General features: G+C 67.1%; 52 protein-coding genes and 4 tRNA genes (2 of these 56 only partly in view). 15 read left to right on the forward strand and 41 right to left on the reverse strand.

The window, feature by feature from the left end:
• The 15 genes from nusG to trpE all read right to left on the reverse strand — a co-directional run.
• On the reverse strand, positions 1 to 594 hold the 5' portion of the coding sequence (gene nusG / locus QTH90_RS27760) for a transcription termination/antitermination protein NusG (RefSeq protein WP_286571678.1). 3 nt of this gene lie to the left of the window's left edge; the window shows 594 of its 597 coding nt (coding positions 1–594); its start codon is at positions 592 to 594; its stop codon lies beyond the left edge, outside the window.
• The gene (gene secE / locus QTH90_RS27765; protein WP_286667808.1) at positions 594 to 977 is read right to left on the reverse strand and encodes a preprotein translocase subunit SecE; all 384 of its coding nucleotides are present in this window, start codon (positions 975 to 977) and stop codon (positions 594 to 596) included. The genes nusG and secE overlap by 1 nt, the downstream gene beginning before the upstream one ends.
• A 102-nt stretch (positions 978 to 1,079) precedes the next feature.
• Positions 1,080 to 1,155, reverse strand: a tRNA-Trp gene (locus QTH90_RS27770).
• A gap of 14 nt (positions 1,156 to 1,169) precedes the next feature.
• Positions 1,170 to 2,363, reverse strand: coding sequence for an elongation factor Tu (tuf, locus tag QTH90_RS27775; RefSeq protein ID WP_286667809.1), 1,194 nt, complete (start codon positions 2,361 to 2,363; stop codon positions 1,170 to 1,172).
• A gap of 74 nt (positions 2,364 to 2,437) precedes the next feature.
• Positions 2,438 to 2,512: transfer RNA gene (locus QTH90_RS27780), tRNA-Thr, on the reverse strand.
• A gap of 44 nt (positions 2,513 to 2,556) precedes the next feature.
• Positions 2,557 to 2,630, reverse strand: a tRNA-Gly gene (locus QTH90_RS27785).
• A 121-nt stretch (positions 2,631 to 2,751) separates the two neighbouring features.
• Positions 2,752 to 2,837, reverse strand: a tRNA-Tyr gene (locus tag QTH90_RS27790).
• 171 nt (positions 2,838 to 3,008) lie between these two features.
• Entirely contained in the window at positions 3,009 to 3,710 is a 702-nt protein-coding gene (locus tag QTH90_RS27795; protein WP_286667810.1) for a uracil-DNA glycosylase, read from the reverse strand.
• On the reverse strand, positions 3,707 to 4,507 hold the full coding sequence (gene trpC / locus QTH90_RS27800; protein ID WP_286667811.1) for an indole-3-glycerol phosphate synthase TrpC: 801 nt from the start codon (positions 4,505 to 4,507) through the stop codon (positions 3,707 to 3,709). The genes QTH90_RS27795 and trpC overlap by 4 nt, the downstream gene beginning before the upstream one ends.
• A gap of 13 nt (positions 4,508 to 4,520) precedes the next feature.
• Entirely contained in the window at positions 4,521 to 5,552 is a 1,032-nt protein-coding gene (gene trpD, locus QTH90_RS27805; RefSeq protein ID WP_286667812.1) for an anthranilate phosphoribosyltransferase, read from the reverse strand.
• 19 nt (positions 5,553 to 5,571) lie between these two features.
• Entirely contained in the window at positions 5,572 to 6,243 is a 672-nt protein-coding gene (locus QTH90_RS27810; RefSeq protein WP_286667813.1) for a LysE family translocator, read from the reverse strand.
• Complete coding sequence (ltaE, locus tag QTH90_RS27815) at positions 6,236 to 7,294, reverse strand: low-specificity L-threonine aldolase (RefSeq protein WP_286667815.1); 1,059 nt, start codon at positions 7,292 to 7,294, stop codon at positions 6,236 to 6,238. The genes QTH90_RS27810 and ltaE overlap by 8 nt, the downstream gene beginning before the upstream one ends.
• A gap of 5 nt (positions 7,295 to 7,299) precedes the next feature.
• A complete protein-coding gene (locus QTH90_RS27820) occupies positions 7,300 to 7,884 on the reverse strand; it encodes an anthranilate synthase component II (RefSeq protein WP_286667816.1) in 585 nt (194 codons plus the stop codon).
• Positions 7,881 to 8,270, reverse strand: a complete 390-nt coding sequence (locus QTH90_RS27825) for a GxxExxY protein (RefSeq protein WP_286667817.1) — start codon at positions 8,268 to 8,270, stop codon at positions 7,881 to 7,883. Before QTH90_RS27825 ends, QTH90_RS27820 begins: the two co-directional genes overlap by 4 nt.
• 82 nt (positions 8,271 to 8,352) lie before the next feature.
• On the reverse strand, positions 8,353 to 9,855 hold the full coding sequence (gene trpE / locus QTH90_RS27830; RefSeq protein ID WP_286667818.1) for an anthranilate synthase component I: 1,503 nt from the start codon (positions 9,853 to 9,855) through the stop codon (positions 8,353 to 8,355).
• 273 nt (positions 9,856 to 10,128) lie between these two features.
• On the opposite strand from trpE, the gene QTH90_RS27835 reads away from it, so the two are divergent.
• The gene (locus QTH90_RS27835) at positions 10,129 to 10,716 is read left to right on the forward strand and encodes a chalcone isomerase family protein (RefSeq protein WP_286667819.1); all 588 of its coding nucleotides are present in this window, start codon (positions 10,129 to 10,131) and stop codon (positions 10,714 to 10,716) included.
• Positions 10,717 to 10,896: 180 nt separating this feature from the next.
• Here the strand turns inward: QTH90_RS27835 and QTH90_RS27840 are convergent, their stop codons facing one another.
• Complete coding sequence (locus QTH90_RS27840) at positions 10,897 to 11,583, reverse strand: phosphoglycolate phosphatase (protein WP_286667820.1); 687 nt, start codon at positions 11,581 to 11,583, stop codon at positions 10,897 to 10,899.
• A 29-nt stretch (positions 11,584 to 11,612) separates the two neighbouring features.
• Positions 11,613 to 12,296, reverse strand: a complete 684-nt coding sequence (locus tag QTH90_RS27845; RefSeq protein ID WP_286667821.1) for a response regulator transcription factor — start codon at positions 12,294 to 12,296, stop codon at positions 11,613 to 11,615.
• Between the two features lie 237 nt (positions 12,297 to 12,533).
• Here QTH90_RS27845 and QTH90_RS27850 point away from each other — a divergent pair, with 237 nt between their 5' ends.
• Complete coding sequence (locus QTH90_RS27850) at positions 12,534 to 13,859, forward strand: DotU family type IV/VI secretion system protein (protein WP_286667822.1); 1,326 nt, start codon at positions 12,534 to 12,536, stop codon at positions 13,857 to 13,859.
• A gap of 11 nt (positions 13,860 to 13,870) precedes the next feature.
• Positions 13,871 to 14,992 (forward strand): type VI secretion system protein, encoded by a 1,122-nt coding sequence (locus tag QTH90_RS27855; protein ID WP_286667823.1) that lies wholly within the window; start codon positions 13,871 to 13,873, stop codon positions 14,990 to 14,992.
• A gap of 13 nt (positions 14,993 to 15,005) precedes the next feature.
• On the opposite strand, the gene fusA is transcribed toward QTH90_RS27855, so the two are convergent.
• Entirely contained in the window at positions 15,006 to 17,066 is a 2,061-nt protein-coding gene (fusA, locus tag QTH90_RS27860) for an elongation factor G (RefSeq protein ID WP_286667824.1), read from the reverse strand.
• A gap of 102 nt (positions 17,067 to 17,168) precedes the next feature.
• Between fusA and QTH90_RS27865 the strand changes: the two genes are divergently transcribed.
• Positions 17,169 to 17,537: a hypothetical protein gene (locus QTH90_RS27865; protein WP_286667825.1), complete on the forward strand. Its 369-nt coding sequence runs from the start codon at positions 17,169 to 17,171 to the stop codon at positions 17,535 to 17,537.
• Positions 17,538 to 17,540: 3 nt separating this feature from the next.
• On the opposite strand, the gene QTH90_RS27870 is transcribed toward QTH90_RS27865, so the two are convergent.
• The 6 genes from QTH90_RS27870 to phnD form a co-directional block, all read right to left on the reverse strand.
• Positions 17,541 to 18,275 (reverse strand): PP2C family protein-serine/threonine phosphatase, encoded by a 735-nt coding sequence (locus tag QTH90_RS27870; RefSeq protein WP_286667826.1) that lies wholly within the window; start codon positions 18,273 to 18,275, stop codon positions 17,541 to 17,543.
• Positions 18,276 to 18,290: 15 nt separating this feature from the next.
• On the reverse strand, positions 18,291 to 19,412 hold the full coding sequence (locus QTH90_RS27875) for a serine/threonine-protein kinase (RefSeq protein WP_444814775.1): 1,122 nt from the start codon (positions 19,410 to 19,412) through the stop codon (positions 18,291 to 18,293).
• A 15-nt stretch (positions 19,413 to 19,427) separates the two neighbouring features.
• The gene (gene tagF, locus QTH90_RS27880) at positions 19,428 to 20,066 is read right to left on the reverse strand and encodes a type VI secretion system-associated protein TagF (protein WP_286667827.1); all 639 of its coding nucleotides are present in this window, start codon (positions 20,064 to 20,066) and stop codon (positions 19,428 to 19,430) included.
• Positions 20,067 to 20,195: 129 nt separating this feature from the next.
• Positions 20,196 to 20,918, reverse strand: coding sequence for an SGNH/GDSL hydrolase family protein (locus QTH90_RS27885; RefSeq protein ID WP_286667828.1), 723 nt, complete (start codon positions 20,916 to 20,918; stop codon positions 20,196 to 20,198).
• Between the two features lie 375 nt (positions 20,919 to 21,293).
• Positions 21,294 to 22,298, reverse strand: a complete 1,005-nt coding sequence (locus QTH90_RS27890; RefSeq protein ID WP_286667829.1) for a phosphate/phosphite/phosphonate ABC transporter substrate-binding protein — start codon at positions 22,296 to 22,298, stop codon at positions 21,294 to 21,296.
• Between the two features lie 8 nt (positions 22,299 to 22,306).
• Complete coding sequence (phnD, locus tag QTH90_RS27895; RefSeq protein WP_444814776.1) at positions 22,307 to 23,350, reverse strand: phosphate/phosphite/phosphonate ABC transporter substrate-binding protein; 1,044 nt, start codon at positions 23,348 to 23,350, stop codon at positions 22,307 to 22,309.
• Between the two features lie 239 nt (positions 23,351 to 23,589).
• Here phnD and QTH90_RS27900 point away from each other — a divergent pair, with 239 nt between their 5' ends.
• The 3 genes from QTH90_RS27900 (at position 23,590) to QTH90_RS27910 (ending at position 28,728) form a co-directional block, all read left to right on the forward strand.
• Complete coding sequence (locus tag QTH90_RS27900; protein WP_286667831.1) at positions 23,590 to 25,479, forward strand: ATP-binding response regulator; 1,890 nt, start codon at positions 23,590 to 23,592, stop codon at positions 25,477 to 25,479.
• Between the two features lie 161 nt (positions 25,480 to 25,640).
• On the forward strand, positions 25,641 to 26,645 hold the full coding sequence (locus QTH90_RS27905; protein ID WP_286667832.1) for an ABC transporter substrate-binding protein: 1,005 nt from the start codon (positions 25,641 to 25,643) through the stop codon (positions 26,643 to 26,645).
• 82 nt (positions 26,646 to 26,727) lie between these two features.
• Complete coding sequence (locus tag QTH90_RS27910) at positions 26,728 to 28,728, forward strand: ATP-binding protein (protein ID WP_286667833.1); 2,001 nt, start codon at positions 26,728 to 26,730, stop codon at positions 28,726 to 28,728.
• A 10-nt stretch (positions 28,729 to 28,738) separates the two neighbouring features.
• Here the strand turns inward: QTH90_RS27910 and QTH90_RS27915 are convergent, their stop codons facing one another.
• Positions 28,739 to 29,731: a hypothetical protein gene (locus QTH90_RS27915; protein ID WP_286667834.1), complete on the reverse strand. Its 993-nt coding sequence runs from the start codon at positions 29,729 to 29,731 to the stop codon at positions 28,739 to 28,741.
• A gap of 284 nt (positions 29,732 to 30,015) precedes the next feature.
• Here QTH90_RS27915 and QTH90_RS27920 point away from each other — a divergent pair, with 284 nt between their 5' ends.
• The 3 genes from QTH90_RS27920 to QTH90_RS27930 all read left to right on the forward strand — a co-directional run bounded on the left by QTH90_RS27920 (position 30,016) and on the right by QTH90_RS27930 (position 31,628).
• Positions 30,016 to 30,219 carry a hypothetical protein gene (locus QTH90_RS27920; protein ID WP_286667835.1) on the forward strand — a complete coding sequence of 68 codons (204 nt, stop codon included), beginning with the start codon at positions 30,016 to 30,018 and terminating at the stop codon, positions 30,217 to 30,219.
• A 322-nt stretch (positions 30,220 to 30,541) separates the two neighbouring features.
• Positions 30,542 to 31,024: an Hcp family type VI secretion system effector gene (locus QTH90_RS27925; RefSeq protein ID WP_286667836.1), complete on the forward strand. Its 483-nt coding sequence runs from the start codon at positions 30,542 to 30,544 to the stop codon at positions 31,022 to 31,024.
• A 7-nt stretch (positions 31,025 to 31,031) separates the two neighbouring features.
• Complete coding sequence (locus QTH90_RS27930; protein WP_286667837.1) at positions 31,032 to 31,628, forward strand: peptidoglycan recognition protein family protein; 597 nt, start codon at positions 31,032 to 31,034, stop codon at positions 31,626 to 31,628.
• 473 nt (positions 31,629 to 32,101) lie between these two features.
• Here QTH90_RS27930 and QTH90_RS27935 read toward each other — a convergent pair whose 3' ends face one another.
• From QTH90_RS27935 to QTH90_RS27965, 7 genes are all read right to left on the reverse strand, one after another.
• Positions 32,102 to 32,797, reverse strand: coding sequence for a hypothetical protein (locus tag QTH90_RS27935; protein ID WP_286667838.1), 696 nt, complete (start codon positions 32,795 to 32,797; stop codon positions 32,102 to 32,104).
• Positions 32,794 to 33,150: a response regulator gene (locus QTH90_RS27940; protein ID WP_286667839.1), complete on the reverse strand. Its 357-nt coding sequence runs from the start codon at positions 33,148 to 33,150 to the stop codon at positions 32,794 to 32,796. The genes QTH90_RS27935 and QTH90_RS27940 overlap by 4 nt, the downstream gene beginning before the upstream one ends.
• A 97-nt stretch (positions 33,151 to 33,247) precedes the next feature.
• Positions 33,248 to 34,453 (reverse strand): hybrid sensor histidine kinase/response regulator, encoded by a 1,206-nt coding sequence (locus tag QTH90_RS27945; RefSeq protein ID WP_286667840.1) that lies wholly within the window; start codon positions 34,451 to 34,453, stop codon positions 33,248 to 33,250.
• On the reverse strand, positions 34,443 to 35,042 hold the full coding sequence (locus QTH90_RS27950) for a chemotaxis protein CheB (protein WP_286667841.1): 600 nt from the start codon (positions 35,040 to 35,042) through the stop codon (positions 34,443 to 34,445). The genes QTH90_RS27945 and QTH90_RS27950 overlap by 11 nt, the downstream gene beginning before the upstream one ends.
• Entirely contained in the window at positions 35,039 to 35,902 is an 864-nt protein-coding gene (locus QTH90_RS27955) for a CheR family methyltransferase (protein ID WP_286667842.1), read from the reverse strand. The genes QTH90_RS27950 and QTH90_RS27955 overlap by 4 nt, the downstream gene beginning before the upstream one ends.
• Complete coding sequence (locus tag QTH90_RS27960; RefSeq protein ID WP_286667843.1) at positions 35,899 to 39,378, reverse strand: response regulator; 3,480 nt, start codon at positions 39,376 to 39,378, stop codon at positions 35,899 to 35,901. Before QTH90_RS27960 ends, QTH90_RS27955 begins: the two co-directional genes overlap by 4 nt.
• Before the next feature lie 108 nt (positions 39,379 to 39,486).
• On the reverse strand, positions 39,487 to 40,158 hold the full coding sequence (locus QTH90_RS27965) for a response regulator transcription factor (protein ID WP_286667844.1): 672 nt from the start codon (positions 40,156 to 40,158) through the stop codon (positions 39,487 to 39,489).
• A 130-nt stretch (positions 40,159 to 40,288) separates the two neighbouring features.
• Here QTH90_RS27965 and QTH90_RS27970 point away from each other — a divergent pair, with 130 nt between their 5' ends.
• Positions 40,289 to 41,122 (forward strand): amidohydrolase family protein, encoded by an 834-nt coding sequence (locus tag QTH90_RS27970; RefSeq protein ID WP_286667845.1) that lies wholly within the window; start codon positions 40,289 to 40,291, stop codon positions 41,120 to 41,122.
• Positions 41,123 to 41,238: 116 nt separating this feature from the next.
• Complete coding sequence (locus tag QTH90_RS27975; protein ID WP_286667846.1) at positions 41,239 to 41,949, forward strand: glycine zipper 2TM domain-containing protein; 711 nt, start codon at positions 41,239 to 41,241, stop codon at positions 41,947 to 41,949.
• Here QTH90_RS27975 and QTH90_RS27980 read toward each other — a convergent pair.
• Positions 41,909 to 42,712, reverse strand: a complete 804-nt coding sequence (locus QTH90_RS27980; protein ID WP_286667847.1) for an alpha/beta fold hydrolase — start codon at positions 42,710 to 42,712, stop codon at positions 41,909 to 41,911. The genes QTH90_RS27975 and QTH90_RS27980 overlap by 41 nt on opposite strands.
• Positions 42,709 to 43,737, reverse strand: coding sequence for a M14 family zinc carboxypeptidase (locus QTH90_RS27985; RefSeq protein WP_286667848.1), 1,029 nt, complete (start codon positions 43,735 to 43,737; stop codon positions 42,709 to 42,711). Before QTH90_RS27985 ends, QTH90_RS27980 begins: the two co-directional genes overlap by 4 nt.
• An 86-nt stretch (positions 43,738 to 43,823) precedes the next feature.
• On the opposite strand from QTH90_RS27985, the gene QTH90_RS27990 reads away from it, so the two are divergent.
• Positions 43,824 to 43,955, forward strand: coding sequence for a hypothetical protein (locus QTH90_RS27990; protein ID WP_286667849.1), 132 nt, complete (start codon positions 43,824 to 43,826; stop codon positions 43,953 to 43,955).
• A 13-nt stretch (positions 43,956 to 43,968) separates the two neighbouring features.
• Here QTH90_RS27990 and katE read toward each other — a convergent pair whose 3' ends face one another.
• Positions 43,969 to 46,152 carry a catalase HPII gene (gene katE / locus QTH90_RS27995; RefSeq protein WP_286667850.1) on the reverse strand — a complete coding sequence of 728 codons (2,184 nt, stop codon included), beginning with the start codon at positions 46,150 to 46,152 and terminating at the stop codon, positions 43,969 to 43,971.
• A 51-nt stretch (positions 46,153 to 46,203) separates the two neighbouring features.
• Complete coding sequence (locus QTH90_RS28000) at positions 46,204 to 46,350, reverse strand: hypothetical protein (RefSeq protein ID WP_286667851.1); 147 nt, start codon at positions 46,348 to 46,350, stop codon at positions 46,204 to 46,206.
• Positions 46,351 to 46,669: 319 nt separating this feature from the next.
• On the opposite strand from QTH90_RS28000, the gene QTH90_RS28005 reads away from it, so the two are divergent.
• Positions 46,670 to 47,497 (forward strand): transglutaminase-like domain-containing protein, encoded by an 828-nt coding sequence (locus QTH90_RS28005; RefSeq protein ID WP_286667852.1) that lies wholly within the window; start codon positions 46,670 to 46,672, stop codon positions 47,495 to 47,497.
• Between the two features lie 6 nt (positions 47,498 to 47,503).
• Here QTH90_RS28005 and ligD read toward each other — a convergent pair whose 3' ends face one another.
• The 3 genes from ligD to QTH90_RS28020 all read right to left on the reverse strand — a co-directional run bounded on the left by ligD (position 47,504) and on the right by QTH90_RS28020 (position 52,608).
• Positions 47,504 to 50,056 (reverse strand): DNA ligase D, encoded by a 2,553-nt coding sequence (gene ligD, locus QTH90_RS28010; protein WP_286667853.1) that lies wholly within the window; start codon positions 50,054 to 50,056, stop codon positions 47,504 to 47,506.
• A gap of 12 nt (positions 50,057 to 50,068) precedes the next feature.
• Positions 50,069 to 51,040 (reverse strand): non-homologous end joining protein Ku, encoded by a 972-nt coding sequence (ku, locus tag QTH90_RS28015; protein ID WP_286667854.1) that lies wholly within the window; start codon positions 51,038 to 51,040, stop codon positions 50,069 to 50,071.
• A gap of 89 nt (positions 51,041 to 51,129) precedes the next feature.
• Positions 51,130 to 52,608, reverse strand: a complete 1,479-nt coding sequence (locus tag QTH90_RS28020; RefSeq protein WP_286667855.1) for a DUF1254 domain-containing protein — start codon at positions 52,606 to 52,608, stop codon at positions 51,130 to 51,132.
• 237 nt (positions 52,609 to 52,845) lie between these two features.
• Here QTH90_RS28020 and QTH90_RS28025 point away from each other — a divergent pair, with 237 nt between their 5' ends.
• Entirely contained in the window at positions 52,846 to 54,066 is a 1,221-nt protein-coding gene (locus QTH90_RS28025; RefSeq protein ID WP_286667856.1) for an MFS transporter, read from the forward strand.
• A 13-nt stretch (positions 54,067 to 54,079) separates the two neighbouring features.
• On the opposite strand, the gene paaZ is transcribed toward QTH90_RS28025, so the two are convergent.
• Together paaZ and QTH90_RS28035 are read right to left on the reverse strand one after the other, a co-directional pair.
• Complete coding sequence (paaZ, locus tag QTH90_RS28030; RefSeq protein ID WP_286667857.1) at positions 54,080 to 56,125, reverse strand: phenylacetic acid degradation bifunctional protein PaaZ; 2,046 nt, start codon at positions 56,123 to 56,125, stop codon at positions 54,080 to 54,082.
• A 23-nt stretch (positions 56,126 to 56,148) separates the two neighbouring features.
• A protein-coding gene (locus QTH90_RS28035; protein WP_286667858.1) for an ABC transporter ATP-binding protein crosses the window boundary here: on the reverse strand, positions 56,149 to 56,335 show its end. It continues 554 nt past the right edge of the window; only the last 187 of its 741 coding nucleotides appear in the window; its start codon lies off the right edge, out of view — the gene reads right to left on this strand; the stop codon is at positions 56,149 to 56,151.

Below are 56,335 nucleotides of genomic sequence, written 5' to 3' on the forward strand. Positions count from 1 at the left end.
GGTCTTCTCGACCTGGCTGAATTCGAGTTCGACAGGCGTTGCGCGGCCGAAGATCATGACCGACACGCGCACCTTGCTCTTCTCGTAATTGACTTCCTCGACCGTGCCGTTGAAGTCGGTGAAAGGGCCTTCCTTGACGCGCACGAATTCGCCGACGACGAACTCCACCTTGTGGCGGGGCTTCTCGGTGCCCTGCTGCATCTGGCTGACGATGTCCTCGACTTCCTTCTGGGAGATCGGGGCCGGCCGGTTCTTCGCGCCGCCGACGAAACCGGTCACCTTGTTGGTGTGCTTCACCAGGTGCCAGCTTTCGTCGTCCATGATCATCTCGACCAGAACGTAGCCGGGGAAGAAGCGGCGCTCGGTGGTGCGCTTCTGGCCGTTCTTGATCTCGACCACTTCTTCGGTCGGAACCAGGATGCGGCCGAACTTGTCCTGCATGCCGGCGCGGGCGATGCGCTCGGTGATGTTGCGCTCCACAGCCTTCTCCATGCCGGAATACGCGTGCACCACGTACCAGCGAAGATCGGGATGGGCGGGCGCGGCCAGCACGGACGTGCTTTCCGGGGTGGCTTCGACAGCGTCGTCAGTCATTATTTTCTCCAGCCCAGAATGAGGTCGAAAAACACCCATTCGAGCGTCTTGTCGGTGAGCCAAAGGAAGATCGACATGATGGCCACGAAGGCAAACACGTAAGCCGTCATCTGGATCGCTTCCTTGCGCGTGGGCCAGACAACCTTCTTGACCTCGCGCCACGAGTCGCGGCCGAAGGCCCACAACTGGCGACCACTCTCGGAACTCGCGAAGGCACCCACAGCCGCGGCCAGACCGACGAGCAAGGCAACCCACTGCACGATCGCACCCTGGCGCGACAGCAGATAGAACGCCACGATGGCGCCGACCGCCAACACGACGGCGGCGGCCAGCTTGGCCTTGTCCGCACTGGTGCTCACGGTTTCGATTTGAGAAGTGGCCATCTTGGGCTTTGTTCCTGGGGCCTTGCAGCCTTCAATTCATTACGTCGCTTGAGACGCCGAAGCCCGTCAGGACATGACGGGCTTGTTTCGGGGCCACCTAGGTGGCAGGGGCAGTAGGAATCGAACCTACAACCTTCGGTTTTGGAGACCGACGCTCTGCCAATTGAGCTATACCCCTTCGCAATCCTTGATTTAGACGTCGAGGATCTTGGCCACGACGCCCGAACCGACGGTACGGCCGCCTTCACGGATGGCGAAGCGCAGGCCTTCTTCCATCGCGATCGGGTTGATCAGCTTCACCGTGATGGACACGTTGTCGCCGGGCATGACCATTTCCTTGTCCTTGGGCAGCTCGATCGCGCCAGTGACGTCGGTCGTGCGGAAGTAGAACTGCGGACGGTAGTTGTTGAAGAACGGCGTGTGACGGCCGCCTTCGTCCTTCGACAGCACATACACCTCGGCGGTGAAGTGCGTGTGCGGCTTGATCGAGCCGGGCTTGCACAGCACTTGGCCGCGCTCGACTTCTTCGCGCTTCGTGCCGCGCAGCAGCACGCCCACGTTGTCGCCTGCCTGGCCCTGGTCCAGCAGCTTGCGGAACATTTCCACGCCGGTGCAGGTGGTCTTGACCGTCGGGCGGATACCCACGATTTCGATTTCTTCGCCGACCTTGATCACGCCGCGCTCGACCGCGCCGGTCACCACGGTGCCGCGACCCGAGATCGAGAACACGTCTTCCACGGGCATCAGGAACGCACCGTCCACCGCGCGCTCAGGCGTGGGGATGTAGGTATCCAGGGCGTCGGCCAGCTTCATGATGGCGCCTTCGCCCAGTTCGCCCTTGTCGCCTTCCAGCGCCAGCTTGGCCGAACCGTGAATGATCGGGGTGTCGTCGCCAGGGAATTCGTACTTGTCGAGGAGTTCGCGAACTTCCATTTCGACCAGTTCGAGCAGCTCCTTGTCGTCGACCATGTCGCACTTGTTCAGGAACACGATGATGTAGCCCACACCCACCTGGCGAGCCAGCAGGATGTGCTCACGGGTCTGGGGCATCGGGCCGTCAGCGGCCGAGCACACCAGGATCGCGCCGTCCATCTGAGCAGCGCCGGTGATCATGTTCTTCACATAGTCGGCGTGACCCGGGCAGTCCACGTGCGCGTAGTGGCGGTTGGCCGTTTCGTATTCGACGTGCGCGGTGTTGATCGTGATGCCGCGTGCCTTTTCTTCGGGCGCCGCATCGATCTGGTCGTAGGCCTTCGCTTCGCCGCCGAACTTGGCCGACAGCACCGTCGCAATCGCCGCCGTCAGCGTCGTCTTGCCATGGTCCACGTGACCAATCGTGCCCACGTTCACGTGCGGCTTCGTACGGGTGAATTTTCCTTTTGCCATTTTCTCGACTCCGAAAAATAACTAGATCAACACACTGACATGGGGTTGCAACCTTCCGGCTGCAACCCCAAAACTGGTGCCCATTGCGGGAATCGGACCCGCGACCTCTCCCTTACCAAGGGAGTGCTCTACCACTGAGCCAAATGGGCGACATATCTAAAAACCAACTGCGCCTAGCGCTGACGTGGACCTCTGGAGCGGGAGACGGGAATCGAACCCGCGTCATTAGCTTGGAAGGCTAGGGTTCTACCATTGAACTACTCCCGCATCGCGACACAACCAAACCGGATCAAACCTCCAGATCGGGCCGTACCGCAGCACGGTCAGAGCCTTTCGCTTTCGCCTCGGGCCCACAACATTCAAGCGCTCTGCAAAATCCATTCATCGCTGGTGGAGAGGGCTGGATTCGAACCAGCGTACTCGTAAGAGGGCAGATTTACAGTCTGCTGCCATTAACCACTCGGCCACCTCTCCAGCGAACCTCGGAATATAGCACGGTTTACCCGGGTGTGTCGATGCCACCCCCGGCAACTTGTGCCGCACCGCAGCAACTTCGCGACCTTCCCATGGGTTCAGTCGCTCAAAAGATGCGTTTTTCTCCGAGCCCAAGATTCTCGCATGAAATCAAGCACTTACTCCCCAGGCTCAGGAACGTCCGGCCTCCCGCCACGCCCGCGCCTGCCCGAAGTGGCCACAGCCGATGAATGGCACGGGCGGCCTCAGTGCGGACAGCGGCGACGGATGGTTCGACATCAGCACCTTGTGACGACTTGTATCGATCAGCGCACGCTTGCTCTGCGCATGCGCGCCCCACAGCATGAAGACGACCGCGCGTTCGCCGTTCGCCACATGGCGGATCACGGCGTCGGTCAGCACTTCCCAGCCGCGCCCGGCGTGGCTGGCCGCTTGCCCTTCCTCGACGGTCAGGCAGGTGTTGAGCAGCAGCACGCCATGGGTCGCCCACTTGACCAGACTCCCGCCCGGATCCGGAAACTTCGGCGGCGGCGTACCCAGGTCGCGCTCCAGTTCCTTGAAGATGTTGCGCAGCGACGGCGGCAGCGCCACGCCGGGCGCCACCGAAAAGGCGAGTCCCTCGGCCTGCCCGCGCCCGTGATACGGGTCCTGCCCGAGGATCACCACCCGGACGTCCTCCGGCGGCGTCAGTTCGAGTGCACGCAGTGGCTGGGGCGGAAAGATCACCGCGCCGGCGTCCAGCCTCTCTCGAAGAAAGCCTTGCAGCCTCTGGCCGACGGCACCGCCGAAGAACTCGTCCACCAGCGGCTTCCACCCGGGAGCGACGGGCCAATCGGCAGGATCGCTGCTGGCCAGTTGATCCCCCGCGCTCATCGGAACAATGCGGCGAGCGCTTCGCCCGGTTCGTCGGCGCGCATGAAGGCCTCGCCGACCAGGAAGGCATGAACGCCCGCGGCGCGCAGCTTCGCGACGTCGTCACGGGTCGTGATGCCCGATTCGGTCACGAGCAGGCGATCGGAAGGCACCTGCGCCAGCAGATCGATCGTGGTCTGTATCGACACCTCGAAGGTCCGCAGATTGCGATTGTTGACGCCGACCAGCGGCGTCTTCAGCTTCAGCGCGCGTTCGAGTTCGGCACCGTCGTGCACTTCAACCAGCACCGCCAGGCCGAGCCCTGCCGCGATCGCTTCGTATTCGCGCATCTGGCCGTCGTCTAGGCAGGCGGCGATCAGCAGGATGGCATCGGCGCCCATCGCGCGCGATTCGTAGACCTGGTAGGCATCGACGATGAAATCCTTGCGCAGCACTGGCAGGTCGCACGAGGCGCGTGCCTGCTTGAGATAGTCGACGCCGCCCTGAAAGAACTGCCTGTCGGTCAACACCGAAAGGCAGGCCGCGCTCACCGCGCCGTCGCCTTCGGCGTAGCTCTGGGCGATGTCCGCCGGAATGAACTCCGCGCGCAGCACGCCCTTGCTCGGGCTGGCCTTCTTGACCTCGGCAATGACCGCTGCGGCGCCCGCGGCGATCTTCGCGCGCAGGGCGCCGGTGAAGTCGCGCGTGAGCACGCGGCTTTCGGCATCGAAGCGCACGGCTTCGAGGGGTGCCTTCTTCTTGGCCGCCGCGATTTCCTCGCGTTTGACGGCCACGATTTTCTCGAGGATGTCCGACATGTTTCTCTTCTCCCTACGCCTGGGCAGCCGCCGTGGCGGCGATCAGTTCGGCCAGCTTGGCCTTGGCAGCGCCCGAATCGAGCGCTGCGCGCGCACGCTCGACGCCCGCTGCAATCGAATCGCACACATTGGCCGCATACAGCGCGGCACCGGCATTGAGCAGCACGATGTCCCGCGCCGGCCCGGGCCGGTTGTCGAGCACGTCCACCAGCATCGCCTTCGACTGCTCCGGCGTTTCCACGCGCAGCGTGCGATTGCTCGACATCGCGAAGCCGAAATCCTCCGGATGCAACTCGTACTCGCGCACTTCGCCGTCCTTGAGTTCGCCGACCATGGTGGCTGCGCCGAGGGAAATCTCGTCCATGCCGTCGCGCCCGTAGACGACCAGCGCATGCTCCGCGCCCAGCCGCTGCAGCGCCCGCACCTGAATCCCCACGAGGTCGGCGTGGAACACCCCCATCAGGATGTTGGGCGCGCCGGCCGGATTGGTCAGCGGCCCCAGGATGTTGAAGATGGTCTTGATGCCGAGTTCCTTGCGCACCGGTGCGACGTTCTTCATCGCCGGATGGTGGTTCGGTGCGAACATGAAGCCGATGCCCACGTCGGCGATGCACTTCGCGATCTGATCCGGCTTCAGGTTGATGTTGACGCCGAGCGATTCGAGCACGTCCGCACTGCCGGACTTGCTGCTCACGCTGCGCCCGCCATGCTTGCTGACCTTGGCGCCCGCGGCTGCGACGACGAACATCGAGCAGGTCGAGATGTTGAAGGTGTGCGAGCCGTCGCCGCCGGTGCCCACGATGTCGACGAGGTTCCGTGTGTCTGCCACCGGCACCTTGGTCGATACCTCGCGCATGACTTGCGCGGCGGCGGTGATCTCGCCGATGGTTTCCTTCTTGACGCGCAAGCCGGTGATGAGCGCCGCCATCATCACGGGCGAGCATTCGCCGCTCATGATGAGGCGCACGATGTGCAGCATCTCGTCGTGGAAGACCTCGCGGTGTTCGATGGTGCGCTGCAGCGCTTCCTGGGGGGTGATGGGCATGATGTCTGTCTCCCTTGGATCAATGGACGGGGGTCGGGGCAAGAGGATTGTCGGCAAGCGCGAGCCTGAAGCCAAAGCCGACGAAGAGCGCGCCGGCGCCGCGCTGCAGCCAGTGCATGCCGCGCTGGACGAGGCCGACACGGCGCGCCGTCCACCCGGCGAGCAGCGCCCACGCCACGTTGACGAAGATCGCGTTGAAGTTGAACAGCACGCCCAGCAGGAAGAAGGCCAGCGGCTTGTTGTCCGTGCCGGGCGCGATGAACTGCGGGACGAAGGCCAGGAAGAACAGCGCCACCTTGGGATTGAGCGCGTTGGTCCAGAAGCCGCCGAGAAAGATGCTTTTCATGCTGGCCGGGCCTGCCGCCTCGGTGCCGGCGACGGCCAGCGCCGGCTCGTCCTTCGAGGCACGCGAGAACAGCATCCGCGTGCCGACCCACAGCAGGTAGGCCGCGCCCACCCATTTAAGAACGGTGAACGCCGTCGTCGACGCCGCCATCAGCGCACTCACGCCCAGCGCCGCGGCGGTGATGTGCACGAAGCACCCTGCCGTGATGCCGAAGCCGGCAACGATCCCGGCACGGGTGCCCGAACGCAGCGAGCGGGTCACGATGTAGAGAACGTCGGGCCCCGGCGTGAGGTTCAGCAGCAGTCCCGCCGCGATGAAGAGCAGCAAGGAATGCGCATCAGGCATGGAAGAAGCTCCGGATGGCGCCGATGGCGCGGTCGATGCCGTTCGCATCGACGTCCAGATGCGTCGCGAACCGCAGCCGGTAGAGCCCCGTGGCGAGCACGCCGTTCTGCTTCAGATGCGCCAGCAGTTCGGCGGAACGCGATCGCGCCGTGCCTGCCAGGTCGACGAACAGCAGGTTCGTCTGCGGCGCCTCGACCTGCAGTTCGGCAATGCCCGCCAGCCCCTCGGCCAGCCGGCGCGCGAGCGCATGGTCCTGCGCCAGGCGCTCGACATGGTGTTCGAGCGCATGCGACGCCGCCGCAGCCAGCACGCCCGCCTGCCGCATGCCCCCGCCCGCCATCTTGCGAATGCGGTGTGCGCGCGCAATGAATTCACGCGACCCGCACAGCGCCGAACCCACCGGCGCGCCGAGGCCCTTGCTGAAGCAGACCGACACGGTGTCGAAACAGCCGGCGATGCGGCGCGCTTCGGTGCGCGCGTCGGTGCCGCGTTCCGCCGCCTGCGCCACGGCGGCGTTGAAGAGCCGCGCGCCATCGAGATGGCGGCTCAGCCCCTTGCGCTGCGCCAGTTGCGTCGCCTGCTCGACGTAGGCAAAGGGCAGCACCTTGCCGCCCAGCGTGTTCTCCAGCGCGAGCATCCGGGTGCGCGCGAAATGCGCGTCGTCCGGCTTGATGGCGGCTTCGATCTCGTCCAGCGCGAGCGTGCCGTCCGGCTGGTGATTCAGCGGCTGCGGCTGCACGCTGCCGAACACCGCCGCACCGCCGCCTTCCCAGCGGTAGCAATGCGCCATCTGGCCGACGATGTACTCGTCGCCCCGCAGGCAGTGCGCAAGGATCGCGCAAAGATTGCTCTGCGTGCCGGTGGGCACGAACAGGGCGGCCTCGAAGCCCAGCATCCCGGCGATCTGCTCCTGCAGCGCGTTGACGCTGGGGTCGTCGCCGAACACGTCGTCGCCCAAAGGGGCGGACAGCATCGCGTCGCGCATCGCGGCGGTGGGCTGGGTGACGGTGTCGCTGCGCAGGTCGACCAGGGTCGATGAAAAAGTCGTCATTCGGCTCACTCCAGGAAGTTCCGCAGCATGGCGTGGCCGTGCTCGGTGAGGATGGATTCGGGATGGAACTGCACGCCCTCGATGCGCACCGCCTGCTCGAAGCCGGTATGGCGCACCCCCATGATCTCGCCGTCGTAGGTCCACGCGGTGATGGCGAGTTCGCTCGGGCAGGTCTCGCGCTCGATCGCAAGCGAGTGATAGCGGTTGACGCTGAACTTCTCCGGCAAGCCCGCGAACACGCCTTCGCGCGTGGTCGTGATCTCGCTGGTCTTGCCGTGCATCAGTTGCTGTGCGCGAATGATCTTCCCGCCGAAGGCCGCACCGATCGCCTGGTGGCCGAGGCACACGCCGAGGATGGGCAGCCGGCCGGCGAATTCCTGGATGGCCGCGACCGAGACGCCCGCCTCGGCCGGCGAGCAGGGCCCCGGCGAGATCACGAGCCGGCCGACGCCGCCACCGATGCGCGCGCGCAGCCCTTCGAGCGTGATCTCGTCGTTGCGATGCACCTCGACGTCCGCGCCGAGTTCGCCGAAGTACTGCACCAGGTTGTAGGTGAAGCTGTCGTAGTTGTCGATCATCAGGAGCTTCATGGCTTGACTCCGATCCGGTGCACGCCCTTGACCACGGGGAACACGTTGAAGTTGATGAGCAGGCCGAGCTTGAGCCCCGAAAGCCGCACCGCCGCCTGCGCCCGCGCGCGATGCAGGTCGGTGAGCGCATCGACCGCCTTCACGTCGACGACGACCGACTGCTCCACCACGAAGTCCGCGCGGCCCACCTCGCCGAGCGAGCGGCCCTTGTAGCTGGCCGACACCGGCACGTTGCGCACGAAGCCGATCTCGCGCTCGGCCAGCTCGATCTCCAGCGCGGCGGCGTAGACCTCCTCGGCCAGGCCGATGCCGAGCACCCGCTGCACCTCGACGGCGGCGCCGATGATCTCGTGCGAAAAATCGTTGTTCTGAGTGTCCTCGTTCATAGTGCTCCCATGCTTGCCACTTCGTGTGCTGCGCTGCCCCCCGAGGGGGCGCGAGCTTGCTTGGGACGGCCCGGCGCGGCGCTCATTCCAAGCCCTCCTCGACCAGTTCCGCCGCGCGCAGCAATGCCCGCGCCTTGGCTTCGGTTTCCTTCCACTCGAGTTCGGGCACCGAGTCGGCGACCACGCCGGCTGCCGCCTGCACGTGCAGCATTTGGTCCTTCACGATGCCGGTGCGGATGGCGATCGCCACGTCCATGTCGCCGGCGTAGCTGATGTAGCCGCAGGCGCCGCCGTAGAGCCCGCGCTTGGTCGGTTCGAGCTGGTCGATGAGTTCCATCGCATGCACCTTGGGCGCGCCGGTCAGCGTGCCGGCGGGGAAGGTGGCCTTGAGCACGTCGATGGCGGTCATGCCGTCCTTCAGCGTGCCTTCGACGTTGCTCACGATGTGCATGACATGGCTGTAGCGCTCGATGGCGAAGGCTTCCGTCACCTTCACGCTGCCGGTCTTCGCGATGCGGCCGATGTCGTTGCGCGCGAGGTCGATCAGCATCACGTGCTCGGCGCGTTCCTTGGGGTCGTTGATCAGCTCGACCTCCGCCGCCTTGTCAAGCTCGGGCGAGGCGCCGCGCGGGCGGGTGCCGGCCAACGGACGGATGGTGATCTTCTGCTCGTCGTCGCCCGTGCGCTCCTGGCGCACGAGGATCTCGGGCGAGGCGCCGACCACGTGGAAGTCGCCGAGGTCGTAGTAGTACATGTACGGCGACGGGTTCAGCGAACGCAACGCGCGATACAGCGACAGCGGCGACTCCGTGTAGCGCTTGCTGATGCGCTGGCCCACCTGCACCTGCATGAAGTCGCCGGCCGCGATCAGCTCCTTGGCCCGCTCGACCGCCGCGAGGTAGTCGGCCTTGGCAAAGCTGCGCTGCGCCGGATGTGCCTGTGTCGGCAGCACGCGCGGCGCGCTCACCGAATACTTGAGCTGGTCGCGCAACTCGCGCAGCCGGCGCTTGGCATTGGCATAGGCCTCGGGCTGGCCCGGGTCCGCGTAGACGATCAGGTAGAGCTTGCCCGAGAGGTTGTCGATGACCGCCAGCTCCTCGCACTGCAGCAAAAGGATGTCGGGACAGCCCAGCGTGTCGGGCGGGCAGCTCTTCTCCAGCTTCTTCTCGATATGGCGCACCGTGTCGTAGCCGAAGTAGCCGGCCAGGCCGCCGCAGAAGCGCGGCAGGCCTGGACGCAGGGCGACCTTGAAGCGCTGTTGGTAAGCCGCTACGAAATCGAGGGGGTTGCCCTGGACTTTTTCCACGACTTTGCCGTCTGTTACGACCTCGGTGACGGCGTCGGAACCGAAGCCGCTCGCGCGCAAAAGCGTCCGCGCGGGCAGTCCGATGAAGCTGTAGCGGCCGAAGCGCTCGCCGCCCACCACCGACTCGAGCAGGAAGCTGTTCCGGCCGCTGTCCTTGGTGTAGGCGAGCTTGAGATAGAGGGAAAGCGGTGTTTCGAGGTCGGCAAAGGCCTCGACCATCAGCGGGATGCGGTTGTAGCCCTGCGCGCTGAGGCTTTTGAATTCGAGTTCAGTGATCACGGGTGGGGTCTCCGTCGGCCAGCGGACGCTTCGTGGTCGCTGGCGGGGTCATTCAGGGTGGCTGGTCGGGATGACCGAGGGCCGCGGGCGCACGGCGTGCGCCGTGCAATCAAACAGGCAACGTCGATGGCGTGCGCCAAGGCCAGGCTCCCCGGCTGCCTTGACCTGTCTGAATGACGTGATGAATGAACATGGAATGGGGAGTTTAGCCGAGGGACAGAGCAGGTACTAAAAGATACATTCGGAACTTTTTGAGCCCACGGAGACTTTTTGATGCCCCAGTTTGCCTTGCGGCGCGTGATCGCGCTGTCCACCTTCGCCCTCGCGTCGTTCGCTGCGTCGGCCGCCCAGATCGACGTCGCCGGGGTGAAGCTCGACGACGCCCTCGACCTGCATGGAAGCAAGCTGCAACTCAACGGCGCGGGCGTGCGCTACAAGGCCGTCTTCAAGGTCTACACGGCTGGCCTCTACCTGGGCAAGAAGGTGGGCAGCCCCGCGGAAGTGCTCGGGGCGCCGGGCGCCAAGCGGATGGTCATCACCATGCTGCGCGACATCGATGCCAACGAACTGGGCAAGCTGTTCACGCGCGGCGTGGAGGACAACTCCCCCAAGGGCGAGATGTCCCAGCTGATTCCGGGACTGCTGCGCATGAGCCAGGTGTTCTCCGAACAGAAGCAACTGAAGGGCGGCGACACATTCACCATCGACTGGTTGCCCGGCACCGGCACCGTGATCTCGGTGAAGGGTGTTCCGCAGGGCGATCCGATCAAGGAGCAGGCCTTCTTCAATGCGTTGATGCGCATCTGGCTCGGACCGAATCCGGCCGACTGGAAGCTCAAGGACGCCTTGTTGGGGAACTAGAGCTCGCCCCCAGGCTTGCCCACTTCGTGTGGCCGCCTACCCCCTGCCGGGGGTGTTCCTGAACTCGCCCCCAGGCTTGCCCACTGCGTGTGGCCGCCTACCCCCTGCCGGGGGCAACACCAGCGGCCCGGCAGAGCCGGTTCCGCGGTGTTCCTGAACTCATCCCCGCGCCTTTTGCGCCTATGACGCTTGTCGAGGGGGGGCCAGGTCGGCCAGGGAGTCGATGAAGCCGTCTGCGTCGACGTCGCGGATGGGTTCGCCGTGGTTGTAGCCGTAGCTGACGAGGATGACGGGGCAGCCGGCGGCGCGGGCGGCCTTGGCGTCGTTGCTGGAGTCGCCGAGCATCAGGGTTCGCTCGGGGCGGGTGCCCAGGGCTTCGCAGGCCTTGATGAGGGGTAGCGGGTCGGGCTTCTTCTTGTCGAAGGCGTCGCCGCCGTACATCACGTCGAAGAATTCGGCGAGGCCCTTGGAGGCCAGCAGCGGGCGTGCGAAGGCCGTTGGCTTGTTGGTGAGGCAGGCCAGCCGCAAGCCCCGGGCACGCAAGGCGGACAGGCCTTGCACGACGCCGGCGTAGACCTCGGCATGCTGGCCGTTGATGGCCAGGTAGTGGTGCTGATAGCGGGGCCACGCGCGGTCGAACCAGGTCTCGTCGTCCTCCGCAGTGGCACGCACATGGCGCAGCACCGAATGGATGAGGTGCTCGGAACCCTTGCCCACCATGGCCTCGACCGTGGCCGCATCGATGTGCGGCAGGGCCAGGTCGTCGAGCATGTGGTTGAGGGCGACGACGAAGTCACCGATGGTGTCGACCATCGTGCCGTCGAGATCGACGATCGCGGCGTCGAAGTTTGAAAGATCCAGAGGCATCCCCCGAGGATAAGGCGGAGGCGGAAACCTCAGGCTTCGGTGAGCGACTGCGCCGCGACCACCGCCTCGGTGCGGTTGCGCACGTTGAGCGCCCGGAAGATCGCCGCCAGGTGGATCTTGACCGTGCCCTCGCTGATGCCCAGCGCGCGCCCGATGAGCTTGTTGGGCTTGCCCTGCGACAGCAGTTGCAGCACCTCGACCTGGCGCTCGGTCAGCACGTTGCGCAGGTGTTCCAGCGTTTGCGCGGATGCGGCGGCCGACCCGCGCTGCGCATCGGCGGCCGCGCTGGCGTTGGGAATGCCCGCAATCACGCCGGGTGGCAGCGCCGCCAGCATCATCGGCGGCACGTAGACGCCACCGGCCAGCACCAGCCGCACCGCGGACAGCATGACCTCGGGCGAGTACGCCTTCGGGATGAAGCCGAGCACGCCGCGCTCGAGTGCGCTGCGCATGACGGAGGGGTCCTCGTAGCCCGACAGCACGATGACGGGCACCGCCGGATGCCGGCGGCGGATCTCGTCGATGTGGGCCTGGCCTTCAGCGCCGGGCATGTTCAGGTCGATCACGGCCAGGTCGATGTCGTCGGATGCACCGGCGAGCAGTTCGTCGACGCTCATTGCCAGGACGAACTCGATGTCGGCTTCGAGCTCCGACAGTTTGGCCTTGACCGCCTCGATGACGAGCCGGTGGTCGTCGGCGATCAGGATTTTCATGGCTTACCCCAGCGTCAGAAGTGACTCAGCACATTGAAGATACCGGCGAACGCACCGCACATCAAGGCGGATTCGCTCCCCGAACGACATAGCTCCCAAGCGGTATGGCGCGCGCCCGCACGCGTGGAAAGAATCGATTCCATATCCAAGAACGACAGGGGGACAAGAGCATGTGCCATCGAAGCGGGCGCACGCACGGGATTTCCGTCGCCACCGAAGCATAGCCGCGAGCGACGCATGGCTCGCCTGCTCGACTGTTTCTCCGCGCTGCTGTCGTTCGGCCTCGCGCTGGACGCATCGATCGCAGCCGGGCGCGTCAGCGACTCCTGCGAAGCGGCACAGCGCAAGGCCCTGGCGCTGCTCGACGAGGCGCGCGCCGCGGCCCGCGTGCAGGACCAGCCGGCCGAGAAGGTGGAGTCGGCCGTCTTCGCGATGGTCGCGTGGATCGACGAGATCCTGGCGCGACACCCCGGTTGCACGGACGCGGTGGCGCCCTTGCAGGTCGCGCTCTTCAACTCGCACAACGCGCAGACCGAGTTCTTCCATCACCTGTCGGCCTTGCAGGCCGGCGACGACGAAGTCCGCGAGGTGTACTGGCATGCGTTGGTGCTCGGCTTCAAGGGCCAGTACTACTTCGAGAGCGGCGAGGGCGGCGAACTCGGCAAGCTCAAGGACCTGCATGGGCAGCAGCTCGCGGTGCGCCCCGTCGCGATCGACACGCTCGCGCAGGACCGCATCACGCCGCAACCCTACAGCGTGCCCGGCCCGCCGGGGCCGCGCGATCCGCAATGGCGCCAGCGTGCCCTGCTGCGCACCGGCGGCGCGCTGGCGCTCTTGATCCCGCTGACCTATCTGCTGTGGTTCCTGCTGACACGGCCGCACGAATCGCCGCCCACGCTGGTGCAACGCGTCGAGCAGCAATTCCAGACCTACGCCTGCTCCGACCTTGCCGTGACCGCGGCCAAGGACGGCGAAATCCGCGTGAGCGGCTTCGTCTCGCGCCCCGAGGAGATGGCCCGCATCGAGCGCGATGTGAGCGCCGTGCCCGGCATCGACGCCGTGCGCTTCGACCTCCAGTTGCGCATATGGCCGCACTGCGAAGTCGTGGCGATTCTCAAGCCCTATCAGGCGCGCAACCAGGACAAGAAGCGCGGCCTGAAGATCGCCGCCCTCTCCGCGCGCAACGGCCGGCTCCGCGAAGGCGACCCGGTGAAATTCCAGATCACGAACGCGGACGCCGAAGGCTACCTGTGGATCGACTACTACACGGCCGACGGCGCGGTGATGCACCTCAATGCCGGCAAGGTGCTGCCCCGCATGCGCGCGGGCGAGACGACCGAGCTGGGCCGCGACATTCCTGCGAGCTGGCTGGTCGCGCCGCCTTTCGGCACCGTGCTGCTCACCGCGCTGGCGTCGCCGATTCCCTTCAGCGAACCCGCGGACAGGCCGCCCTTCGAACTCGCTTCCGCCTATCTCCAGCGACTGCGGGAGTCGCTGGCCGGCGGCGAATTCGGCTCGCGAGTGATCGCCGACTTCGCGTTTCTCGAAACCGTCCCGCGTTGACGATGAACACCATGACGCAGCTGCCCGCGCACTTCTGGCCCCTGCTGGCGCTGTGCCTGCTGGCCTTCCTGAGCCTGTGGTGGATCGTGCTCGGGTCGAGCCGTGCGGCGCGGCGCCGCATGCTGCGCCTGCGCATCGCAGCGCTGGGGCAGGAGAAGGAGGCCCCGTCGAGGCCGGCCGAACTGCAGCAATCGCTCGCCCATGCGCGCCAGGCGCTCCAGCGCTCGCCGGACCCGCCCGCCGTGCGCAATCCCCTTTATGCGATTCCGTGGTTCGTCTTCATCGGCGATGCGTCGGCCAACGTCGCGGGCCTGCTCGATGCCGCCGTCGGCACGGCGACGCCGAAACCGTACGCCGAGCGCGACGATGTGTTCTGGCACTGGCGCGGCCTGCCCTCGATGATCGCCATCGAGACCAGCCCCGCGGCGCTGGGCGATCCCGCGGATCCTCACGAACGAAGCCTCTGGTATCGCGCCCTGCTGGAACTGGCCGAGCGCCGCGAACGCCTGCCGCTCAACGGCATCGTGGTGTGCGTGGGCGCGTCCACCCTGCTCGGCGACGCCGCCGAGCGGGACGCCGTCGCGGCGCGAGTGCGCACGCTGGTCCACGAAGCAGCGGAGCACCTGGGACTTCTGCTGCCGGTCTATTTCTTCGTGACCGGCCTGGAGCAGTTGCGCGGCTTCGACGTCGTGCGCGCCGCCCTGCCGGACGATGTTCTCTCGCAGGCGCTGGGCCATTGCCTCACCCACGACGCGGCGCCGCGCATCGAGGCGGATGCCGAACTCGACGTCGTGTTCGGCGAGATCATGCGGCGCCTCCATGCGCTGCGCATGGCACTGTTGCGTGGTGAGCAGGATCCGGTCCGCCGGCAGGCCATCCATGCCTTCGCGGAAGAAGTCCGTTCGCTGCAGCAGGGTCTGCGTGCGATGGCGCAGCGCATCTTCGGCTACGGACATGGGCCGCACTCGCCGCGCTGGCGTGGCCTGTATCTCACCGCCGCGCCGCAGGAAGGCCGCGGCGGCGCCTTCGTCCACGACCTGTTCGCGCACTTCCTGCCGGCGGACCAGCCGCTGGCGCGTTCGCGAAATCCAGGAGGCCTGAGCGACAGCTACTTCGGCTCCACGCAGATGTGAGGGCGGCTGTCCGTCATTCGTCGTCACGCACCCGGAACTGGCCCATCAGCGTCTGCTGCACCGCGGGCGGCACCGCCTCGTAGTGGGACAGCGCGATGGTGTAGCGCCCCTGCCCGCTCGTCATGGCATTGAGGCGCGACTGGTAGCTCGACAACTCCGACATCGGCACCTGGCCGCGAATGACCACTGAGCCCGCCGCCATGTTCGACGTGCCGGTGACGAGCCCGCGCCGCGACGAGAGATCGCCGGTGACGTCGCCGATCGAGCCGTCGGGCGCAGCGATCTCGATTTCCACGATGGGCTCCAGCACGATCGCGCGAGCCTCGCGGATCGCGGCCATGAAGGCCTTGCGGCCCGCGGTGGCGAAAGCGATGTCCTTGCTGTCCACGCTGTGGTGCTTGCCGTCGTGCACGACCACGCGCACGTCGACCACCGGATAGCCGGCGATGGCACCGGTCACCAGCACCTCGCGCACGCCCTTCTCGACCGCGGGGATGAACTGGCCCGGGATCGTCCCGCCCTTGACCGAGTCGACGAACTCGAAGCCCGCGCCGCGCGCCAGCGGCTCGATGCGCAGGAACACCTCGCCGAACTGCCCGGCCCCGCCCGTCTGCTTCTTGTGGCGGTGATGGCCCTCGGCCGGGATGGTGACGGTCTCGCGGTAGGCGATGCGCGGTGGTCGCGTGTTGACTTCGAAGCGGTACACCTCGCGCAGTCTTTCGAGCAGCATGCGCAAGTGCAGTTCGCCCAGGCCGTAGACCACGGACTCGTTGGTCGTGGCCACGTGCTCGACCCTCAGGCATGGGTCTTCACCGACCAGCTTGCCGAGAATTTCCCACATGCGCTGCTCGTCGCCGTGCCGCTTCGGTTCGATGGCGAGCCCGTGCACTGGAATCGGGAAATCCAGCGGCGCGAGATGAACGTGATCGTCCTCCGCGGCGTCGTGCAGCACCGAGTCGAAGCGGATGTCGTCGACCTTCGCCACCGCCACGATGTCGCCCGGCAGGGCGCGTGGGACTTCCACATGGTCCTTTCCCTGCAGCATGAACAAGTGGCCGACCTTGAAGGGCTTGCGGCCGTCGCCGATGTAGAGCTGGCTGTCGCGCGTGACCGTGCCCTGGTGCACCCGGAAGATGCCCAGCTTGCCGACATAGGGGTCCACCGTGACCTTGAACACGTGCGCCAGCACATGCTTCGACGGATCGGGCGTGGCCTGCATGGGTTTCGCGGCCGCGCCTTCGCCGACCAGGAAGTCCGGCGGGTTGGCTTCGGTCGGGTCGGGCAGCAGCTTGACGATCACGTCGAGCAGTTCCGCCACGCCCGCTCCGCTGCGCGCCGAGACGAAGCAGACGGGAATCAGGTGGCCTTCGCGCAGGGCCTGTTCGAGCGGCGCGTGCAGTTCGCTCGCATCGACGTCGCCGTCGTTCAAGTAGCGGTCGACGAAAGCCGCATCGACCTCGACCACCTGCTCGACCAGCGCGCGGTGCGCCGCATCGACGCCGCCGATGTCGCATTTCCCTTCGCGGTTGAAGAAGCAGTCGACGACGCGCGTGCCTGCGTCGCCGGGCAGGTTCAGGGGCAGGCATTCGCGGCCGAAGGTGGCCTGGATCTGCTCCAGCAGCCCCGCGAGGTCGACGCCTTGCGCGTCGATCTTGTTGACGATGATCATCCGCGTGAGGTGCCGCGACGCCGCGTACTCCATCATGCGCACGGCCATGGGCTCGATGCCGGTGCTCGCGTTGATGACGATCGCCGCCGTCTCCACCGCCTCCAGGGCCGGCAGGCTCTGACCGAGGAAATCGGCGCCGCCGGGGGTGTCGATGAAATGGATCCGCGTGTCAGCGTGCGTCAGGTGCATCACCGAGGCATTGAGCGAATGCTGCATGCGTCGCTCGAGCGGGTCATGATCGCTCACGGTGCTGCCGCGTTCGATGCTGCCCGGTGCGCCGATGGCGCCCGACTTGAGCAGCAGCACTTCAGCAAGGGTGGTCTTGCCCGAGGCTGACGCCCCGACCAGCGCCAGCGTTCTCACCGCTTCCATTTCGGCCGCGAGGCCGTTCGATCGGCTTGCCATGAGTGGGTCTCCTTGACGGGCGAATGAGGGTACGGGATTGACCGATCCGGCGCAAGCCGACGCCTTTGCCGGACAATGCCGCCCTGTATGCGCACGCAATTCATGGCAGTCAAGATTCCGGTCGTCCAGGACGACGACGACCGCTTCCACCAGCGGGAAGACAAGATCGACCAGGCGCTGAAGAGCAAGCGCCTCGGATCGGTGCTCGGCTGGGGCGACTCCCTCGGCGAGGCCTCTCCCAGCGGCCTGCGCCGGGTGGCCTACACGCGCGTCGATCTCGACGTCGTGGACGTCGGCGCCGCGCGCACGGAACTGCAGGCCACGCTCGTCGCGATCGGCGTGCCCGCCGGCACCGAGATTCACTACGGCATCGAAGGCGTCAGCCTCGCGGACATCTACGCGCCGCCGGACTGGCGACTCGAACAGCCGGTGGTCCGCCAGCCCAAGCGGCCCGGAGGCCGCGCACGCTAGGGCCTACCCGAGCCACACCGCGACGGCGGTGTAGTTGTCGTAGCCGGGCCTGGCACGTGCCTTGACCTCTGCGTCGATCTTCTCGATCCATTGGTCCGGGTTGCGCGATGTCTGCAGTGCTGCGCGCAGGTACGCATCGCCCAGCACCTCCCAGATGCCGTCGCTGCACAGCAGCAACGCATCGCCGGCGGCCAGCGGCATGCGCTCGGACACCGCGATGTCCAGCAACCCGTCCGCGTCGCCCAGGGCCGACAGCAGCAGGTTGCGCTGCGGATGCAGGCGCGCGCCTTCCTCGTCGATCATGCCGCCGGCCACCATCTGCTGGACCAGGCTGTGGTCGACGGTGCGCGCCTCCAGCGCGCCACCCCTGAACAGATAGGCACGGCTGTCGCCGCTGTGGGCCCACGCCAGTTCCTGGTCGCGCAGGTCGAGGGCGGCCATCACCACGGTGGAACGCATGTTCGCGAGCGTGCCGCCCTCGGCCTGGCGCGTGACCACGTCGCGGTTGGCCTGCTCCAGCAGGCGCCGCAGGCAGGCGTTGTCGAGCCCCGGCGCCGCGGCGAAGCCGTCGAGCACGCTGGCGCGCGCGGTCGCGGCGGCCACGTCGCCGCCGCCGTGGCCGCCGGCCCCGTCGGCCACCAGGCAGGCGACGAAGCGGCCGTCGCTCCATTGCCCGAACACGTCTTCGTTGTAGGGCCGGCCGCCCTTCTTCGACAAGGTGACGATCTCGATGTCCACTGGAGCCCCCTCACCTCATATGAATATGGAGCTGCTCTGGAGCAGCCACCACGCCGCCGCGATCGCGACCAGCGCCGCGACGGCCGCCGCCGCGATGAGGCGGCCCTTGCCCGTGGAGACAGGCGGCGGCGCAGCCGCTGGCTTGGCGCCGCCCGCAGACTTCGGCAGCGGAGCGCGCTTCACCGCGGGCACCGGCGGCAATCCGAGTGCCTCGCGCAGGGCCGCCATCGACTGCGGCCGCGCTTCGGGGCGCACGGCGAGCCCTGCATCGATGGCCGCGAGCAGCCGCGGGCTGTAGCTCTCCTGCAAGGCCGCGTTGCCCGCAAGCGGCACGTAGGCATCGCTCAGCAGGCGCGCCACGGACGGCGGCGGCGCATGGCCGCAAACCGCAACGTGCATCAGGGCCGCCAGCGCATAGACGTCCGTCCACGCGCCCTGCGCCATGCCCGGCATGTCGGCATATTGCTCGATGGGGGCATAGCCGGGCTTCAGGATGACGGTGATGGTCTGCGTCTTGTCGCTGATCACGCGACGCGCCGCCCCGAAGTCCAGCACCACCGGCCGGCCGGAGCCGGCCAGCAGGATGATGTTGTCGGGCGCGATGTCGCGGTGGTAGCAGTGCGCCGCATGCATCACGGCCAGCGCCTGCGTCACGCCGTCCATCATGCGCAGCAGCCAGGCCTCCTCGACACCGCCCGGCGTGGCCGCCAGCACCTGCCGCAGCGTGTCGCCGCGGTAGAAGGGCATCACCATGTAGGTCGTGCCGCGCTCCTGCCATGACCGGTAGACCTTCAGCAGCGAGGGATGGTCGAACTGGGCCAGAAGGCGTGCCTCGTTGATGAAGCTGCGCATGCCGAGGTCGAAGGTTTCGCGATGCCGCTCGGACAACGGCACGACAGCGCCGTCCAACTGGCGCGCCGACAGCAGGGAGGGGAGGTATTCCTTGATCGCCACCACTCTTTCGAGCGTCGGGTCCCAGGCCTCGTAGACCACCCCGAAGCCACCCTGTCCGACGATGCGCGTCACCTCGAATTCGGCAAGCCGGCTGCCCACCGGGAGCCGGCCGGCATCGACGTTGTCGATCGTCTTGCGCACGGTCGGCGCGACGGTGGGGGCGTCGCTGGCCTTGGCATTCATGGCGGCGCCCCGGATCTAGGCGGACGCACCCGGCGCGTAGCCGAAGAGCGCCTCGAACTGGTCGTCCTGCGGCAGGGCCTGGCTGGCCATGCCGAGCCCGCCTTCGGCCCTTGGATCGGTGAACCACAGGGATTGCCCGACGACCGGCAATGCGAGCGCGGCCTCGCCGTTCTCGTCCACGGCCTGCTCTTTCTGGCTGGCGAACAGCCGATGCAGCAGCACTTCGAAGCCAATGGCGTCGAGGTTCCTGTCGAGCCCTTCGCGCGCGGCCTGGATCGCGACGCCCCACCATTGCCGCACATGGGCCAGCGCCTCGCCCTTGAGTTCGGAGCGCGGGGAGACGAGTTCCTGCGTCAGGGTGAAGGGAAAGTAGCGCCCGTCCTCGTCGACCGAGGGCATCAGCACGCCCACCCACGATTGCCCTCCGATGACGCCATTGCCCAGCACGAAGCACCAGACCGGCGCTTCGAGATAGCGCTCGGTCCAATCCTGGTGAATGACGCGCAGGCGTGCCAGCCCGCTGCGCAGCCAGCGCTCCCAGGCCTCGCGGAAGTCGTCCGGCAGGCGGCGCTGCGCAAAGTCGCCCATGCCGGGCAGCTTGCCGAACCAGCCCGGCGCCGCGTCCGAAACGACAGGAGACGACTCGGCGCTCACAAGACCTCCGGACAAGCCAATGGAAACATCCAGTTTCCGGCGCGCGGATGCGCGCGCAAATCTGGCGAATGGCCTAGGACGGAGGGCTCAAAGGGCCTACTCCCACATGCTGCGAAGCAGCAAGGCTGCCTACTTCACGCACTCCGGCGCGACTTGGTCCAGGGTCGACGCGAGTTGCTCGACCAGGCGGTCGCTGTAGACCTTGTTCGGGTGCACGAAATCCAACAGGTCGGAAGGGCCGTTGAACGGGACCGAACCCCAGTCCGCGAAGGCCACGCCCATCTGGCCGGCGAAGTTCTTGATGATGCCGTAGTACGCGTCGCGCCGGAGGATGTTGTCGGCACTCACGGTGCCCCCCACCGATTGGTGCGAGAAGCCCGTCAGCACGGGCACACGGCCTTCGGAGCGGAGTTGCTCGATCATGACGCTGTACGACGCCAGCATGAGATCGATCGAATACCCCTGCCACGAATCGATCACGCCGTTCTCGATCACCACGTAGCGCGCGGTGCGCGGACTGTCGGCAAAGCCCTGCATCTGCACCAGCAGCGTGGTGCCTGGTACCGCGTGGTCTGCCACCACCTGCAGGCCGGGACGCAGGCGTTGCAGCGTCATGGCCGGCGTCTCCGACGTGCCATTGCCGGCCATGATCGAGTCGCCATAGAGCTCGACGGTGCAACCCACGACGGGCACCGGCCCAGCCCCGCCATCCGGCTTCGCATCGGTCAACGGCTTCGAGGCGGCTGCGACGTAGCCGCTGTCACCCGTTCCTCCGCCTCCGCCGCCCCCACAGGCCGTCAACACGGCCGCGAACAAGACACTGATGGCTGCTTTGTAGCTCGAACACTTCAACTGAATACCTCTTTCTTGAAATAGCTAATGAAAAATGGGGGTGCGCAACTGCAGGCGCCCACGGCGATGCCGGGCCAGGCGCGTGGCGGGTCAGCAAGATGGGGGGCGCAGCGTGATATCGAGACTGCTCAGCGGCGAAGGCGTGGCGCGGGCGCGCCCTGCCGTGCGCTGGGTTCGTTTACTGCACGGGTTCTAGTTGCAAGTAGTGACGATATTTATAATTTGTAACTAGCCGGGATTATTGCGGGGAAATGCACGGACGCCAGCTGAACAGAAGCTGATCCCGGGCGAGCGCGACGCTTTGAAACTCGATACCGTGACAAATCTCACGCGCAAAATCCCCGTCTTCAGCGGGGCATCGACGGATCGCGAGGATCAGCGGGCGTTGTTGCGCAAAGCCGCGACCTGCTCGGCGTACTGGCTCTCGACGCGTTGCAGCTTGGCCTCGCGCGCAGCCTCGCTCACCCACCGCCCATTCAGCGCGCTCTGCCGTGCCAGCTGGTATTCGAGATGGGCCGCCGGCAGCAGGGCCTCGTTGGTCGCGGCCACGTAGCCCAGGCCCGCTCTCAGCGACTTCAGCGTCTCGCGCTCGCTGTCGGCGCGCGGGCCCGCACCCTGGCCGTAGCGCACCAGGAACAGCTGGGCCTTCTTCTGGATGGCGGGTGCGACGCCCTGACGCACCACGATCTGGGCCGGCGGGGTCGGCGCGGACCGCCAGATGACCTGCAGGCGGTCCGCCTCGTCCGGAAACTGCTGTCGGAAGCGTTCGAAGTCGGTGGTGTTGTTGGTCGCCACGTCCGCATCGCCATTGGCCACCGCCAGCGCCGTGGTCTGGTGGGTGCCGATGATCTCGCCGCGAAAGCGCGTCTCCATCTCGATGCGGTGCGGCAGGAAGAGCTGGACCTGCGGCAGGATGAAACCCGAGACCGAGCGGCGGTCCCCGCGCGCCAGCCGCCATTGCTCCGGGCGCGCCAGCAGGGCATCGAGGCTGTCGAGCGGGCCGGCCTTGCGCACGAGGAGCACTGCGCGATGGTCGGCTTCGCCCGCGTGCCGCTTCACCTGGGCCAGCACCTTCATTCCCCGCCGGGACACGGCGTCGAGCGCCATCCTGGCCGACAACAGCGCGAGATCGACCTCGTTGCGCTGGATGGCCTGTTCAAGGGATTCGTAGCTGGTCACCGACAGCGCCGTGACCGGGCGCCCCAGTGCGCGGCTCATGTCGGCCAGCAGCGGCGTCCACTTGTCGCGCGATTCGACGGCCCCGCCGATCGGCAGCACGCCGAAGCGCAACGGACCCGGCTGAGTGCCACGGCTGGTCTCGGCCGCGCCCGCCCGCCATCCGAGCACCGCCCCTGCGAGCACGATCAACCGACGTTTCACCAGTGAATTCAGGGCGCGCCCTCGCGCAGCGCCGCCTGCTGGTCGGCGTAGGTGGCCTCGATGCGTTGGAGCCGGGCCTGCCGCGCCGCCTCGTTCACCCACTGCGAGGTCATCGCGCTTTGCCGCGCCAGCTGGTAGGCCAGCTTGGCCGCCGGCATCAGCGAACTGTTGTCCGCGGCGACGAAACCCGCCAGGTCGTGCAGCGACTTCAACACGGTGCGCTCCGCGTCGCCGCGCGGGCCCTTGCCGCGGGCGTAGTCCACCAGAAAGGCCCGCACCTGCTTCTGGAAGTCCGGGCCGTAATCACGCCGCATCACGATCTGCGCATGCGGGATCAGCTCGGATTCCCAGATCACCTGCAACCGGTCGGCCTCCGCCGGGAACTGGAGCTTGAAGCGCTCGAAGTCGGCGGTGTTGTTGGTCGCCACATCGGCTTCGCCGTTGGCGACCGCCAACGCCGTCACCTGGTGCGTGCCGACGAGTTCGCTGCGAAAGCGTGTCTCCATCGCGATGTGATTGGGCAGGAAAAGCTGCAGCTGCGGCACGATGAAGCCCGACACCGACCGGCTCTCCCCGCGCGCGAGGCGCCATTTCTCCGGCTCGGCCAGCAGGCTCTTCAGCGAGCTGTACGGCCCCGTCTTGCGCGCCAGCAGCAAGGCGCGGTAGCCGGGCAGGCCGTCGTGGCGGGTGACTTGCGCCACCACGTTCATGCGGCGGAGCGTCACGGCGTCGAGCGCCATCTTGCCGGACAGGAAGGCCATGTCGACCTGGTTGCGCTGGATCGCCTGCTCCAGCGCTTCGTACGAGGTGACCGAGAGCATCGTCACCGGGCGACCGATGGCACGGCTCATGTCCGCGAGCAGCGGCTCCCAGTCGTTGCGGGATTCGAAGGCGCCGCCCAGCGGAAGAATGCCGAAGCGCAGGGTGCCGGCGCCAGCGGTGCCGGGGGTCCCGGCGGTCCCGGCGGTCTGCGCCACGGCCACGACCTGGCAACCCAGCAGCATCGCCAGCGCGCTTCGCACCACCAGGCCCCACGCGCCACGCGCCGCCACCCGCCAACGCCGGGGCCGGATCGCCAAGGGAACAAGGGAAGCGCCGGAAGCGCGATGGACAGGGGCCAGCATCCTTTGAAACGCATTTGCCAGGAGGCCTATTGCCGAGGCTGGTCAAACGAGTACTGTCGAGAACACAATTAGAAACCAACTTCAACAATCGTCGTGTCGTTTTTCTCCATCCATGTACTTCGGCCGGTAACGCATCGGCGGCGCCGCTGACGGATCGTTCTGCGCCCATGTCCCGGCCCATCCGAGCCCTCCGCCAACTGGTGCGTCTCACGCTGGCGCAGCAGCTCGTCCTGCTGGCATTGCTGCCGGCGATGGTGGCGACCCTGGGCACGATCGCCGTGCTCACGCGGCAGCACCTGACGAATGTGACCGAACTCATGCGCGCCAACGCGCAGACCGTGGCGCTGCAGGTGGCGACGGTGGCGCAATCCCAGCTCCAGCACATGGACCGCCGGGCGCTGCAGCGCACCGCGCAGTCGGGCAGCTACCAGCCGCACGTGCAGCAAGTGCAGATCTGGTCGGAAGACGGCGAGATCGTCGCCAACTCGGAGACCACCGACCAGCATCGCGGCGAGGGCCTGCAGGTGGTGGCGCCCATCATCGGCGACGACGGCAAGCACACGGGCAAGGTGATGGTAGAGATGAGCCTCGACGCCGTGAGCAAGGCCAAGAAGGCGGTCTGGATCAACGTCGTGCTGGTGCTCGGCGCAAGCCTGGTGGGCGTCGGGCTGGCCGGCTGGTGGGCGGCGCGGCGCATCAGCGCGCCGGTCCGGGCGCTGGGCGAGGCGGTCGACCGGCTCGGCGCCGGCGAGGATGCGCAGGTGAAGGTCCAGGGCACGGCCGAAGTGCGGCGTCTGCAGGACGGCTTCAACCAGGCGGCGCGGGCGCTCTCGGAAAGCCGCAACCAGCTGGAGAGCCGCATCATCCACGCGACGGCCGAACTGGCCAGCAAGAACCAGCAGCTCGAAGTCGCCAGCCAGGCCAAGACGCGGCTGCTGGCCGCCGCCAGCCACGACCTGCGACAGCCGCTGCATGCGCTGACCCTGTTTTCCGACGGCCTGGCCAACGGCGAGACCGATCCGGCGCGCCTGCAGCGCATCGGCCACATCCGCGAGTGCGTCGAATCGCTCGACCGGCTGTTCACCGAACTGCTCAACCTGTCGCAGCTCGATGCGGGCGTGCTGCAGCCGCAATGGGCTGACTTCGCGCTCGACACGCTTTTCGACGAGATCAGCCGCAACTTCCGCGCGGTGGCCGAGCAGCAGAACCTGCGGCTGGTGGTGCGCAAGACCGATGCCTGGGTGCGCTGCGACTACGTGATGCTGTCGCGCATCCTGAACAACCTCGTGTCGAACTCGCTGCGCCATACCACCGAGGGCGGCGTGCTGGTCGGCGCGCGGCGGCGCGGCAAGGGCATCCGCATCGACGTCTGGGACACCGGCGTCGGCATCGCGGCGCATCACCAGGCCCGGGTCTTCGAGGAGTTCTATCAAGTGGAGCCGCACGGCCGCCAGGGCCGCGACGCGCGCGGCATGGGCCTCGGGCTTGCCACGGTGCAGCGGCTGGCCGCGTTGCTGAACACGCGAGTCGACCTCAGCTCACGGCTCCACAAGGGCACCTGCGTGCGCGTCACGGTGCGCGCCACGGAGCCGGTCATCGGCCTGGCGCCGATGCCCATGACCGTGCCCGGCGCCCTGCTGGACGACCTCGGCGGCCTTCGCAACATCCGCGTGCTGGTGATCGACGACGAGCGCACCATCCTCGAAGGGCTGCAGGTCGTCCTCACGAACTGGGGCGCCGAGGTGATGGCCGCGCAGACGCGCAGCGAGGCGCTGGCCCTCGCAGACGCCTGGAGCCGGCCGCCCGACGTGGTGGTCAGCGACCTGCTGCTGCAGGGCGGCGACAACGGCCTGGACGTGCTCGCCGCGCTGGAGCGCCATCCGAACGGAATCGGCCCCGGCACGGCACGGCTGCTCGTGACCGGGGAAACCAAGCCCGACCGACTGCGCGAAGTGGCGAGCGCCGGCGTGTCGGTGCTGTACAAGCCGGTCTCGCCCAAGGTGCTGCGGCAGGCGATCCAGGCGCAGCTCGCCGCCGTCCGGGAGCCGGCCCTGTAGGGGATACGACCTCTGACATAGGCCGACAGGCTGCGGCTTCGGCGCCTCTCCCACGGCAATGCGACCGCCCGCATGGCGACATAAGCCCTCTGCCTTATCGCGCCCCGCAGGCCGCATCCGTACATTGGGTTCTGTCACCCAACCCACTGCGGATGCAGTCCATGTTTGCGAACCGATTCCCTCCACTGCTTCGAAGGCAATGCGCCACGCTGGCCATGGCCTTCGCCTGCGCGGCGCTGCCCGGCACTGGCGCGGCGGCGGCAGTGCTCACGGTTCTCATGGCGGACGAAAGCGCGGCCCACACGGAATTCGTTCGCCAGCTGCGCGAGACGCAGGAAGCGGGCAGCCGGCTGGAGCTGATCCACCTTGTGGCCGGCAAGCCGGCCGGCGAGAGCGTCGAGGAAGACCACACGGCGACTGGCATGCGCACGCGCGGCGCCCGTTCCGTCGCGCCGGCGGACGTCCCGATCACGATGGCAGTCGGCGTGGACGCGGCGCGCACGGCCATCGAGCGCCCCGGGCAGGAGCCGCTGGTGCTCGCGATGCTGAGCCGGCTCGACTACGAAAGCCTCAAGGGCAACCCCTCGCTGCGGCGCCCGGAACGCTGGGTCGGCGTGCTGCTGCGTGAACCCGCCATGGCCGACCAGATCGCGCTGATCGATGCCGTGATGCCGCAGAGACGCCGGCTGGGCGTGGTGGCCACCTCCGAATCGGAACCCATGGTGCGCGAACTGCAGCGCGCCGCGAACGGCTGGGACCTGCAGGTGGAATACGCCCCCGACGCCAAGGCGCTGGCCACCGTGCTGCGCCGGCTGGTGCCGCGCAGCGATGCATTGATGGTGCTGCCCGACCTGATCGGCGACAGTCAGCCCGCCACGCTGGCGGTGCTGCGCGCCGGCGCCAGTGCCGGGCTGCCGGTGTTCGGCACGAGCGACGGCCTGGTTCGCTCGGGCGGGCTCGCGGCAGCGGTTTCCACGCCGACGCAACTGGCGCAGCAGGCTCGGCTGCTCGGCCTGAAGCTGGCCTCCAACACCGCCGCGGGCGGCGTACTGGTCGAGTGTGCGACGCCCTCCACGGTGCGTGTCAACCCGACAGTGGCACGCGGGCTGGGCATGCGCCTGCCCGAAGAACGCGAACTCACGGAGCGGGTCACCGCCATTCGATGACCGCCGCGCCGGACCGCCCCAAGCAAGGTCGCACCCCCTCCGGGGACAGCGAGGACACGAAGTGCCGAGCGCGGGGACATCGATGACCGCACCCACACACCGCCTGATCGCACCCGCTGCCACCGCGGCGGTGCGACCGACCCATCCGCCGGCTACCGCCGACGACCGGGCCCTCGTGGTCGACGGGAGCCTGCAGCGCGATCTGTTCCGGCTGGGCGTGGTGCCCTGCGCGGCGGTGGCGCTGGCGCTCACCGGCTGGTTCACGAACAGCCGGCTCGACACGCTCGAAGCCGCCTTCGACGCCGAAGGCCAGGCCGTCGCCCGCCAGGTGGCCGCGATGTCCGACCTGAGCCTCTATGCCGGCGATCTGCCTGCACTGCAGAACGTCGCCAATGCCGCGCTGCGCGGCGGGCAGGTCACGCGCGTCGAGATCAGCAACAGCGCCGGCGTCTACGTCACGGCCGGCCCGAAGACCGCGCAGCTCGCAAAGCTGCGCATGTTCACCGCCCCGGTCACGCTGCGCGAAGCCTCGCGGGCCACGGCCTTTGCGCCGGCAGGCTCGACCGCGGCCGGCGAAACGCCCATCGGACTGGTGCAGACCTTCCGCGACACCACCGCCTACGACCGCGAACGCACGCGCTCGCTCATGGCCGGCATCGGCATCGCGATGATCGCGCTGCTGGTCGCCTGGGCCTGGGTCCGCCACACGGCGCGCGCCGTTGCCCAGCCGCTGCGTCGCATCTCGCGCGCCGTGGCTGCGCTGCAGGCGGGCCAGTTCGATGCGCGCTGCAACGTCGTCACGCTGGCCGGGGACGACGACGACACCGGACGTGGCGCGCGGCGTGCCCAGCACGAGCTCGCGAACCTCGCGCACGACATCAACCGCCTGGCCGAGCGCCTGCAGCGCAACCGGCAGATCAGCGAGGAACGGGTGTGCGAGGCCACCGCCGTGGCGCTGCAGCGCATGGCCGAGGCCGAGCAGGCCGCCCTGTCCCGCGCCCGCTTCCTGGCCGCCGCGAGCCACGACCTGCGCCAGCCGCTGCATGCCATGGGCCTCTTCATCGACGGCCTGCTGCCTACCGCCACCCCGGCGCAGCGCCCCGCCGTGCTGCGGCTGCAGGAGGCCACGGAGTTCATGACGCTGCTGCTCGACGACCTGCTGGAAATCTCGCGGCTCGACGCGCAGGTGCTGACGCCCACCATCTCGGGCGTGTCGCTGGCGACGGTGTTCGACCAGCTCGACGCGCAGCACGCGGCGCCGGCCGCCGCCGCGCACGTGCGCCTGCTGTGGGAAGACCGCGGCCTGGCGGTTCGCACCGACGCGGCGCTGCTGCTGCGGATCATCGGCAACCTCGTCAGTAACGCCATCCGCCACACGCCGTCGGACGGCACGGTGCTGGTGACGGCGCGCCACAGCGGCGATTCCGTTCGCATCGAGGTGCGCGACAACGGCGTCGGCATCGCGCCCATCCACCAGGCGCGCATCTTCGAGGAGTTCTACCAGGTGGCGAACACCGAGCGCGATCGTCGCCAGGGCTTCGGCCTCGGCCTCGCGATCTGCGCGCGCATCGCCACCCTGCTCGGCACGCGCATCACCCTGCGCTCGGCGCTGCAGGCGGGCAGCACCTTCGCGATCGAACTGCCTGCAGCCAGCCCGCGCGAGGTGGCGCCGCCCGCGCCGGAACCGGTGGCGTCCGCGCCACTGGCCGGCGTGCGCTGCCTGGTCGTCGACGACGACCCCGCCATCCTCCACGGCAGCCGCACGCTGCTTGAACAATGGGGCTGCCAGGTCGAATGCGCCTCCAGCCGCGCGGCGGCGCTGGCCCGGCTCGTCGAGGACGGTTCGCATTTCGATGTGGTCTTGTGCGACCTGCAACTGGCCGGCGACGACGACGGCATGGAAGTCATCGACGCCACGCGCCGGCTTCAGCCCGACGCGCTGGCCGTGCTGGTGTCGGGCGCCACCGGCCCCGAGATCCTGCAGCGCCTGCGCCAGGGCGGCGTGATGCTGCTGACCAAGCCGGTCGCGCCGGCCAAGCTGCGCGCGCTGCTGTCGACCCGGCGCGTCGCGGTTCCGGCCTGAAGGGCCGTTCTCAGTTCACCACGCCGAGGTGCAGGAAGCCGGCGGTGTTCGCATTGCCTCGCGCACCGACCATGGCTTCGAGCTTGCCGGAGCGCATGAAGAAGTAGCGATCTGTCCCGTTGGTCGACTCGCGCATGCCGCGCGGGCCATTCGTTCCCATGTCGACGAGCGGGTAGCTCGTCGACATCTGCGCGCCTGTTGGCGCGGTCGACGCGAGCGAGAACGTGGCAGCGGCGCCGATTGCCGTGTCCATGGTGGCGTTGGTCGACCAGCCGGTGCCATTGAACGCGGCCCAGCTGGCCCCCTCCGGGAAGCCGACTGAGAAGGAGCTGGAACCAGCGTTCGTCGGCGACCCACCAGCGGCCAGATACACGTTCTCGCCCTCGACCCGAGCGATGGCGAAGCGGCCCAGGAAGACGCCGTCCAGGCCGGTCAGGTTCCACATGCCGCTTTCCGCATCAGCCGAGATCGTGCTCTTGTGCACCGACGCCGTCGGGCACAGTTCGACGCGATAGATGCCGTTGTCCAGGCATTGGGTCATGAGCGTGCCGCCGCCGGAGATCTGCGCCTGCCCAATGAAGGAGTCGCGGCCGGAAGCCGTCGCATCGACACGGAAACGGTTGTAGATCCCGTCCAGGTTCGCCTGCGTCGTCACGAGGGAACGCGAGGCGATGAAAGGATAGGCGGCGTAGCTCACCGGATTCGAATTCGGCACGGCCATCGGCACCGCACCGACGACCGTGTCATTGAAGGCAAACAACCCGGACGTGCTGGCCGGGGTGGTGACCAGGGCGCTTGAAACGCCATAGCGGCCCGTCGGCGCCGACGGCTTGACCAAGGTGCCCGACGTCGTTCCACCAGCGTTGTCGGTCACGACATAAATGAGCTGGTCGAAGTCGATCTTGAGCGCTTGGCGGGAGCCGTTGCCGGCGAAGAACTTGAAGTCGCCATTCCGGGTATCGGGGGTGGCCTTGACGCCTCCGCCCGATGCCGTCGGGAGCATGGCTCCGCCCCCTCCGCCGCCGCCACAAGCCGCCAAACCAGCCATCAACGCAGCGGCCAACACGGCCCTCGCCCGATCGTTCATCAAGCCCTCGCAATTCGTTGTGTGACATCCGAGCGACAGCCGCCGGAATTTTCTGGGCCGAAATGTAGCCCAAACGAATCACTTATGTATCAGGATGTACCTTAATCACCAACAAAGTGGATGTCTGGGGCGCCGGCCGTCGCTAGGATTCCACATCTTTGAACGGCGGACGCAGCGCACGAGGAAGGACGGGCGGACAGATGGAACCGATGCACTGGGAGTACATGGGCGCGCTCGGCGGCGTGATCGGCATCGGCTGGCTGGTCGTGGTGCCGATGTACCGGGGCTGGAATCACCTGAACGAAAAAATGTCGGGCAGCGTGAAGCAGAGCATCCGCATGGTGGCCGAATGCGAAGGCCGCACGGTCGCGTCCACGTTGGCCGCGACGCTGCCGACCAAATAAAAGAAAAAGCAGGCGCTAAGAAGCGTTGACGGGACTTGCCGGCGGTCGGCGGGTTATCTGCGCGGGCGATGACGCCCGTACCGCTCAGGGTGCGAGGGCAGCGCACCCATCAGCTATGAATTCCAGCATCAGCAGACCAAGGGCCGCCGCGGTCTACCTTGGCCGCTGGCGGACTGCCCCTTGGCATCGCAACGCGGCGGTCCCATTCTTTCCGCGAACATTCTGAAAATGCATCCGGCAATGCCGATTGAAATGGGCGTGCTGTACCGTGCCAGCCGGCAGGCACGCGTCGCCTGCCCACATGTTTTCAGGGAGGAAATCCATGTCGCAGGACATTTTTTTGAAGCTGGCCGGCATCACTGGTGAATCACAAGACGCCAGTCACAAAGACGAAATCGAGGTGCTGAATTGGCAATGGCAAATCAGCCAGCAATCCACCATGCACTCCGGCAGCGGCGGCGGCGCCGGCAAGGCCGCTGTCAGTGACCTGACCTTTGACCACTACATCGACCGCGCCAGCCCGAACCTGCTGAAGTATTGCCTGACGGGCAAGCACATCGACAGCGCCACCCTTGTCGTGCGAAAGGCCGGGGGCACTCCGTTGGAATATCTCAAGATCACGATGGGCGATGTGATCGTGACTCGCGTTGCGCCGACTCTTACGAGCACCATGGCGCGAGCCAGAGAGGAAATCAGCCTTGCCTTCGCCCGAGTGAAGCAGGAATACACCATTCAGGGCCAGCAGGGCGGGTCAGGTGGCACCGTGTCTGCATGCTTCGACATTCAACAAAATCGCGAATGTTAGGGAAAGAATGCTTTACATCACCCGAGACGGCCTTGTTGATGCCGAGAAAATCAAAGTCAAGATCTTTTCAACTATCGAACGCGAAAAAATGGATCGCATCAATGGCATCGTGATCCACCAAACCGACTCGCCTACCGCTGAGGCAACCTTCAATAGCTATCGCAATGCAGGCGCAAACGGGGCACATTTCCTGATTGAGAAAGATGGCACGATCTATCAAACCGCATCGTTGTACCGACGCGCAAACCACGTCGGCAAACTCAAATCCCGATGCCTTGCAAATCACACATGTACACCAACCGATCTGAAGATCGTCGAGCAACTGAGAAACAAGCCTACTCCACTTTCCCGCCATGAGCACGCGAAGCCCCATCCCGACAGATATCCCAGTAACGGTGATTCGATTGGCATTGAGCTTGTCGGTATGTCTTTGGGCCCAAAGGACAACAAAACCTATGAAAGCGTCACTGACGCTCAGAACGCCTCGCTGAAATGGCTGATGAAAGAACTTTCAGAAACGCTGAGAATTTCGTTGCGAGAGGTGTTCAGACACCCCGAGGTGGCTTGGAAGGTGAAAACAGAAGCGAGCACCGCGAAATGGTAGCCAAACTGATTCGCTACTTTATTCTTCTGTCGACAGTTCATTTTTCGGGCTGCGCGATCTCTCGAACAGTCACGGAATTGACAATAGATGCGAGCGGACTGGCACTGGACGCAGAAGCAACTGAAATCTGCAAGCAATTCAAGCCCACCGCGCCACAGGTAAAACGATACTTTTCCAGAGCATATCCCGTAGAAAGTTACGTCCTCACGACCGAGCGATATTCACCGTGCTATGCAAAGGGAAAAATCAGGTTCAGCGATAACAACCAAGGGGAGTGGTCGTTGCATTCCGGAGGGACGGCCACAATAGAATGGAACAGAGGGAAAAGCGTTGATCTTCTGTACAAAAACAATAAGTGGCATGACCCCTTTGCTGGCACATACGGCCTTTGCTCCGAGGGGGAATGCTGAACAGGTGGAAAGCCGCCCTTCTGCCCAGAACACTTCTGGGAACTCACAAGAAATTGTGGACCGTCACCGATCAGTCGCCTGGCCCGTCACCAGCGCGAAGCGCACTTCCTGGGGCTCCACCGTCACTTCGTAGCCCAGCCCGTCCGCCAGCGACTGCAGGGCGATGGCATCGATCGCCAACGCACGCGGCGCCCGGTGCGCGCCGGCCACCGGATCGGCTGCCGCCGGTTCGCCTTGCGTGGCCGAGAAGCGCAACCCGTCGGCGCCGTTCGCCTCGACATCGATCGCACCGACGTGCGGCACGCTGTCATGCAGATAGCCCAGCGCGCCCAGGAACATGTAGCGCAGGGCAGCGCCTGATGGAAAGCTCGGCTCACCCTCCTCCGGCGACAGGTCTTCCCCCACCTGGAGCGCGATGCCGTTCAGGTCGAAAGCCACCCGCATCAGTGCCGTGCACTGCGCGACGAGGTCGCTGCGGGTGATGCCGTCGTCGTGCGTAGCGAGTTCCCAGTCGCGCAGCGAGCGCACGCCGCTGGCGAGTGCGGTGACCTGGTTCTCGATCAGGGCGACGCGCTCCCCCCACGCGGACGCGTCGGGATTCGTCGCGGCCGTCACCTGGCGCTTCAGCAGCAGGATCCCCATGCGGATGACCGACACCGGCGCGGCCATATCGTGTCGGAGTGCAGGGAGCGCGCGCGTCAGCAACTCGTGCCGCACACCGGCGGCCATCCAGCTGCGCGCGCCGGGTGAAGCCTTCATCCGGCGGCGGCCCGCGTCAGGATGCGGTCGAGGGCCTCGAAGTCGATCGGCTTCTGCAGATGATGGTCGAACAGCCCTGCACTGCCGCTGGCCTCGTCGGCCGAGTAGCCCGAGATGGCCACGAGCAGGGGCGGCTCGCCCCGGGCGGCGGCGCGCAGTTGCCGCGCCACTTCGGTGCCGGGAAAGTCCGGCAGCGTGAGGTCCACGAGCGCGGCATCGAAGACTTCGCCGGCAGCAACGTCCAGGGCCTGCTGACCGGTGTAGGTACAGCGCGCCGTGTGGTCCTGCAGCACGAGGAGCTCCTGCAGCAGATCCGCCGCGGCCTCGTTGTCGTCAACGATCAGAACGTTCACTTCCAAATCTCCCCTGAGCCAAAGTTTCAGAGTATCGGACCCCGCGCGGCCTGCGGGATGTAGGACACGGTCGCACCCTGCGCCTGCCGGGCCTTCGTCAGGCCACGGGCGGCGCCACGCGCATCGGCAGCGTCACGCGAAACTCGGCGCCCTCGCCCTGCACGCTCCGGACGCGGATCTCCCCGCCATGCGACCGCACGATCTCGCGGGTGATGTAAAGACCGAGCCCGAGGCCGGGCGCGTGCTTGCGGCTGTCATCCGTGCGCTCGAACTGCTCGAAGATGCGCTCCTGGTCCTCGGCGGCGATGCCGATGCCGTTGTCGCGCACCGTCATCTGCGCCGTGTCGCCGATCTCGGCCACCGTGACCTCGACCGGCTTGCCGCCGCCGTAGCGCAGCGCATTCGTCAGCAGGTTGGTGAGCACCTGCTCCATGCGGAAGTCATCCCACACGCCATCGATGCGCGCGGGCGCCTTCAGTTCGATCACCGAGCCGGCCGCCTCGGCCTGCTGCGCCAGGTCGGCGACCACGCCGCGCGCCAGCGCCGCAAGATCGGTCGGCTTGGGCCGGATCGACAGCGCACCCCTGCGCATGCGCGTGACGTCGAGCATGTCGTCGATCAGCCGCACCATGTTCTGGATCTGGCGCTGGTCGCGCTCGATCATCGCGGGCAGCCGCTCCGGCCCGAAAGGCGCCAGATTGCCTTTGGAGAGATGCAGCTTGCGCACCTGCGTTTCGAGGAACAGCGTGTTGAGCGGCGTGCGCAGCTCGTGCGACACCATGGACATGAAATCGTCGCGCATGCGCACGGCGCGCTCCAGTTCGCGCTGCGCGCATTGCAGTTGCTGCACCAGCGCTTCCTGCTGCCGGTTGGCCTCGGCGAGCGCGTCCATTTCGTGCCGCAGCGCCTTGCGGTGGCGGTACAGGTCGACGAAGACGGAGACCTTGCCGTTCACCGCATGCGCGTCCAGCGGCTTCTGCAGGAAGTCGACCGCGCCGCTTTCGTAGCCCTTGAAGGCGTAGTTCATCTCCCGGCCGGCCGCGCTGACGAAGATGATCGGGATGTGCCGCGTGCGCTCGGTGCCGCGCATCATCTCCGCGAGCTCGAAGCCGTTCATCTCCGGCATCTGCACGTCGAGGATCGCGAGGGCGAACTCATGCTCCAGCAGCAGCGCGAGCGCCTGCTCCGCCGAAGTCGCCTGGAACACCCGCCGCGCCGGACCGCGGATCAGCGCCTCCAGCGCCAGCAGGTTCTCCGGCAGGTCGTCGACGATCAGCAACTTGCTTTCGACATCAATGGGCATGGGCGGAATCCAGTTGCAGGAGAAGCGCGCGAATGTCGCGCAAGGGCAGCACGTGATCGGGGGAATGGGCGCCGAGGGCGGCGTTGGGCATGGTCGGGATCTCGGCCTCGGCCGGGTCCTGCACGATGGTCAGGCCGCCCGCCTGGTGGATGCGCAGCAGGCCTTCGGCGCCATCGTCGTTGGCCCCCGTCAGCAGCACACCCGCCAGCGAGGGGCCGAAGGCGTCGGCGGCGGAACCCATCAGCACGTCGATGGCGGGCCGCGAATACAGCACCGGCGGCTCGCAGCTCAGCGAGAAGCGCAGATCGCGCTCGATCGACAAGTGGTAGCCCGGCGGCGCGAAGTACAGCGTGCCGGCCTGGACCGGCGCCTTGTCCGCGGCTTCGAACACAGGAATCGGCAGCCGGTGCCTGAAGACTTCCGCCAGCCGGCTCTCATGCGCCTCGGGAAGATGGATGACCACCACCACCGAAAGGCGCCACTGCGCGGGCAGGTCGCCGAGCAAGGCGATCAGCGCGTCGACGCCGCCGGCGGAAGCGCCGATCACGACCGCCAGCACCTGCCGCCCCATGCCGGGAGACTGCTTCATGTTGCCTTCCTGAAGATGCGCTCGCCGCGCGAGAGCACCTCGAATCGATCGGCGTAGCTCGAGAAATCGATGCTCTCCTTCGCGCCGAGCCCCATGAAGCCGCGATGGCACAGCGACTCATGGAACAGCCCCAGCGCCCGGTCCTGCAACTGCCTGTTGAAATAGATAAGCACGTTGCGGCAGGACACAAGCTGCGTCTCCGCGAAGACCGCGTCCGTCGCAAGGCTGTGGTCTGCAAAGATCACGTCCGCGCACAGCGAGGGGTCGAAGCGCGCGGCGTCGTAGGCCGCGGTGTAGTAGTCGGAAAAGGCCCGCAGGCCGCCCGCGCGCTGGTAGTTGGCCGTGTAGTGCCTGATCGACTCCAGCGGAAAGATGCCCAGCCGCGCCTTCTCCAGCGACGAGGGATTGATGTCGGTCGCATAGATCTGCGTGCGCTCCAGCAGACCCTCCTCGCGCAGCAGGATGGCGAGCGAGAACACCTCCTCGCCGGTGCTGCAGCCCGCCACCCACACCTTGAGCGACGGATAGGTGTGCAGCATCGGCACCACCTGCCGGCGCAGTTCCAGGAAGTAGCCCGGGTCGCGGAACATCTCGCTCACCGGGATGGTGAGGAACTGCAGCAGCCGCGTGAACATCGCCGGCTCGCGCAACACCTTGTCCTGCAGCGCCGAGATGCTCGGCAGCCCCAGTTGCCCCAGTGCGTACAGCACGCGCCGCTTCTGCGAGGCGCCGGTGTAGTTGCGGAAGTCGTAGCTGTACTTGAGGTAGATCGCCTCCATCAGCAGGCGCAGCTCGATGTCCGTGTCGCTGGGCGGATGCAGCGGCGGATTCAACGGGGGAGGCGACGCGCCGGGATTCACAGGCGCTCCATCTTGGGCATCCACACCCGCAGCAGCGAGAACAGGCGATCGAGGTCGACCGGCTTCGCGAGGTAGTCGTTGGCTCCCGCGGCCAGGCACTGCTCCTGGTCGTCCTTCATGGCCTTGGCCGTGACGGCGATCACCGGCAGCTTGCCGAAACGCGGGTCCTGGCGCAGGCGGCGGGTGGCTTCGAGGCCGTCCATCTCCGGCATCATCACGTCCATCAGCACGAGGTCGATGTCGCGCACCTGATCGAGCTTCTCCAGTGCCTCGCGGCCGTTGCGGCCGATCTCGACGGCGGCGCCGCGCTGCTCCAGCGCACTGGTGAGCGCGAAGATGTTGCGCACGTCGTCGTCCACCAGCAGGATGCGGCGGCCCTCGAAGACGCGGTCGCGTCCGCGCGCGGTCTTCAGCATGGTCCGGCGCTCGCTCGACAGATCGGCCTCGACCTTGTGCAGGAACAGCGTGACCTCGTCCAGCAGCCGCTCGGGCGAGCGAGCGCCCTTGATGATGATCGAGCGCGAATAGCGCAGCAGCTCGGCCTCCTCGTCGCGCGTGAGGTTGCGGCCGGTGTAGACGATGACGGGCGGGAACGAGACGATTTCCTCCGTCGCCATGCGCTTGAGCAGCTCGGCGCCCTGCATGTCGGGCAGCCGCAGGTCGGTGATCATGCAATCGAAGACGCGCGTGCGCAGCAGCTCCAGTGCTTCCTCGCCCGATTCGACGGCGGTGATGACCACGTCGTCGTCGCCGATCAGCTTGACCACGCTCTCGCGCTGCAGCGCGTCGTCCTCGACCAGCAGCACGGCCTTGAGCTTCTGCGTGAGCTTGTCCTCGAACTTGCGGAACACCTCCATCAGCTGGTCGCGCGAAGTGGGCTTGAGCGCATAGCCGATCGCGCCCATGTGCAGCGCGGCTTCGGAGCTGTCCTGCGCGGAGACGACATGGACCGGAATGTGGCGGGTCTGCGGATCGTCCTTCAGGCGCTGCAGCACGCCGAGGCCCGGACTGTCGGGCAGGCGCATGTCGAGCAGGATCGCGTCCGGCAGGAACTGCGTCGCGAGGCTGAAGCCGTCGGCCGCGCCGTGCGCGACCAGGCAGCGGTAGCCGAGTTCATGCGCGAGGTCGTAGAGGATGTGGGCGAACTGCGGCTCGTCCTCGATCACGAGCACACGGCGCGCCTGGTCGCGCGGCAAGGACCGGTCGTCGGAGAACTGCGGCGCCGGGACGGCCGGCGTCGCGGGCGCGGGCGGCGCCGGCGGCACGCCGCCAGATGCACGCGAGGCCGAGGGTGCCGGCCTGGCATTCGCATCCGCTGCCTGCTCGCTCGCCTGGGGCGCGCGCGGGGGCAACTCCAGCGTGAAGGTGCTGCCGGCGCCGGCCTCGCTGTGCACGCTCAGCGTTCCGCCGAGCAACCGGGTCAGGTCTCGCGAGATCGACAGCCCCAGGCCGGTGCCGCCGTAGCGCCGGCTGGTCGTGCCATCGGCCTGGCGAAAGGCTTCGAAGATCACTTCCTGCTGGTCCGCGGGGATGCCGATGCCCGTATCGCTCACCGCAAACGCCGCGCCGCCGCCGGGCACGCCGGACACGGTCAGCACCACCTCGCCGCGGTCGGTGAACTTGAGCGCGTTCGACAGCAGGTTCTTCAGGATCTGCTCGACCCGCTGCCGGTCGGTGACCAGCGTGGCCGGCGCATCCGGCCGGACGTCGAGACGGAACTGCAGCCGCTTCTGATCGGCCTGCGGCGTGAACGTCATCTCCAGGCTGTGCGCCAGCTTCTGCGTCGCGACCTCCTCCGCGATCACTTCGAGCTTGCCGGCTTCGACCTTCGCGATGTCGAGGATGTCGTTGATCAGCACCAGCAGGTCGTTGCCCGATGCGTAGATGGACTCCGCGAACTTCACCTGCTCGGCGCTGAGGTTGCCCTGCGGGTTGTCGCCCAGCAGCTTGGCGAGGATCAGCGCGCTGTTGAGCGGCGTGCGCAGCTCGTGCGACATGTTCGCGAGGAATTCCGACTTGTAGCGGCTCGCGCGCTGCAGTTCGTCGGCGCGCTCCTCGAGGTCGTGCTGCGCGCGGCGCAAGGCGGCGTTGCGCATGTCCAGCGCCTCGGTGCGTTCCGACAGCTGGCTGTTGGTCTGCTCCAGCTCGGCCTGCTGGTTCTCCAGCGTGGCCTGCGAGACGCGCAGTGCGCGCGACTGTTCCTCCAGCTCCTCGTTGGCGGTGCGCAGTTCTTCCTGCTGCACCTGCAGCTCTTCGTTGAGCTGCTGGGTCTCGGCCAGTGCGTCCTGCAACTGCTCGCGGTAGCGCACCGCGGCGATCGAGCTGCCGATGTTGCCCGCGACCAGGTCGAGCAGCTGGTTCGCTTCCTCGCCCGGCTGCTTCAGGAGGCCGAGCTCGACGACGCCATTGACGATGCCGTCGTTCGCCACGGGCAACAGAAGTGCGGCTGCGGGAGGCATGTCACCGAGGCCCGAGTTGACCTTGAGGTAGTCGGCATTCACGGGCTCGATGAGCAGGCGCCGCTTCTCGGCCGCGGCCTGCCCCACGAGGCTCTCGGTCGGCGAAAAGACCTGTGGCGAGGCTTCGGCCTCGTTCGAGAAACCATAGCTCGCGACCCGCCGCAGCGCGCCGTGACGCTCGCGCACATAGAGCGCGCCCACCGGGCTGCCGACATGGCGGGAGAAGAAGGCGAGCACCTTGCGCCCCATCTCCTGCGCACTGAGTTCGCCCACCAGGTCGCCGGCCAGCTCGGTCTGGGCGCTGCGCAACCAGGCCTGCCGCTGCAGCGTGGCGGCATGGGCCGCCTGCTCCCGGAGCACGCCGTCGTAGCTCTCGGAGAGGCGCATCAGCTGGCGCCGTCCGAAGTAGGCCAGCAGGCCGGTACTGATCAGCGTGAAGAGCACGAACAGCGCGACGATCGCCATGCTCGTGCGGTTGGCTTCGTTGTTGCGCTCGAAGCGCAGGTTCTGCTCGGTGTTGTTGAAGGCGCCGTACTCGCTGCGCATCTCGTCGGTCAGCCGCTTGCCGCGGCCGAGCCGGACCGGCTGCTGGTAGTCGCCGCCGCTGCGGCGCAGCTCGATCATCGCGCGCGCGAACTGGTTCCACGTGTCCTGCAGCGCGGCGATGCGGTCGACCCTTTCCGACTGCGCCCGGTTGTCCGCCACCAGCGTCTTGAGTGCGCCGAGGTCGTTCTTGACCCGCGGCAGGTTGCTCTCGTAGGGCTCGAGGAAGCTCTCGTCACCGGTGATCAGGTAGCCCCGCATGCCGGTCTCGAGATCGATGCTGCGGCGCTGGACTTCGCTCGCGGCACGGGACACGCGGTCGGTGTGCTCCACCCAGCCGATCACCGACAGCAGGTACACGATGAGCGCGACGAACACCACCGCGCCGATGATCCCGCCGGCGAGTGGCAGCTTCAGGTTGCGGCTGAGCAGGCGTTGGAAGTCCTCAGGATCGATCGCGGAGGGTGTATTCATGAAGCGGCAGTAGTCGAAGGAGGCAAAAACCCTCTAAGCCTGCCAGAGCCGGAACCGCTTCCCTGTCGGATAAGGCCGCGAACGAGCGGCCGGCCGCGCGGCGGAGATTCAACCGAAGGCTGCGGGCCCCGATGGAGCGGCGTCCAGTTCGCTGAAGGCCCGGACCAGGTCCGGCAGTGAGCGCGCACCCATCTTTTCCATGGCGTTGGCGCGGTGCAGCTTCACCGTGCGTTCGGCGGTGCCGAGCGCCACGCCGATCTCCTTGTTGAAGGCGCCCGCGACGACCATGGCCGCGACCTGGCGCTCGCGCGGCGTGAGCGTGGCGTAGCGTGCCTTCAGCGCAGCGATCTGCTGCAGCGTGCGGCGGCGGGAGAGATGGTTCGCCAGCGCGTTCGTCACCGCGCCCACGAGCGTTTCCCGATCGACCGGCTTGAGGAAGAAGTCCGCCGCCCCGGCCTTCATGGCGCGCAAGGTGTCGTGCGCGCTGGCCTTGGCCGTGAGCACGATGACCGGCAAGGGCTCGGCGCTCCGCGTGACCACGTCCTGCAGATCGAGCCAGTCCGGGCCCGGCATGTGGAGATCGAGAATCAGGCATCCGGGCTCGTCGCCGATGCCTTGCCGGAGCAACTCGCCGATGGAGCCGTAGTCCCGCACCGTATGGCCGGCCGTCATCAGCTGGTCGCACACCGCGCGCCGGAACGCGCCGTCGTCATCGACCACGCGGATGACAGAGGTCTCTGCATCTTCGCGGCCGGAAGCGCCATTCTTGGAAAATGTCATGTTCGATTCGCCGGGTCCTGCGGCCTCGTTGCCGCCGGGAGCATCATACGAATTCGTCGTCCTGGCCCCATGGCCGATTGCGTGCCCCCGGCGTGCATGGTATTGGCGGCGTGACAACTGGCCTGAACCCATGACGAGCATCTTCGAAGAACCCAAGATCGATTGCCACAACCACATCTTCGACCCCATCCGGTTTCCTTATGCGGCGGACACGCACTATCGCCCGAGCGGCCAGGAATCGGGTTCGGCCGATCTGTTCATGGCGGTGATGGATGCCTACGGCGTGCGCCGCGCGCTGGTGGTGGGGCCCAACTCCGGCTACGGCACCGACAACCGCTGCCTGCTCGATGCCATCGCGCGCAGCGAGGGGCGCTTCAAGGGCATCGCCGTGGTGGACCACGACATCTCTCTCGATGCGCTGGCGGCCCTGAAGGCACAGGGCATCGTCGGTGTCGCTTTCAACCCTTCCTTTCTCGGCGTGGACTACTACCTGCCTGCAGGCGAGTTGCTCCGCAAGCTGAGCGAACTCGATCTCCTGTTGCAGGTGCAGGTCGAGAAGGACCAGCTCCCCGCGCTGCTGCCCCTGCTCGATGGCTCCTCCGTGCGCCTGGTGATCGATCATTGCGGCAAGCCGCATCCGGGTGCGGGCCTTCATCAGCCGGGCTTCCAGGCGCTGCTCGAACTGGGGCGCTCCGGGCGCGCGTTCGTCAAACTGTCAGGCTTGGCGAAGTTCTCGCAGAAGGCGCATCCGCATGAGGACGTATGGCCGTTCGTGCACGCGCTCGCCGATGCTTTCACGCTCGATCGCTGCGTGTGGGGTTCGGATTGGCCCTACCTTCGCGCGACGGAACGCATCGACTACGGACTGCAGCTGGCCTTGATCCGGCAGCTCTTTCCCGACGAGACGGATCGCCGCAAGCTGATGTGGGAATCGCCTCGACGGCTAGTGGCGTGGGATGAATGAGGCCTCGCGTCCGGCCTGATGTGTAGGACCGCGTCGCATTGACAGGTCTTGCGCAATCACCATGCTTTCTCCTGAAACCTGCTGCCTCGCGCAGCGGGCATGAAAGGGGAACATCCATGAACTCGACGCCACTCGACCCGCCTGCGGTCGAACGCACACCCACCCACTCGTCGCCCAAGGTGCTCTGGACGGCGATCGGCACGCTGGCCGTGGCAGTGGCCGCACTCGGCGGCGTGCTGCTGCACCAGCAAGGCCGCAACGACGCGCCTGCAACCGCCACCATTGCCGCGGCGCCCGCGGTGCAGGCGCCGGCACCGGATGACTTCAAGCCCGATGTGCCTCGGCCCGCCTCGCCTGCTCCCGCGGCGGCGAACGGTGCGGTGCCGCCCGCTGCGACACCCTTGCCGCCGCCCGTTCGGGCGCCCGAGGCCGTCGCCCCGAACGTGGCGCAGGCAGGCCCTGCACCGGCACCTGCGCCCGCCCATGTATGCGCCGTCTGCGGACACGTCGAATCGGTCCGCACGGTGCAGCATCCCGCGCCGACGACCGGCGTTGGCGCCGTCGCTGGCGGTGTCGTCGGCGGGGTGGTCGGCAACCAGATCGGCCATGGCAACGGACGCACGGCGGCCACGCTGCTTGGCGCGGTCGGCGGCGGCTTCGCGGGCAACGCGATCGAGAAGCACACCCGAACCGTCACGTCCTACGAGGTCGGTGTGCGCATGCAGGACGGAACGCTGCGTACCGTCGAGACGAGCACCGCGCCGCCGATCGGCAAGGCGGTCACGCTCAAGGGAAAGGTGCTGCGCCCGGCGGACGGGCAGAAGTGAGCGGGCTGCGCGCCCCGCCGCCTGCCCATCGAAGGATCTGCTCGACCACCCATGGGCCATCGTCCAGCGGCAGGTCGTGGCCTGCCGTCGGGTGTTCGAGGATCGCCGTGCGCCATTGCCGCGCGAGTTGCCGCGAGCACTGCGCATTCACCAGCGCATCGCAGCGGCTCGCGAGCACGAGCAGCGGGACGGCGGGCGCGTTCGCCGGAGCCCGATAGCGCGCAGCCGCCAGCAACTGACGCAGCGCGTTGGCCGCCGACACCGGGCGCGCCTCGCGCAACGCCGTCCAGTCGTCGATCACGCCATCGTCCGGCGCCAGGTGCCGGCTGGTCAGGCGCAGGATCGTCTGCTCACGCTGGCGACTCGACATCGCGCCGGCCACGACGCCGAGCAGCGCGGCGTAGTTGGCGGGCCGCAGCCGCTGGTACCACCGGCTGAAGGGCCGCAGGCTGGTGTTGACCAGCACGCAGCCCGCGAGTTCTTCGGGGTGGCTGCACGCCCACTCGACCGCGACCATCGCACCGAGCGACATGGCAAGCAGGTGAAAGGGAGGCGAATGGCCCGACGCCTTCATCTGCTGCCGGGCGTTCTGCATCGTCGCTTCGATGCTCGTGGGGCTTGGCGCGTGATTCAGGCGTCCGTTGCCCGGAAGATCGAGCGTCAGCACGCGCGCTCCCGGCATCCGCTCGCTCAGCATCTCCGGAAACGCGCCCCAGTGGCCGCTCTCGCGCGTGAGTCCGCGCAGCAGTACCCATGTGCTCATCGCGCCGGCCCTTCGTACCAGCGCGCCATGGCCAGTTGCCGATGGCGCTCCCTGTCGTCGCCGGTCGGCACCCAGCGCTCGTGGCTGCACGCGGCGCGCGTGATGAAGTCCAGCCAGCCGACGTGACGCCGAAGCACGCGCTGCTGACGGTGTTCGATCATGGGATTGAAGATGCCGTGACGCGAGAAGATCTGCCGCGGGTTCTTCTTGACCCACAGCCACGAGCCCATCTCCAGCGTCAGCGGCAGGAACACCGATCCGGGCTTGGTGTCGCTCGCGCGAAGGTAGAGGTGGTCCCACAGGTCGCCGTGCGCCATGTACTGGCGGCTCTGCGGCTCCAGCACGTAGCGGTGGTGCAGCAGCGTTCCGTCGACGATCTCGCACAGCGCGTGCATTTCGGGCAAGTGGGTGATGGGGCGCGAGGTGTGCGCGAACGGAAACCAGATCCGGTCACTGAGGCCGAAGCCGGAATGGCAATCCACCGCGATGCTGAAAGGGCGCACCGTCAACTCGGCTTCGACCAGTTCGCACAGTGCGGCGCTTTCGCTTTCCATGGGCGCTCCGTGCGCGCCGCGATACCAGGGCAGTGCGGAGCTGAGGCGTTGTCCGCCGACGAGATAGGGCACGCGTTCGGCCGACTCCACCGGCGCATTGCGCATGAGGTCGACGCCATTCGGATTCGCGCGCGTGCCGCGCCACAGGCCGCCCGGATTGACGAGCGGCATGAACACCAGTCGCACGGTCTCCAGCTGCCGGTGCAGCGTCTCGTCCCATTGCAGGCGCATGACGAGGCTGCGAAGGTAGGCGATCGTCACTTCGGCACCGATCCGCTCCAGGCCGTGCACACCGCCGAAGAAACCGACGGCAGGCGCCAGCGGGCTCGCGCTGCCCAGGATGAAGGCCTCCACCGGGAAGCGCGCCTCGCCGGCCATCACCTCGCACAGGACGCGCCGCACCATGTGCACGCCGGCGAGGTCGGAGAGCCGCTGCAGCTCGATCAGTTCGGGCAGATCTGTGGGAGTCACGCGGGCGAGGGAGGACGGAAGTGCGCGCAGGATAGCCGCATCGCCTGCCATCAAGCCGTCATACAAGCGCGCTACGGTGGGTGACCATGCCCCGAATCCTCAGTACCTCGCCGATCCATCCCTTCAGGGGTGTCGGGTCCGCCTTGCTGTGGGGCGCGATCGAACTGGTGGCGCTCGCACGCTCGCGCTGGGCCTCGCGCTCACACCCCGGCCGCTAGCCCCTGCCGGTAGCTACGCCGGCACGCCCTCCACATTCGCCCGGTCCCAATGCCGGTGCTTCGCGATGGCCGCGATGAAGTCGCTGGCGATCTTCGCCGCGGCCGTGTCGTCGCCCAGATTGGTCACGGGCGTGGCGGCCACCACCACACCGGCTGGCGCCGACTTCGCGTCAGGCCCGATGCCGAGCGTCGCCAGCATCTGCACGCCCTCGCCGACCGTGCAGATCGCCTTGCAGTGCTTGTAGGCTTCCAGCACGAAGTGAACCGCGTCGCCGCTGCGTGCCAGCGCTTCGATGGCCTGGGCGCCCGCCGGCACCAGTACCGCATCGAACATCACCGAGGGCATGTTGACGAAGGTGGCGTCGACGTCGAGCTGCCGCTTGGATGCGCTCGCGATCGTGCCCAGCCGCGGACCCACCACCTTGCACTGCGCGCCGGCCTGTTCGATGGCTTCGCGAATGGGCTTGAGCGATGCCGAATCGACGCCGTCCGCCACGAGGATCGCGACCTTGCGCGTCTTGATCGAGCCGTCGCCGGTGTCGAGCATGCTGAGCGCGCGCGACTCGTCGATCGGCATCGTGAAGCGATGCTCCCGGAAACCCGCGCGGCCCGCCGCGGCCTTCGCATCCGGCGCGTTGATGCCCAGCGGCTCGGCCACGCGGCGCGCGAGCTTCTCGTCGACGTGCGCGAGGTTGTCCACCATGCGCTGGCGAACGGCCGGCACCGCGACCTTCGACAACTCGAAGCGGAAGGCCGCGATGATGTGCTCCTTCTCCGCTGCGCTCTGGCTGTTGAAGAAGAGTCGCGCCTGCGTGAAGTGGTCGTCGAATGACGGGCTGCGCCGCCGCACCTTGGGCGGCTCCAGCGCCTCGGGGAAGGACTGGAAGCCGCCGCTGCCGCCGTCGATGCGGTATTCCTTGCCGTCGATCAGCGAGTGGGGTTCGTAGGCGACCTGGCCCCGCGCGATGGTCTGGCGATGCATGCCGTCACGCTGGAAGTTGTGGAAGGGGCACACGCCCTTGTTGATGGGCAGCTCATGGAAGTTCGCGCCGCCGAGCCGCGAGATCTGCGTGTCGGTGTACGAGAACAGGCGACCCTGCAGCAAGGGGTCGTTCGTGAAATCGATGCCCGGCACCACATGGCCCGGATGGAAGGCCACCTGCTCGGTTTCGGCGAAGAAGTTGTCAGGGTTGCGATTGAGCACCAGGCGCCCGATGCGCTGCACGGGCACCATCTCTTCGGGAATGATCTTGGTGGGGTCGAGCAGGTCGAAGCCGAAGGCATGTTCCTTGTCCTGAGGGACCATCTGCACGCCCAGCTCCCATTCAGGGAAGTTGCCGCTCTCGATCGCTTCCCAGAGGTCGCGCCGGTGGAAGTCGGCGTCCTTGCCCGCGATCTTCTGCGCCTCGTCCCAGGCCAGGCCATGGATGCCGAGCTTGGGCTTCCAGTGGAACTTCACGAAATGGCTTTCGCCGCGCGCATTGATGAAGCGGAAGGTGTGGACACCGAAGCCTTCCATCATCCGCAGGCTGCGCGGAATCGCGCGGTCCGACATGGCCCACATCAGCATGTGGGTCGTTTCGGGCATCAGCGATGCGAAATCCCAGAAGGTGTCGTGCGCGCTCGCGGCCTGCGGCATTTCGTTGTGCGGCTCGGGCTTGACGGCATGGACCAGGTCGGGGAACTTGATCGCGTCCTGGACGAAGAACACCGGGATGTTGTTGCCCACCAGGTCGTAGTTGCCCTGCTGGGTATAGAACTTGACGGCGAAGCCGCGCACGTCGCGCACGGTATCGGCGGAGCCCCGCGAGCCCGCCACGGTCGAAAAGCGCACGAAAACGGGCGTCTTCACCGCCGGGTCCTGCAGGAACTCGGCGCACGTGAACTGCGACATCGACTTGTAGACCTCGAAGTAGCCATGCGCCGCCGACCCCCTGGCATGCACCGCCCGCTCGGGAATGCGCTCGTGGTCGAAGTGCGTGATCTTCTCGCGAAGGATGAAATCCTCCAGGAGCGTCGGGCCCCGCACGCCCGCCCTCAGCGAGTTGTGGTTGTCCGGTATCTGCAGGCCCTGATTGGTGGTCAGGTGGGGCGTGTTGTCGGCGGTGAAGGCGGCGAGTTGCTCTTGCTTGGCATTGCTGCCGTCGCCACCCTTGGTCGGGCGACGACCGGCAGTCGCCTTGTTCTGTTGCGTCATCAGGGGTCCTTCAGTGTCTAACGGGTGGCGACGCGGAGCGCGCCGTCGGCATCAGCCGGTTTCTGTTTCGAAAAGCATGTTCAGCGCATTCACCACCGCGACCAGGGCGACGACGGCGGCTGCTGACGCCACGGCCCATATCAGGAATTCGTCGATCCAGGATTCACCGAACAGGCCAAACAACGTGGAAAGATCCATGCTTCGCTCCGGGCTGATGGGTCGAGGGAAAGGTCGAGCGCTACACCGCTTGTCGGGCGCTTCGGCTGCGGACCGACCTGCAAGCTTAGGGAGTACCGGCCGGATCCTTCGTAGTGGCGACGCGCTCCGGCGTGTCGGAACGCCCAGGTGTCCGCGGTAGGACCGCGCTGACGAGAAGCCCCGTTGAAGATGGACTACGCGGCTTCGCGGCATCGCCGACGGCTGTCCAGGGCAGCGCCGACTACGATGGGTCGAACCGGGCACCGAACATGCTTGATCCGTCTCGGGCCCGTCAACGATTCCCCAACGTCAGCGAACCATGCTCATCAAAATCGGTTTCGACATCGAACTCGGCGTCACGGCGCCCACGGCGCTGATCTACATGCTGCGGGTGCATCCTTCGCGCGCGGCGGACATCCAGGCAGGGGAAGTCTTCACCATCACCCCGCCCCTGCGCACCGACCACTACACCGACGCCTTCAGCAACCATTGCGCGCGGGTGGAAGTGCCCCTGGGCGTCAGCAAGGTGCGCCTGCGCAACGAGGCCGTGGTGTTCGACACCGGCTGGCCCGACCCGGTCACGCCGGCCGCCATGGAGCATGCGCCGGCCAATCTGCCGGTCGAGACGCTGCAATTCCTGTTGCCGAGCCGGTATTGCGAGGTCGACAGCGAACTCCTGCAGTTCGCATGGACGATGTTCGGCGGCGTTCCGCCCGGCTGGCAGCGTGTGCAGGCAATCTGCGATTTCGTGCATCGGCATCTGCGCTTCGACTATCAGTCGGCGCGAGCCACGCGCACCGCACTGGAAGGGTTTCGCGAGCGCGTCGGCGTCTGCCGCGACTTCACGCATCTGGCCATCACGCTGTGCCGCTGCATGAACATCCCGGCGCGCTACGTGACGGGTTACCTCGGCGACATCGGCATAGCGCCCGTGCCCTACCCGATGGACTTCAGCGCCTGGTTCGAGGTCTACCTCGGCGACCGCTGGCACACCTTCGATGCGCGCCACAACATTCCGCGAATCGGCCGCGTCGTGATTGCGCGCGGCCGTGATGCGGCCGACGTGCCGATCACGATGGTCTTTGGCGTCAACACGCTGGAGCGATTCGAGGTGACGACGGACGAAGTGCTGCCTGTGGCTGCCTGACGCCCCTCACTCGGGCGCGTAGCCCAGCATCTTCATCGCCGCACCGATGGACTTGCGGCTCTTCTCCATCCCCTCCCACGGCGTGTTGCCGATGGGGACGCGGCGGCCGATGTTCCTCACGGTCCATTGCGACGCACTCGTCAGCGTCGGCAGCTCATCCCACGCGAGCGGCACCGACACACCGAGCCCCGGACGCGAGCGAGCCGACCACGCGCTGACAGTGGTCGCGCCGAAGCCGTTGCGCAGGTAGTCGACGAAGATCTTGCCAACGCGGTTGCGCGGCCCGCTCTTGGCAACGAATCGATCGGGAATGGTGTCCGCCAGATGCTGGACCACGGCCTGCGAGAAGCCCTTGACCGTGTCCCAGTCGTAGTGGCGCCGGATCGGCACCAAGACGTGCAGGCCCTTGCCGCCGCTGGTCTTGAGGAATGCTGGCAATCCCAGCTCGGTGAGCAGGGTCTGCACTAGCATGGCGGCTTCCTGCATGCGCGCCCAGGGGACGCCTTCGCCGGGGTCGAGGTCGAAGGTCATGCGGTCGGGCTTGCCGATGGCGCTGGAGGTCGCGTTCCAGGTGTGGAGTTCGATCACATTCATCTGCGCAGCCGACAGCAGGCCGCGTTCGGTGTCGATCTGCAGCAGCGGCTCGTGCCCGGGGTCGAGTGCCGGATCGAGCAGCTTGACGCCCGGCAGTTCGTCCTGCTTCAGGTGCTTCTGGAAGAACAGCTCCCCACCGACGCCCTCGGGCGCACGCACCAGCGACACCGGCCGGCCCTTGAGGTGCGGCAGCATGAGTTCGGCCACCTGGCGATAGAAGGCGGCGAGTTCGCCCTTGGTGGTGCCGCTCTGCTTGTCGATCACGCGATCGGCGTTGGTGATGCGCTGCGTCATGGGCTTGGCGGCTCCTTTGCCGGTGGCGGCGCTCGCGGGTGTCAGCTCGGGCGCCTGCGCCGTCTCGCGGCGGATCTGGCGGGCCGGCTTGTCCGCGCGCAGGCCCTGGAAGACCGAATGGCGGATGCGCCCTTCACGCGTCCATTCGCCGAAGGACACCTCGCACACCAGCACGGGCTTGACCCATTGGGCCTTGACGCCGGCAGGGCGGGTCTCGAAGGGGCATGCGTCGGACTGCTGTTTGTCGAGCTTCGCCTTGATGTCGGCCAGCCGGTTGGCGTCGAAGCCTGTTCCGACGTTGCCGCAGTACTGCAGCGCGCCGTCGTCGTCGAACACGCCAAGCAGCAGCGAACCGAAGCCCGAGCGCGATCCCTTGGGCTCGGTGTAGCCGCCGATCACGAATTCCTGTCGCCGTTGGTTCTTGAGCTTGATCCAGTTCGGCGAGCGGCGCGAGACATAGCTCGACCCCTTGAGCTTGCCGATGATGCCTTCGAAGCCCAGATGCGCAGAGGACGCCAGCAGGTCGCGCGGCGACGCCTCGAAGGCCTCGCTGAGGCGCAGCGCCGCGGGCGGCTTCTTGCCCAGCAGTCGGGCAAGCTCTGCACGACGTTCTTCCACCGGCACGTCACGCAGATCGCGCCCATCGAGAAAAGGCGCATCGAACAGCCAGTAGACGACGGACGCAGTCGCATCGCTGTCGAAGGCGTTCTGCAGCGCCTGGAAGTCGGGCGCACCCATATCGTTGTCGACGACGATCTCGCCGTCGAGCCACGCCGAGCGCGTGGGGAGCTTCGCCAGCGCCTGCGCGAGCTTCGGCAGCTTCGAGGTCCAGTCGTGGCCGTTGCGCGTGATGCACTGGACCTTGTCGCCGTCGATGCGCGCCAGGAGGCGGTAGCCGTCGAACTTCAACTCGTAGAGCCAGTCCTCCGGTTGGGAGGGCGGCGTCGATGCCAGCGTCGCCAGCTGCGGCGCGAGCTTGGCGGGCAATGCCGCCTTGCGTCCGAGGCCTTCAGGCTTTTTCGCGGCCGCCTTCTTGCGCACGGCCGGCGCTTTCTTCTCGGGTGGTGCCGGCTTGCCGTAGGTGATGTGGGGTGGGTCGTCCACATCCCTGCCGCTCAGCACGCTGTCGGGCAGGGCCTCGACGATGTCGTAGTCGGCGAGCGGGCGCGCTTCGCCGTCCCTTTCCTTGATGAGCAGCCAGGGTTCCTGCTTCTCGCCATTGCCGCGCATGCGCACCAGCGTCCAGTGGCCGCGCAGCTTGTCGCCGCGCAGCTCGAACTTCAGCTTGCCTTCCGCCAGGGCCTGGCGCGCATCGCCTTCGGCAGCCCATTCGCCGCGGTCCCACACGATGACGGTGCCGGCGCCGTACTGCTTGGGCGGAATCGTGCCTTCGAAGCTCGCGTAGGAGATCGGATGGTCTTCCACATGCACGGCCATGCGCTTGATCGTCGGATCGAGGCAGGGCCCCTTCGGCACCGCCCAGCTCTTGAGCGTGCCGTCGAGCTCCAGCCTGAAGTCGTAGTGCAGGCGGCTCGCATGGTGCTTCTGCACGACGAAGGACAACGCGCCGTTGGCGCCCGCCTTGCCGCCCGTGCGGGGCTCCGGCGTCTTCTTGAAGTCGCGCTTGCCGTGGTACGGCGCAAGCGCTTCGCGTTCACTCTGCCTAGCCACGGTCGCGCTGCCTCAGGCGGCCTTGCGGCGTGCGGCCGTCTTGGCGGGTGTGCGCTTGCGGGCCGCGCCCTTGGCCGCAGGCTTGCGGGCCTTCGGCTTTTCCGCGGGCTCGTCCCTGCCCTTGCCCTTGTCGTCGGCGTCGGCCTTGCCGCCACCCTTGCGCAGGCTGCGCTGCAGCAGTTCCGTGAGGTCGAGGATCTTCGCGCTGCTCTTGCCGGTGTCCTCCTCGGGCTCGGGCTGCGTCACTTCCTCGGTCTGGCCGGCCTCCACCTTCTCGTCGACCAGCCGCATGATCTCGTCCTTGAAAGAGTCCTTGTAGTCGTCCGGGTCCCAGTCGGCGCTCATGTCGTCGACCAGTTCCTTCGCCATCTTGAGCTCGCGCTCGGTCAGGCCGGCCTTCTTTGCGCTCTCCGAGGGCAGGGGCAGGTCCTTCCACGGCCGGATGTCCGCACCCCAGCGCAACAGGTTCAGCACCAGCCCCGGCCCGGTGGGCACCAGCACCGCCAGATGCTGCTTGGTCTGGATCACGACACGCGCGATGCCCACGCGGCCAGCACGCTGCAGCGTCTCGCGCAAGAGCGCGTAGACCTTGGCGCCGCGGTTGATCGGGGCCACGTAGTAGGGCCGCTCGAGGTAGACGAAGGGGATGCTGTCCGCCGGCACGAAGGCCTCGATCTCGACGGTCTGCGTGGTCTTGGGATAGGCGGCAGCGATCTCCTCGTCGCTGAGCACCACGTACTGGTCGTCCTCGTACTCGATGCCCTTGACGATCTGCTCGCGCGCAATCTCCTTGCCGGTCTTCTTGTTGACGCGCTTGTAGCCCACAGGGTCCATGGTGCGCTTGTCGAGCCAGTTGAAGTCGATGGCGTGGTCGACCGTCGCGGAATAGAGCGCAACGGGGATGTGCACGAGGCCAAAGCTGATCGCGCCTTTCCACAGCACGCGGGGCGCGGGAGTCTTCCGGGAATGCTTGGATGCGGGCATGGCGTATTTCTCCAGGCTGGCACCCTATCTTGCGACGCCGCGAACCGATGTAGGAACACGGCGGCGGCAGGCGTCAGGGCCGGACGCGGCTACTTCGACGACACCAACACGGCCGGCGGCTTCCACGTGCCTTCGCCGGCCGGCAGGATCGATGGCTGCGATGTCTTCGGCCAGTACAGGCGCATCACCAGGTACATGGGCCCGTCGGGCGCCGGCAGCCAGTTGCGCTCCAGCGCCTTGCCGGGGGACTTCCTCTGGATGTACAGCGTGAGCGAACCGTCCGGATTCTTCTTCATGCGCTGCCGCATGGGCGCGTTGATCAGATAGCGGTTGATCGGATTCTTGATGAGCAGTTGGCTCTTGCCGTCGTACATCGTGACGGACCAGAACGCGTTCACCGGCGGCAACTGCCCGGCCGGGAAGGTGAGCGTGTAGTTGTGCTTGCTCCCATCCAGCAGCTCGCCGGTCGCGGTGGTGCGCGTCACGGGATAGGTGGCCTCCGCCGCATCGTTGCCGTAGATGCCGCCCTTGGCGGCCGCGGCGCGCAGCAGCCAGTCGCCCTTGTAGAAATCGCGGTCGCCGAAGGCCGACCCGACTTTCCAGCCGTTGATGTCCTTCGTCCCGCTGTCGAGGCGCTTGTCGATCTTCTCGTCGCCTTCCTTCATCCCGAGGCCGACGGCGGCCTTGTGCCCGGGCGACAGGTCCCTGAACTCGAAGGGCTTGCCCGGGCCGACGCCGATGCGCGCGATGCGGGCCCGCACGGCAGCGTCTTCCCGCGTCTGCGGAACGTAGAGGAGCGCGGCGTCGAGATACTCGAAGAAGTTGTCCTTGATCCCGGCGGTCGTGGCCGGAAGGAACTTGAGCGTCTCCGGGGCCGCCGGCGGTGGCTGCTTCAGGAAGGCGGACAGCGTCTGCGCCTTGTAGCCGGCCTGCACCTTCACGACGTTCGGCATGTCCTTCGCGTTGAAGAGCTGGGTGCGGAAGATGGCGACGGCAAACGGGGTGGTCGAGGCAAAGACCTTCCGGATGCCGCGCGGCGTCGGCCCCTTCCAGCCGGGGCCGGCCACCATGTAGCTCCCCGGGTCGTTGCCCATGGCACGGCTGCCGACGTAGCCGAAGTTGTACGTATTGCCGTCGACCAACTGCACTGAGTAGTAGCGCCGCTTGTCCACCGCCGGCACCGAGATCACCATCGGCTCGGCCCGCAGGTCCATCCACAGCATGGAATAGGGCGTGTCGCTGTTGGGCGTGACGACAGCGGTGTCCTGGTATGTGTAGACGCGCGCCTCGTTGTTGATCTCGTTGAAGGGCGCCTTGTACTGCGGGCCACCCTTGTCGACCGCGTATTCGTTCATGACCGCATAGTTCATGACGAGCGGCAGACCGTAGATGAAAGCCTCCTCGGCGATGGCCTTGGTCTCCACGAGGCCGGGGGCCGCCTTGTCCGCCCGTGCGGCCTGGTTCACCGCATCGTTCGTGCCGGCGCAGCCTGCGAGGAGCGTCACCGCGGCCACGGTGACGGCGCCGGCTGCAACCCGCCTCATGAACAGCTTGAGTTCGGTATTCATGTCAGTTCCTATCCAGCTTCAACGGGTCGTTGGGCAGGTCGGTCCATTGTTGAATCGTGCGCCTGGGAGCACGCGGATTTGAGCGCAGCCATGTGCCCATTGCAAGGCATCGGCCGATGGCCGAAAGGGCTAGGCCTTATGCCCACGAGCGCACCGCGAATTCAATCGCAAGAAGCGGAGTTCGCGTCCGGTGGCGACTGCCTAGACTTCGGCGGCACTCTTCAACCTCGGTCAGTCATGCGCCCCCACCTTCCGCGACCCTTCTTGAACCTGGCATGGTCGAACCTGGCCGCGCAGTCTGCCGAGCAACTGAGCCTCGCCGCGGCGCCCCTGGTGGCCGTCCTCGCGCTGGGCGCCGGACCCGGCGAAGTCGGAATGCTGGCCGCCGCACAGACCTTGCCATTCCTGCTGGCATCCATGCCCCTCGGGATGTTGGCCGACCGCATGCCACGCCGCCAGCTGATGTTGTGGGCGGAGGGGTTGAGAGCCTTCTCGCTGTTGGCCATGCTGGCAGCGCTCCTCTCGTCCGCCTTGACCATCGAGTGGCTCGCATTGCTCGGATTCCTCGGAGCGATCGGCACTGTCGGCTTCAGCGTCGCCGCCCCTGCGCTGGTACCCGCACTTGTACCGCGCGGGTCGCTTGCGCTGGCCAATTCCAGGCTCGAACTCGCCCGGAGCGCAGCATTCACCGCCGGGCCCGCACTCGCGGGATCGCTGGTTTCCTGGGCGGGCGCGGCTACGGCGTTCACCCTGGCCGCAGTGCTATCGATCTTCGCGATCCTCCTGCTGCTGCGCTTGCTTGAACCAACGCGTCCAGCATCGCCAGCGCGGCATCCGCTTGTGGAGGTTCGGGAAGGTGCAAGCTTCGTTTGGCGCGAGCCGATGTTGCGCCCGATGCTGGTCACCGGAGTGATCTTCAACCTCTCGTGGTTCGTGCTTCAGGCGGCCTATGTGCCTTACGCGGCTCGCGTCCTCGACATGAGTGCACAGGCGATCGGCCTGACGCTCGCGATGCTCGGTGCGGGCATGGTGGCAGGCGCCATGCTGACCTCGCGCGTTGTTGCGGCCATGCCCTTCGGCAGGGCGATTCAGGTCGGACCTGTGGTGTCGGTGTTTGCCGCGCTGGCGATGGCCTCCACGCTGGTGTTCCCCCATGCGGCGCTCGCAGCCCTGTCCTTCGTCCTGTTCGGAGCCGGACCGATGGTCTGGACGATCACCTCCACCACGCTGCGCCAGAGCGTGACCGCGGGCCCCATGCTCGGCCGCGTCTCGGCAGTTTTCCTGACGGCCAACGCCGGTGCGCGACCCCTGGGTGCTGCCCTGGGAGGCCTGGTGGGATCGACGTACGGCGAATCGGCCTGCCTTCTCGTGGCACTCGCAGGGTTCGCGATTCAGGCCTTGGTGATTCTCGGGTCGCGCGTCACGTCCCTGCGCAGTCTCCCTGTCCCGGCGGCATGAACGGCGAGCCGGCTCAGCCCCGCTTGGCCACCAGCGTCAGGATGTCGTAGCTCGCGACGAGTTCGCCGTCCTGGTTCGTCACCTCCACGTCCCACGCAACCACGCCCTGACCGATGCCGTTGGCGTCCTTCTTCTGGCGGTCGATCTTGCGCTTGCAGGTGAGCCGCGCACGGATCGTGTCGCCGATACCGACCGGTTTGACGAAGCGCAGCGTGTCGAGCCCGTAGTTGGCGAGCACCGGACCGGGCGCGGGCGAGACGAACAGTCCCGCCGCTGCCGACAGCACGAAGTAACCGTGCGCGATGCGCTTGCCGAAGGGGCTCTCCTTCGCGGCGATCTCGTCGAAGTGCATGTAGAAGTAGTCGCCCGAGATGCCGCCGAAGGCCACGATGTCGGCCTCGCCCACGGTGCGGCGATGCGTCAGCAGCGAATCGCCGATCTCCAGATCCTCGAAGTGCTTGCGGAAGGGGTGGAGCTCCGATTCGCGCAACTGGGCGCCGCGCATGTACTCGCCGGTGACGGCCGCCAGCATGGTGGGCGAGCCCTGCACCGCCGCACGCTGCAGGTAGTGCTTGACCGCCCGCAGGCCGCCCAACTCCTCGCCACCGCCCGCGCGGCCGGGGCCGCCGTGCTTGAGGAAAGGCAGCGGCGAGCCATGGCCCGTCGATTCGACGGCAGCCTCGCGGTCGAGCACGAGCAGCCGGCCATGGTGTGCCGCAGCCACGGGAATTGCCTTGGCCGCTGTCGCCGGGTCCTTGGTGACCAGCGTGCCGACCAGGCTGCCGCGCCCGCGTGCGGCGAGCGCCAGTGCTTCGTCCAGGCCGTCATAGGCCATCAGCGTGCTCACCGGACCGAAGGCCTCCACGTCATGCACCGCGTCGTGACGCAGCGGGTCGCGCGACAGCAGCAGCGTGGGCGAGAAGAACGCGCCTTCGGCCACGCCGTCGCCCTGCGGCGAGAAGCCGTCGCGCTCGCCGTAGACCAGTTCCGCGCCCTCCATCAGCGTGCGGACGCGTTCGGCCACGTCGGTCTGCTGCGCATGCGATGCGAGCGCGCCCATGCGCACGTCCTCGCGCGCCGGATCGCCCACCACCGTTTTGGCGAGCCGCGCACGCAGCTTCTCGGCCACCGCATCCAGATGCTGGCGCGGCACGATGGCGCGGCGGATCGCGGTGCATTTCTGGCCGGACTTGACCGTCATCTCGCGCGCCACTTCCTTGACGAAGAGGTCGAACTCCTCGTCATCGGGCGACACATCGGGCGCGAGGATGGCGCAGTTGAGCGAATCGGCCTCGGCATTGAAAGGGATCGAATGCTTCACGATGTTCGGATGCACACGCAGCTTGGCCGCGGTGTCGGCGGAACCGGTGAAGGTGACGACGTCCGAGCCATCGAGGCGGTCCAGCAGATCGCCCGTGCTGCCGATCACGAGTTGCAGGCTGCCCTCCGGCAGCAGGCCGGAGCGGTGCATCAGGCGCACCAGCGCTTCGGTCAGGTAGCTGGTGGAGGTTGCCGGCTTGCCGATGCAGGGCATGCCCGCGAGGAAGCTGGGCGCCCATTTCTCCAGCAGGCCCCACACGGGGAAGTTGAAGGCGTTGATGTGCACCGCGACGCCATGGCGCGGCACCAGGATGTGCGTGCCGGCAAAGCTGCCCTTCTTGCCGAGCGGCATCGCGGGGCCTTCATGCACGAGGTTGCCCGAAGGCAGCTCGCTCCCACCGATGCCGGCATAGGCCGCGAGCGTGCCCGCGCCGCCTTCGATGTCGATCCAGCTGTCCGCACGCGTCGCGCCGGTGTGGGCCGAGATGGCGTAGAGCTCTTCCTTGTGCTCCGCCAGGTACTTCGAGATGGCACGCAGGCGCTGGGCGCGTTGCTGGAAATCCATCGCCAGCAGATGGGGCAGGCCGACGTTGCGCGCATGGTGAACCGCCTCGCCGAAGTCGATCGACTCGGCATGCGTGCTCGCCACCGGACGGCCGTTGACGGCGCTCCGGAGCGTCTGCGCGCCCTGCTCGCCGAGCCAGCGGCCGCCGATGAAGCTTTGAAGGATCTGGGTCATGGAATTCTCCGAAAGTGGTTGGGTCAGGCTGCGACGGCGTTCTTGTTGCCCAAGCCCAGGTAGGTATCGATGATTCGACGGTCGTGCAACAGCGCCTGGGCCTCGCCCGTCAGCGCAACGGCGCCGGTCTCCAGCACATAGCCGCGGTCAGCCACCTGCAGGGCGGCGCGGGCGTTCTGCTCCACCAGCAGCACCGAGACGCCATGGGCG

It is taken from the genome of Variovorax flavidus (assembly GCF_030317145.1).
GTDB lineage: Bacteria > Pseudomonadota > Gammaproteobacteria > Burkholderiales > Burkholderiaceae_C > Variovorax > Variovorax flavidus.

Coding starts and splice junctions, on each gene's coding strand:
- secE (WP_286667808.1), bottom strand. CDS start 977: ATGGCCACTTCTCAAATCGAAACCGTGAGCACCAGTGCGGACAAGGCC.
- tuf (WP_286667809.1), bottom strand. CDS start 2,363: ATGGCAAAAGGAAAATTCACCCGTACGAAGCCGCACGTGAACGTGGGC.
- QTH90_RS27795 (WP_286667810.1), bottom strand. CDS start 3,710: ATGAGCGCGGGGGATCAACTGGCCAGCAGCGATCCTGCCGATTGGCCC.
- trpC (WP_286667811.1), bottom strand. CDS start 4,507: ATGTCGGACATCCTCGAGAAAATCGTGGCCGTCAAACGCGAGGAAATC.
- trpD (WP_286667812.1), bottom strand. CDS start 5,552: ATGCCCATCACCCCCCAGGAAGCGCTGCAGCGCACCATCGAACACCGC.
- QTH90_RS27810 (WP_286667813.1), bottom strand. CDS start 6,243: ATGCCTGATGCGCATTCCTTGCTGCTCTTCATCGCGGCGGGACTGCTG.
- ltaE (WP_286667815.1), bottom strand. CDS start 7,294: ATGACGACTTTTTCATCGACCCTGGTCGACCTGCGCAGCGACACCGTC.
- QTH90_RS27820 (WP_286667816.1), bottom strand. CDS start 7,884: ATGAAGCTCCTGATGATCGACAACTACGACAGCTTCACCTACAACCTG.
- QTH90_RS27825 (WP_286667817.1), bottom strand. CDS start 8,270: ATGAACGAGGACACTCAGAACAACGATTTTTCGCACGAGATCATCGGC.
- QTH90_RS27835 (WP_286667819.1), top strand. CDS start 10,129: ATGCCCCAGTTTGCCTTGCGGCGCGTGATCGCGCTGTCCACCTTCGCC.
- QTH90_RS27840 (WP_286667820.1), bottom strand. CDS start 11,583: ATGCCTCTGGATCTTTCAAACTTCGACGCCGCGATCGTCGATCTCGAC.
- QTH90_RS27845 (WP_286667821.1), bottom strand. CDS start 12,296: ATGAAAATCCTGATCGCCGACGACCACCGGCTCGTCATCGAGGCGGTC.
- QTH90_RS27850 (WP_286667822.1), top strand. CDS start 12,534: ATGGCTCGCCTGCTCGACTGTTTCTCCGCGCTGCTGTCGTTCGGCCTC.
- QTH90_RS27855 (WP_286667823.1), top strand. CDS start 13,871: ATGACGCAGCTGCCCGCGCACTTCTGGCCCCTGCTGGCGCTGTGCCTG.
- fusA (WP_286667824.1), bottom strand. CDS start 17,066: ATGGCAAGCCGATCGAACGGCCTCGCGGCCGAAATGGAAGCGGTGAGA.
- QTH90_RS27865 (WP_286667825.1), top strand. CDS start 17,169: ATGGCAGTCAAGATTCCGGTCGTCCAGGACGACGACGACCGCTTCCAC.
- QTH90_RS27875 (WP_444814775.1), bottom strand. CDS start 19,412: ATGAATGCCAAGGCCAGCGACGCCCCCACCGTCGCGCCGACCGTGCGC.
- QTH90_RS27900 (WP_286667831.1), top strand. CDS start 23,590: ATGTCCCGGCCCATCCGAGCCCTCCGCCAACTGGTGCGTCTCACGCTG.
- QTH90_RS27905 (WP_286667832.1), top strand. CDS start 25,641: ATGTTTGCGAACCGATTCCCTCCACTGCTTCGAAGGCAATGCGCCACG.
- QTH90_RS27910 (WP_286667833.1), top strand. CDS start 26,728: ATGACCGCACCCACACACCGCCTGATCGCACCCGCTGCCACCGCGGCG.
- QTH90_RS27915 (WP_286667834.1), bottom strand. CDS start 29,731: ATGCTCCCGACGGCATCGGGCGGAGGCGTCAAGGCCACCCCCGATACC.
- QTH90_RS27920 (WP_286667835.1), top strand. CDS start 30,016: ATGGAACCGATGCACTGGGAGTACATGGGCGCGCTCGGCGGCGTGATC.
- QTH90_RS27925 (WP_286667836.1), top strand. CDS start 30,542: ATGTCGCAGGACATTTTTTTGAAGCTGGCCGGCATCACTGGTGAATCA.
- QTH90_RS27930 (WP_286667837.1), top strand. CDS start 31,032: ATGCTTTACATCACCCGAGACGGCCTTGTTGATGCCGAGAAAATCAAA.
- QTH90_RS27935 (WP_286667838.1), bottom strand. CDS start 32,797: ATGAAGGCTTCACCCGGCGCGCGCAGCTGGATGGCCGCCGGTGTGCGG.
- QTH90_RS27945 (WP_286667840.1), bottom strand. CDS start 34,453: ATGCCCATTGATGTCGAAAGCAAGTTGCTGATCGTCGACGACCTGCCG.
- QTH90_RS27950 (WP_286667841.1), bottom strand. CDS start 35,042: ATGAAGCAGTCTCCCGGCATGGGGCGGCAGGTGCTGGCGGTCGTGATC.
- QTH90_RS27960 (WP_286667843.1), bottom strand. CDS start 39,378: ATGAATACACCCTCCGCGATCGATCCTGAGGACTTCCAACGCCTGCTC.
- QTH90_RS27965 (WP_286667844.1), bottom strand. CDS start 40,158: ATGACATTTTCCAAGAATGGCGCTTCCGGCCGCGAAGATGCAGAGACC.
- QTH90_RS27970 (WP_286667845.1), top strand. CDS start 40,289: ATGACGAGCATCTTCGAAGAACCCAAGATCGATTGCCACAACCACATC.
- QTH90_RS27975 (WP_286667846.1), top strand. CDS start 41,239: ATGAACTCGACGCCACTCGACCCGCCTGCGGTCGAACGCACACCCACC.
- QTH90_RS27980 (WP_286667847.1), bottom strand. CDS start 42,712: ATGAGCACATGGGTACTGCTGCGCGGACTCACGCGCGAGAGCGGCCAC.
- QTH90_RS27990 (WP_286667849.1), top strand. CDS start 43,824: ATGCCCCGAATCCTCAGTACCTCGCCGATCCATCCCTTCAGGGGTGTC.
- katE (WP_286667850.1), bottom strand. CDS start 46,152: ATGACGCAACAGAACAAGGCGACTGCCGGTCGTCGCCCGACCAAGGGT.
- QTH90_RS28000 (WP_286667851.1), bottom strand. CDS start 46,350: ATGGATCTTTCCACGTTGTTTGGCCTGTTCGGTGAATCCTGGATCGAC.
- QTH90_RS28005 (WP_286667852.1), top strand. CDS start 46,670: ATGCTCATCAAAATCGGTTTCGACATCGAACTCGGCGTCACGGCGCCC.
- ku (WP_286667854.1), bottom strand. CDS start 51,040: ATGCCCGCATCCAAGCATTCCCGGAAGACTCCCGCGCCCCGCGTGCTG.
- QTH90_RS28020 (WP_286667855.1), bottom strand. CDS start 52,608: ATGAATACCGAACTCAAGCTGTTCATGAGGCGGGTTGCAGCCGGCGCC.
- QTH90_RS28025 (WP_286667856.1), top strand. CDS start 52,846: ATGCGCCCCCACCTTCCGCGACCCTTCTTGAACCTGGCATGGTCGAAC.
- paaZ (WP_286667857.1), bottom strand. CDS start 56,125: ATGACCCAGATCCTTCAAAGCTTCATCGGCGGCCGCTGGCTCGGCGAG.